Below are 56036 nucleotides of genomic sequence, written 5' to 3' on the forward strand. Positions count from 1 at the left end.
AAAGCGTCTATGGCTCGGCTGTCGAAACATAGTGGCCTACTTCAGACCATCCTTAAGGGCCATGGAGCCCTTTCACAGGCGTTGTCGATTGAAGAAAATTTGGACCCACAGAAGTCCACATTTAAAAAATTTCGTTGCCGCGCTGTACGTACAAACCCTACGTACAAAGCGGTAACAAAAAAGCCCCGCAGACCTTGATCTGTGGGGCTTTTCGAATGATGGCGGAGAGATAGGGACTTTCCGAATCATACCCTGCAGCCCTTTAAAACCAAGCAATACAGACAACAAAAGCGATTTTGCTACAAATTTTTGCTACAAATAAAATAAAAAATCCGCTACCTTTTCGGCATCAACACCCAAGGCTCAGGGGCGAAAATGGCAAGCGACAACCTAGTTCTACGGTCAGGAAATTGGCACGTCCGCCTAAGCATCCCGAAGGACGTTAGGCACATCCTGAACCGAACCGAGTTCACCGAGTCACTGAAGACCGGGAGCAAGCCAGAAGCTCAGGTGAAAAAATTAGCGTTCCTACAAATCTGGAAGCAGTCGATAGCAAACGCTAGGAGACTCGTTGCGGGGCCAACCCCTGACGAACTGTCAGAAAAGTCCTATGACATTTCGAAGCTGATAGAAACTCGGCAGCAGGCAGGCTTGATGAACATCGTCACCAGCAACCAAACCGATGAGCTAGACCTATCGTTCAGCCGTGAGAAATTCGACCAAATTGAGATCCACACTTGCGATCTCATCTCAAACGCTCAACCATGGAAATCCCCGCAGGAAGCGTTTGAATCCGATTTTGACGCAGAAGAAGAACTCCCCTACGTCGAATTTATGAAATTCAAGGCGAAGTGGTACGAGCTAGGCGAAGAAATATCGCTTGAAAGAAAGATAGAAAGGTTCAACGATTGGATTCGGCTTAATAAAGTAATGCAGCACTATATTATGACTGTTTCCCGCCCAATGAGCGTTGGCAGCATTGAAGAAATAAAGTCAATTATTGAAAACCCAAAACACTACAAAATCAAGTCACCTATTACAACGAACAGAATCACGTCATTTGAAGCGTATCAGGCCAAGACCAAGGGAATCATCCAGAAGACAGTAGATACACAGGCAAAACGCTTGAAATTGATAAATGCTTGGCTTGAGGCAGAGCAACGCGACCTCAACCATGAAAGCATTGCCAGCTATCTCGATACTCTCGACCTTTCTATTAAGACCAAAAAGCAATACCTATTCGCGGGGTCAAGCTTTTGGAAGTGGGCCATCAAGCACGACGAAAATTTTAAAAAGTTGCACCGCGACCAGCAATCCCCCTTTGAAAAGCACGATTTCCCAGTCAACCGCAGCAAAAGGAACGATGGATCAATGGAAAGGAAGGCATTCACACCGGAAGACGTTACAAAACTCTATGAAGCAGCAAAAGCCACAAAAAACCGTGAAATCCTCACAGACCTAATTCTTTTAGGTGCTCACACCGGAGCACGAATTGAAGAGCTTTGTCAGCTTCAAACCCAAGACATAGTTACCGAGGAAGGCATTCAATGCTTCTACTTCTATGATGGGAAAACTGCCGCCAGTGAGCGACATACCCCGATACACCCCGCAATCAAGGCAACTGTAGAAAAATTGATCCGTAATTCAAAAGACGGTTTTTTGATTAACTCACCTGCAGGAAACAAATACGGAAACCGCTCCGATGCACTCAGTAAACAATTTGGCAGATTAAAAACCACACTTGAATATAACAGCCAATTTGTTTTCCACAGTTTTCGGAAGACCGTTATCACTCAATTACAACGTGCCGACGTGCCCGGAATACTCATCGCATCAATCGTCGGACATGAGACCGGAACCATCACATTTGACGTGTATAGTGCAGGACCAAGCCCGAAGCAAAAACACGAAGCAATATCAAAACTAAAATACAAGCTAAAAATCTAAAATCGCAAGCGTTACACGTTAAAACCCAGAACAACAATCAAAGGCTCCTAAGCTCTTACCCACCAGAAGAGCTTTTGACCTACCAGAAAGAAGCCTTAACCTTCTAACAACCCTCGCATAATGCACGCCCCTGCACACGCCTCATGTATACGCACGCATACGCTTGCGTCTTTAGTTATCAATGTATAGATATCAAATATAATAGATAACAACAATAAAGATTACTAACACGCACATACACATACGCAAGCACAAACAGCCTACTAACTTGATAAAAATTTAATCTATGGTAAAATTACTACAAGGGCAATGAGCAAAGCGATATGAAGCACTTATCAATTATCAACCCTTTGGTTACAACTTCACACTTTTGCTTCGCAAAAGATGAGAAGTGGTAACGCCGGGCCAAAGGGTGCCCCTTTGGATACCCAAGAGCAAAGCAAAAGCATCTCGCTGAAATTTAGGAGTAAAAAATAACAACTACTGAGGGTTAAATGAGCAATGAAATCAAAAGCACAACAATGCTATATAAGAGACTTAATTTTTCAGTCTCTACACTTAAAAAATTAGGCAAATCCTTAAAGCATTCCTTGCGTGTTCACAGCAAAGAAGAAAAGAAAATCCAATGGGATGAAGACCTCTCCCATAACAATATATTTATAGTCAATGGCAAGCCTGTGCCAATGAATGAGGCGTCGGCCTTGTCATTCATTAAAGACACACTAACGCCTTTTCATCTGGTCAATAGAAGCAAAGAGCAGAGAAAAGAAGACATAGAAACCAAAGGCAAATATAAATACAAAATCAAGAAAATTATTAAAGATGAGGCAGGCCACCCCATAGCCGCCTACCTTGATGATCTGATAGACCGTGGCGATTACATCGACGGCGAACAGGTCAAAGAAGATTTTGAAGCCTTCGAGGTCAGCAGAAAAGCCCAGAAGCTCAAAAGCGTCCAAAACTACATAGACCTACACAACACCATCACCCAAGCAGAAAAGCCGCTGGATGGCCGTAAAACAGTTATCCAAGAGGCTTTCTTCAAATTCCCCATGCACAACCAAGTAGACCTACCGGCTGAATTTTATGTTTCAGCCATTCAGGACTTTTATGCCAAATATTTTCCCGACTATAACGTCCTATTGACGGTTTACCACGGCGATGAATTAGAGGGAGGTAAAAATAAGATTGGTGACCATCCTCATATTTTTATCGACTGTAAAAACAAAAGAACGGGCGAATATGACCTGACAGAACAACAAGCCGTGCTTGCCAATAAAGTCATTAAACATGTTGAGTTTTTCAAGAGTTACACGCCTGTAAACACCAAGCAACAGACATATCAGGAGAGCCAAATAATAGGCGAAGCGTTGCAGGAGCTATTTTACAAGCACATAAATAAAAAATTCAAAAATGAAAATATTCCGCTTGTAGCTAATAGATTGGAACAGACCAAAGAAAACCTTGAACTTAGAAAGAAAATCAGGCTTGAAAGTAAGAAAGCCAAAGAAGATAGGGCATTTAACCTTTATACATTGCGACAAGAGCAACTTGAAGATAAACAAAATAAACTTGAGGAAGTCTCAATAGAAATCGAGAACAAGCAACAAACAAAAGGCACGATTGACCAAGAAATACGCCAAGGGCAACAAATCAGCCTTAATTTACAAATAAAGATTGAAAAGTCCGAAACACATTGGGGCAAAAGGCTCGCCCAATTTGACAGCAAAATCAAAGAAAACACGATAACCCTTAGCACCCTCACGCAAAAACGAATAGATATTCAGCAAGACATTACACAGCTACAAAATAAAAAAGTAGAGCTAGGGAAGAACTTCAAAACAGAAAAAGACAAATTACAAAAAAACCTAAATGATTTAAAAGGAAAAGTGACAGCAGAATCGACAAAGCACAAAAGAATTAAGCAAGCCATAACGATACTTGATGAAAAACTAGAACCACTAATCCATAAATTTGACGTAAAGGTGGATAAGGTTCTTCATGCAAATAGAATGCATGAGAACACAGAAACCCTGTATCAAGAAATGAAAGAAAACATCTTACAAACCGCTAAATACATGGGAAAAGAAAAGCGACACGACTACCTATGGTCTGTTAAAGAGCAGCTTGAAGAAAAAGGACTAGACCCTGATATGGTTAATTTTGGCTTTAAAGAAAAGGTCCAGCTATTCATATCCGACGCATTCACCAGTACCCAAATAATAGAATTTGATAAACAGGAAGCCGCAGACGCAAAGGCAGCGAGAGAAAGAAGAAGTTTATACAAGAACAAATAAAAGCCCCATTACAGGGCTTTTTTACTTAGTACGTAAGAAGCAATCGGTCTGTAACCAAGTGATCTTCTAAACTCTTACCATCCATTTGAAAACGTTTAAGCATCGAACGGCCAACATTGATAAATACTTCTTGCTCAAACAAACCATCAGGAACATCCACATCACACAACTTCTTTCCTGAAAATTTTGTTCCGTCAATACTCAACGCAACATAGACACCACGACGCTTACACTCTTCTATTTTATTGAGCAAGCGGCTGAGCGAGAAAGACTGGGCACCATATAAAATTGTTTGACTATCAACATAAGGAGGGTCGCAATAAATCAAATCCCCTTGTTTTGCTTTATCCATCGACTCTTCAAAATCACATAAGAAAAATTCAACGCCTTTTGTTCTTTCGCTCCACAAATCAACCCTATGAGAAAACTTTTCAGGCGGCATAGGATTATGTGCCCCGCAAGGGGTAGACATAAAACCGTCTTTTTTCCGAAACCTCACAACACCGCCATAGCAGGTGCGAAGGATAAAAACCAGATCAGCACCATTAGGAGAAGCATTATAAGAATCCAGAACCTTCTTATAGGCTTCTTTTTTCCCTAGTATAGCGACTAGCTCATGTCGTTCCTGATACCATTTTTTAAGCGACTCTTTATCCTTATGCAACGCGGTCCATATCTCTACAAGTGGAGGAAACACGTCACTTGCTATCGCTTTGTTTGGACTTAAAGTACCAAGGACACCCCCACTTCCTAGAAACGGTTCAAAATATGTGCCGTAATGTTGAGGGAAATAACTAATAATATCTTCAGCTTGTTTTTGCTTATTTCCTACCCATTTTAGTAGTTGGCTTTTAAAAGCTTGGGTTTTTAAAGAAGGGGGTTTCACGGCCTCTTTCTCAAAAAGATCTCTCTGTATTTGCCCCAATGCGACGTCCTCCAACCTGATCAATATTCTGATTTTGAATATCGTACCAGATATTTTATATTCGGTAAATGGCCAAAATGCATAGATATCACTTAATTCTTCGCCAATATCGTCTTGAGTCTGGACTTACTCAAGCACAACTTGCTGAACGAATCAATGAAACACAATCGTTTGTGAGTAAATACGAAAGTGGCGAGCAGCGATTAGATTTATATGAGCTAGAAAAAATTTGCGACGCCATTGGGGTGCCGTTGATGGATTTTATAGGGAAGTATCTTGAAAGCTGATATCCGTTTTCTAAGCCAATCTAGAGAGTTTTGGGCTAATGTTCGCACCATTAGTCAGGGAGTCGGTTATACAGACAAAGGTACGAAAACCATTCTGATACCAAACCGACAACAGCTTCACAAAGCTTTCGACAAGCTTGACTTGTCGCTCGCACACATTGAAGACACCCACGGAAACCTCACCCAGTTTGGTAACGTGCTAATCGACTATTTTACTTACCGCTCTGAAATCCTGAACAATGTTGTTCGTCTCAATTTGATGAACAAAGACGAAGCGGAAGAGCTTTTCAATCAGCTTCATGATCAATTGCGACCTACTTGCCCGCTACCTCTTAACAAGCAGAAGGCCGAAAAGAAAAATTACGCCTTTCTTACCGGCATGGTTAATATGTTGGTGGACGCTAATATCGGCTCATATTCTTGCGACTACGACCCAAGAAGCTTAACCACAGTTACCCATAATCGTATGCCACTAAGAACCCTATCACGTAGGGTTGATGGTGCTTTTCCTGCTGTAATCAACCCCATCGCAATATGGGAAATCAAAGAATATTATTACACTACTACTTTCGGCAGCCGTGTTGCTGACGGCGTGTATGAGTCTCTATTAGACGGCATGGAACTCACGGAATTAGAACAAGCAGGACATCAAAAAATTCATCATATGCTAGTAGTTGATGACTATTTTACTTGGTGGGAGTGCGGTCGCTCGTACCTGTGCAGAATCATAGATATGCTGCATATGGGGTATATTGATGAAGTAATTTTTGGCCGCGAAGTTGTTCACAGGCTTCCGGTTCTTGTCAACGAATGGAAACAACAGCTTTCAGCACGCCCAAGCTCTATTTAACCAAAATTTAAAGACAAAAAAGCCTGCTTAATTGCGGGCTTTTCACCATCCGAGTTTGACAAACCTCGAAAGTGTGGCAACTTGAAAGGAGCAGAAAAAGAAAACCACCTTGGGGAAGGTGGCGAAGGATACTACTACAATATTTTAAAAACTTTAATCAACACAACCATTTAACCACCATAAAAATTATTGTCAAGTCATCTCCCAAGGTTTTCTTTTTCTAAATAACTATTAGAAGAGGATAACAATGGGATGCATAAAACTATTTGAGGACTACTTACCAAGAAGACCTTACCACGCCGACGACTTAACTAACGGCTTAAAAATCAACAAAAAAGAAAAAGCAAAACTTGCACGACTTATACAGCCGAACGGCCCAACGCATAGATATTGGATGGTTTTTGACTTAGACCGAGCCGATGCCGGTATGCACTGGGACAACGTTGGGGCACCAGCTCCGAACCTAATAGCTCGAAATCCAGCCAATGGGCACGCTCATTTGCTCTACCTGTTACAAACCCCTGTCCGAACCGCAATCGACGGCAAAACCGCACCTTTACGCTACGCAGCAGCCGTTGAGGCTGGCTTGCGTAGTCGCCTAGGAGCAGACAGAGGCTATTCCGGCCTGATCTGTAAGAACCCGATCAATTCCCACTGGATAGTGACCCAATGGCAGGCCGATCCATACACCTTGGACTATTTGGCTGACTACGTTGATTTAACGCCGGAAAAGGCCAGAGAGAAGCCCGTAGAGGATTACGGCTTGGGTCGCAACTGTATGCTTTTCGATGAGTTAAGGGCGTGGGCATACAAAGCCATCCGCCAAGGCTGGCCCGACTACAACCAATGGTTAAACGCTTGCCTTGACCGTGCCACTGGCTACAACGTCAATTTTTCTACACCGCTGGATATGTCTGAGGTTAAACACACAGCAAAGAGTGTAGCGAAGTGGACGCATAGAAACTTTAACCGTGACTCTTTTGGCGATTATGTCGCCAGAACTCACACAAGCAGAATACAGGCAATAAGGGGAAAGAAAGGCGGCAAAGCCAACGGAAAGACAAAAAGAGAACAAGGTATCCTATTACTAAAATCAGGAGCAACAGTACAAGAAGTTATGAGGCAGATGGCTGTTGGACGAGCAACCGCATACAGATGGTCAAAGCAGATATAACATTATAATCTGTCTCAAAAGCCTATATCAGATAATAGCACCCGGTGAGGGTGTTTCATCTTCCTTTCCTTTCCTTCCCCTTCCTCCCCGTATCCCCCACATATACATACACCGCCCCAGCGATATCGATATAACGCACGGAATTGGTTAAAATCGGTGTTCTTCCACTCCGTTGATACAACGACACTAAACCACACCACTACACGCCTAAAATAGCCAAATGCGTTACACCTCGCAGCATTATGGTTAGTGTAAAAAGCCTATATCAAAAACAGTCCAAAACAGCGTTAACCACTCAACCCAATACTTCCATAGGTTGGGAGATATGTCCCCCAACCGATATGTATGTATACATACATATCAAATTTCTCTCCTGATGAAAATTTCACACTTTTCAAAATTCATCAAAATGGGTGAATATCACTCACTGGGCTGATAAGCCTAAATATCCCGAAAGCGATTTGGGGCAGTAACCAAAAATCGACTTTTTACAAAAATTATTTTCTTGAAAAAATTGCCGTGAAAATTTAACGTTTTCATCGAATTTTTTAGATATTTAATTTTTTAACCATTGAATTATGGCTTATTTACAGCAAAAATCCTTGTCAATAGCAAAACGAAAATAAATATAAGGTCGGACGTTAATGAGCAAATAGGGTTCAACCCTAAGCAAATCACTTAGTTGATATTTGCCACAAAGCAGAACAAAAAACGACACTGCAAAAACTCAAAAATCGCTCTCAAATTAATTTCACAAAAAAATGTGGGGATTGGTGACGTTAAAATTTCAAAAAAATCGAAAGCAGCCAATTTCCTACAATATATATCCCGGAAGCAAAACCTGAAATAGTTGAAGGTTCGGAGATATGACCTTGAAGCATTGACATACATTAAACCTATGGTATTGGTATTATAACAACATAGGATTTCTAATTATGAACAGGATGGAATATGCAGGAAAAATAGGCGGTATGGTTGGTGGTTTTAAAAGACGTGAGCGTCAAAAGTTTTTAATTATGTTTGTAAAACTAATAGAAATGGATGAGCTTCATGATATCCGAATGACCTCAAACCTTGCCAAAAAGCTGATAGCAGCGTTTTCAGGCTGCAAATCAATATCCAACGATGCTCTCATTAAAGAGTTTGCTAGAAGCGGGAACAGTGTCAAACAACAAAACCTTGATATGATTGTCCATTCATTAGTAGCACGATGGCAAGACCTCTATGAAGAACAGTGGAAAGAAGCAAAAATAAAAATAGACCTTGAAGCCGACGAATACAAACAATCCGTTATCGAAAAGCTGGACATTAAACTATAAATATATGTAAAGCCCCACTTTACATACTTATACCCGTGAAGCTATTTTCGCTTTGCGGACATACTCATTCCTACACCGCAGGAAATTCATTACCCTATGCTTCACGGACATATATCCTACTCCCACAGAGTAGAATATGCCGACTACTTTTTCGCTTGTTCTAGACAGCCGTATGTTCAAGGATACATCCCCGAACCTTTAGTTATACCTCACTACGATACATACACTTTTATTGTTTGTCTTTTATGTTATTGTAAATATAAGAACATAAATAGAAACCATGACACATGAACTAAACAAAAGACAAAAAGGTTTAACTCTTTTCGAGACGCTTCTTTCACTTTCAATCGTAATGGCCCTTGTCGTTAGCTTCCTATATTGGTATCTGGAGCAGCAGCGAGAGCAGCAAGCCACTATCTTCGGAAAAGATATAGTTTCCATCATTACCGCCTTTGACAAACGTATCCACCTCGATGGCTGGGACATTGATAACTTCAAGAATGGCCGCGAGTGGAGCGGTTCCCCGGCCATCCTTGAAATGCTAAATAATGAATTTATCGCCAAAGATTCCACTTGCGGAAACCCGAAGAGCTGGGTGCCTGTATTATCTAAAGAAAAATCAACTCAACTACTTCCTTGTAAATTCTGGTCAAAGGTTCCGTATGACTTCATTGCGAAAGCAAAAATAACCCCAGATGAAGAAGGTTTTATAAAAAATTACAAGGTCATTTTTCAACCTAAAAATTTAAAATCATTTTCCGACAATTTCCGTTATTACAACAGGGCCAAAATTGCCGCCAATGCTAATGACTCTTTAAACGTAACAGGCGGTCATCAGTTTTATTTTGCTGCACTCTCCGACCCAGCTACAAAAATAACCAATACTGAATGCCTCGCGTTAAAGGCGGATTGCACGTTGGTCGCCACCTACGACCGTGAGGGCGGTAACGAGTATTTAAGAGTAGATGGCACAAATTCAATGCTAGGATCAGCCGTTGCTTTTAAAGAGTCCAAAGGGCATAACAGGCTTCGCTGTATCAAATGGGAAAAGAATACAAGCAGCAGTGCTTGGGAATCGAAAACGGTAGATTGTGGTATCGGGATACACACCGAAACAGGTAGCCCAGTTGCGGTAGATATTGCTGTCAACTCATCCACAAGCCAACGAGTAATGCTTGATAGGCTATGTCCTGTCTTCACACACTCAGCAGATACACTTATCGAATCAGGTCAAAAGGCACCTTGTGGAATACTTCCCCAAGACGACGCAGGAACAGAGGTTGCCTATCAGGTTATAGATACGTTATCCGCAGGAAAAGGACTAATCAAGACGCTCTACACGGACACTATATTTTCTGACGAAATAAACACCAATTACATGAACGTCAAAAAAGACTTGACTGTTTTAGGTAACACCAAAATGGATGGAACTCTAACGGTCAAAGGACTTGGACAGTTTGAGAGCAATATCAATTTAACCAAAGTCGAAACCGCTGGCGGCGGTTGCTCCCCCAATGGCTTGTTGGCTAGGGATTCCAAAGGGCTAATTCTTTCTTGTGAGTCTGGTATCTGGACAACTCAATCAACGACTGGAATGTATGCGTTTTTTAACGCCACTACCTGCCCACCGGGTTGGATAGCAGCAAACGGCTCAGGCGGAACACTCGACCTACGCGGCCAGTTCGTAAGAGCTTGGGACAATGGCAAGGGCGTTGATCCGGGGAGAGCTTTAGCATCGGCTCAGGATGACGACTTGAAAAGCCACAAACACAACGCTACAGCATCAAATGCTGGGCTTCACAATCATAAATCAACTTTTGTAAGGGATAGATCCCCGGTAGATGATATTGCCAAAGATAACTATTTACAGCCGGGACAGCCGGGAAACGCTGTGTTAGGCGATGAGAACTGGTATGGGGATCAGTCTGTATATTCCGACTTTGACGGATTACATACTCATACTATTACTGTTGAAAATTTTGGAGGTACAGAAACACGCCCTAAAAACATGGCGTTACTTGCCTGTATGAAAAAATGATTTTTTATTGACTTTTCAATTTGCGTGGTAAGATATAAACAACAAACATTTTATCACTTTATGAAAATAACAATAATAGCATTAACAGCACTCATAGCGTTAACAAGCACAGCACAAGCAGGTTACAGGATAGTAATACCAATGGAGCAATCCAAAGGCGGGGTACTTCCTAACTCATCAATAATTTTTAAACAAGTCGATGTAGTTTCACCAGAACCTATACCCACTGTGCCAGATGGGCCTTGGGATTGTTTGAATCAACGTGATGCGTACCCAGAAGAGTGTGAAAAGAGATTAACGGCATGGGAGGTTTTTGTTACAAGTAATGGGATAGCCAATAACTTGAACAATCTCTCGGCGGTCGGCAAAAACCTATCAAGCCTTCCAAATGAGCAATACCCACTAACTAGCTTGAGTGGAATTTATCTCGCCAACAACCAACTAACTAATTTAGATAGCCTAGAAAATATAACAAATATTAACGGAACATTACACCTAATAATGAACCCATTAACAAACCTAAATGGAATTAGAAACATTTCAGCCGGGAGCATTGTTGTAGACAAGAACTATAGCGGCCCTAAATTACCCGCATCTTCTAGATTTTGCACCTTGAACAACGCATCTAAATTCTATGCAGGCTATGCCCAAAAGGACCAGATATGCGAGCAATAAAATACATAAAAATAAATGGAGATACAACATGAAAAAAATCATCGTCGCAATACTAGCTTTAAGTATCACAAGCATTACACAAGCAGCCTACACAATTAAAATACCACTGGAACAATCGAATGGTGGAGCGTTGCCAAATAAAAGCATAAATTTTAAAAATGATACACCTGTTATTCCTGATGTTCCTGCACCGGATGAAGGATGTTTTCATGATGAATCAGTTATACGAACTTATATTTTTGAAGTAAATCAAGAAAAGAAGTATGCAATGTTTTATTGGCATATATCACCGCCCATACTTAGCGTGGAACTTCTATATGGCACTGAACTTTATATGATTGGAAATTATATCTATCGTCGTGGAGCACTACAATGGTCAGCGGGTGGTCTCGCAGCATATGAAATATGCAGATATAAAAAATGAAAAAATAATAATAACTCTAATAAAAAAACAGCATCAACTACGGCAAAACTTACGAGACTTGCAAGTAAACCAACATATTCTGCTGCAGTAAAAGGCCACTAATGGCCTTTTAATAATTTCCGAGTTTAAAGAATGCGAAACTTATTTAATCATCACCAAAAGCTTTTGCGACAATTTCTTATAAAAGTCTTCTCTGTTTCGCGGAGTCTTTAACTCAGCACAACACTCGGACAATGCTTTGATAGCTTCATCCTTCTTGATTAGACCCTTTGAAATATGAGGCTCTAATTTCTCATCGTATATGTATTGAAGTTCGTTATACCCATTACACTGCCCGCAAGCGACGAATAGTGAGTCTTTCTTTCCTTGCGGATGCTCATCTTTGTAATCGTAAGCGTCATTAATGTCTTTTATAGACTTCGGGGAAGCCTCATTCACTTTGCTCAAAAGCTCGCGTAACCACATATGGTATCCCTTCCTTCTTTCCAGAATCACGTCTAAGCAGCTTAGACGACGCAAAACAAATTGGCGATCCTTTGACGGCACAAAAGCCCCCCCCGCCAGCCGCACCGGAAGACGGTGCTCATAGTCAGTTAGCTGGTTCCGTATCCAGCCGCCAAAGCCACGAATGCGGAGTCTTCTCTGGTGTGCATACTTGGACTGGACCTTTCTTCGCAGACATGTCCGTAAAAAGCAAATAATAAAAAAGCCACCGAAGTGGCTTTTTTAAGAACGACAGCAATAAAAAAACTAGCCTTTCTTGGCTTGCTTCGCTTGGTTCTCTTTCATTTTCTCAACTGTTTCAGGTAGTTTTTTGACGAATTTCGCCCCCAAAAACAAAGCACCCTTCCCCAGCAATTTTGCTGTCGAGGCGGTTTTATCAAGTGTACTGCCACAGGAGAAGTCGCTTTTAACTTCCACCCAAGCATCACCCATCATTTTGTTCAGAGCTGAATCAAAAGATGATTTCTTGTCGCTGCTCATGGTCTCAATCCTTACCAGTGCCATCACAGGACGGACAAGGATCAAGTTTTTGAGCACCTCCACAAGATGGGCAGCTTTCAGGGTGACGACCACCGTATTCTAGCGGACACGGAGCCACACCTTTGCCTTCACACATGTAGCATTGATCTTCATCGTCATCATAGCGAGCCATAACAGCTTCCTTCTGTGGGTGGTCAAGTGATGGCCAAAAAGTATCAGTTGCCCCCTCGGATGTAAACTCACAGCACCGGTCCCCAATCAGGAGGATGCGGAGCCTCCACCCGCTTGGCGACCTCGATCCAGATCAAGCAGGAAAACAGATCAGACCCCGCTATCAAGAATATTTTGCACCACATCCACGGCAGGCATTACTAAAGACTTTTTGCTCACCGCAGTTTGAGCATTTTTTACCCTGCCCTCCCTTCCCGCCGTTTGCAGGCAATGTCATCGTATGATCGCATTTCGAGCATTTCCGCCCTGTTGAAGTTGCGAAAAATGTTTGCTCTCCGCAGCTAGGGCACATTTTCCCGGCCATATCAGACTCCGTGTATGTGTATATATATGTGTATGTGTATGTGTATGTGCGTCAAAGATATCCGTCTTGATGGCAAAAAACAATCAAATAGCCATTATTGCTCAACACGCGATTTTAGAGCCTCAGCCCCTTAGCGAACTCGATACCGAATCGAGCAGGAGAACAGCCCACAGGCTCACCAGAGGCATCAGCAGGTCAGTGATAGGGCTGGGTAGCCAAGAAGGCCAAAGAAGCTCTAAGCGAGCGGTAGGAAGCCCAAACGACAGGCATAAAAAAACGGCGACTTGTAGGCTTGGCTCATAAACAAAATTCGCTACAAATTTTGCTACAAAACACTGCTACAAATCGCCGTTTCTACGACCTCGTAAATCATTGATTTATAAGGTTTTTTTCAATATGGCGGAGAGATAGGGATTCGAACCCTAGGTACCGGTGAAGGTACAACGGATTTCGAATCCGTCCCATTCGGCCACTCTGGCATCTCTCCAACGGCGCGCATCATAACAGCCTGTTTCGCAGAAGCAAAGCGCCGAAGCGATTTTTTTCCGTGCTATCAGATGCTTGCGTTAATTACAGCGGTACGCCGAGACGGTTGGCGACTTCTTCGTAAGCTTCGATGACGTCACCGAGGCCCTGGCGGAAGCGGTCTTTGTCCATCTTCTTGCGGGTGTCTTTGTCCCACAGGCGGCAACCGTCCGGGCTGAATTCGTCGCCCAGTACGATGGAGCCGTCGTGGAAGACGCCGAATTCCAGTTTGAAGTCGACCAGCAGCAGGCCTGCGTCGTCGAACAACTTGCTCAGCACGTCGTTGACCTTGAGGGACAACGCTTTCATGCGCGTCAGTTGCTCGGCGGTGCCCCAGCCGAAGGCCACCACGTGGGATTCGTTGATGAACGGGTCGCCCTTGGCGTCGTCCTTCAGGAACAGTTCGAAGGTGTATGGGTTGAGCTTGAGGCCCTCCTCCACACCCAGGCGCTTGACCAGGCTGCCAGCGGCGTAGTTACGCACGACGCATTCGACCGGGATCATGTCCAGCTTCTTCACCAGGCATTCGTTGTCGCCCAGCAGCTTGTCGAATTGCGTCGGGATGCCGGCCGCTTCGAGTTTTTGCATGATGAAGGCGTTGAACTTGTTGTTCACCATGCCTTTGCGGTCGAGCTGTTCGATGCGCTTGCCGTCGAACGCCGAGGTGTCGTTACGAAACAGCAGGATCAAGCGGTTGGCGTCGTCGGTCTTGTAAACCGACTTGGCTTTGCCGCGGTAGAGTTCTTCACGTTTTTCCATGATGGGCTCCGCTTGCTAAATGGTGGGCTAGGCGATGTGTCGCCAGTCGAGCCCTGAATCTTGATCGGCCAGTTGCAGCCAGTCCGGGTCGCACCCGAGGGTGTCGACAAAACATTGCCGCGCAAGCGCTGGCAGGTTGTTCTTGCTGCTCAGGTGGGCCAGCACCAGATATTGCAGGTCTTGCCAGCCCAACTCATACACCAGGTATGCCGCCTGGTGGTTGTTCAAATGTCCCAGCTCGCCGCCCACCCGCTGCTTGAGAAAGTAGGGGTAGTGCCCACGAGCCAGCAGGTCACGGCAGTGGTTGGACTCGATCATCAAGGCATCGAGGTCGCGATACCCCTCCAGCACCTTCGCGCAATAAGAACCCAGGTCGGTCAGCAGGCCGAAGCGCCGCGAGCCGTCGTTGAATACGTATTGCGTCGGTTCCAGGGCATCGTGAGCCACTGCGATCACATCAATGCTCAAGGCACCGATCTGCAGCCGCTCACCGCCGGCCAGGAAACCTGCGGGTTCTACGGGTTTGCGCATCCCGCGCAGGGTGCCGCGACTCAAGTACACCGGAAGATTGTAGCGCCGAGACAGCAAACCCACGCCATGCACGTGGTCGGCATGTTCGTGGGTCACCAGAATCGCGCTCAACTGCGCCGGATTTACGCCCAGGCGCAGCAAGCGCCGCTCGGTTTCCCGCAGGGAGAAACCACAATCCACCAGGACGTACGTGTCGTCGTGGGCTACAAGCGTGCCGTTACCTTGGCTACCGCTGCCGAGAACGGCAAAACGCATCGGATCAGCCCAGGTTGTCCTGAATCACGCCCAACACTTTGCGCGCCACGTCGGTCGGCGCCACGGTGTTGATGTTTTTCTCGACGGTGACCTGCACGCTGTCGCCCACCTTGCTCAGGCGAACCTGATAACGATCAGCGCGGGTTTCGATCTCTTCCTTGGTCGGCTTGCTGCCAAACAGCTTGCCGAAGAAACCAGGCTCGTCGTCTTTCTTCTCGGCTTTTTCGGCCAGGTTGATGTAGTACAGGCCCAGGCTGCGGTTGATGTCTTCAACGCGCCATTCGCCATGCTCCAGCGCGCGGCCGACACTCGACCAGGCGCGGTCCAGGTCTTCACCCAGGTTCAACACGACGTTGCCGCTGCCGTCTTCGCTGAGGCTGACGCGGTTAGGCGTATCGAAACTGCCTGCGGCGAGCAGGGAAACAGAGCCGCCCTTCTCGGAGATGCGGCTCATGCTGGCGAGCATTTCGTCGACCAGTGCCGAGTCCACGCCGGTGTTGACCGAGCGAGGGGTGAAGTCAACGTTGGCAGTGCTGCCAGCAGCACGCTCGGCGCTGACCACATAGACTTCACTGGTGTTGCGCTGCACGCCCGGCTCGATACGCACACGGATGCGCGCTTCGTTGCCGCTGGTGACGCCACCGGCTTGCAGGCGGCTGGCCATGTTGGCCGACAGTTCGCTGGCAGGCTGCCAGGCCGTGGTGAATTCGCCGGTTTGCGGGCGTTGCTGGTCAATCCGGAAACCGTTGTCCTGGAAGAACTGCACCGCCACCGGCCACACTTCGGCAGGCGGACGCTGGGCCATGATCCAGCGAATGTCGCCGCTCTTTTGCAGGCTGTAATCACTGGCACTGGCCGCAGCAGAGAGCGGTTGTGGGCGCGGCACTTCGTATTGACCCTTGAAGGTGTCATCGGCCACGTTGCGCGGGATCGGCAACAACGGATCAAGGCGCTTGGCCACGTTGACGTCCGACGGCAGTTTCATCGGGGCGGTCTGTTGCGCTTCGAGGTAGTCGCTACCACGGTCGCGGAAATAACCTTCCGGCCCCCATATCCAGGCGCAGCCACTGGTGCTGGAGATAATCAAGGCAAGTGCGGAAAGTCCGGCCAATCGCTTCATGCGTAGTGCTTCCTCAATTAAACCAGGACGCCGGACTGGCGCAGGGCCTGTCGCAGCGGTTCGTGACAGGCTTCGCTGAGCCGGGTGAGCGGCAGACGGATACCGTCCGGCATCAGGCCCATCTCATGCAGCGCCCATTTCACGGGGATAGGGTTGGATTCGATAAAGAGCGTCTTGTTGAGCGGTGCCAGTTGCTCGTGGATAGCACGGGCCTTGACCGCGTCGCCAGCGATGGCCGCGGCGCACAGCTCGCTCATGGCACGCGGCGCGACGTTGGCGGTCACGGAGATATTGCCTTTGCCGCCCAGCAGGATCAGCTCGACTGCGGTGGCGTCGTCACCGGAATACACCAGGAAGTCACTGCTCACGCCCGCCAGGATGTCCTTGGCGCGCTGCAGGTCGCCGGTGGCTTCCTTGATGCCGATGATGTTCGGCACGGTGGACAGGCGAATCACCGTTTCGGCTTTCATGTCGCAGGCCGTGCGGCCGGGAACGTTGTAGAGGATCTGCGGGATATCAACGGCTTCGGCGATGGCACGAAAATGCTGGTACAGGCCTTCCTGGGTCGGCTTGTTGTAATACGGAGTCACCAGCAGGCAGGCATCGGCACCGGCGTTCTTGGCGTTGTTGGTCAGCTCGATCGCTTCACGGGTCGAGTTGGCGCCTGTCCCGGCGATCACGGCGATACGCCCGGCAACGCGCTTGACCACGAACTCGATCACTTCGATGTGTTCTTCCACATCCAGCGTGGCCGACTCGCCGGTGGTGCCGACCGCAACGATGGCATTGGTGCCCTCTTGCAGGTGGAAGTCCACCAGTTTGCCCAGGCTATCCCAGTCGAGATGACCCTGTGCATCCATGGGTGTGACCAGTGCCACCATACTGCCCGCAATCATGCAACCGCTCCTGCCGGAAAAAGAGAGCCGTAATGGTACTGGCGCCAAGATGCTTGCACAAGCAAAGTACCGCGTGAGGATGCGTTCTGGATCAACTTAGTTGTGCGCAATGCCATCATCTGGCCAACGTGCGGTTCGAAGACGCTCATTTAGCAATGAAAACGCCACCTCCTAGCCCTTGGCGGTGCTTTTCGCTACCCTTGATCCTTTGATCGATACTGCGTTTACCGTATCGACCGCTCATCGTTTTAGGAAGGCTGCATGTCCACCCCCACAGTTCGCGAACAATTCCTTGTTATCAGTGCCCTCGGCGCCAACCCCATGGAGCTGACCAACGTCCTGTGCCGCGCCAGCCATGAAAACCGCTGCGCCGTCGTGACCTCCCGCCTGACCCGCCATGGCGAGTGCAGCGCATTGATTCTGCAGATCTCCGGCAGCTGGGACGCCCTGGCGCGCCTCGAAGCAGGCTTGCCGGGCCTGGCCAAAAAGCACGCGTTCACGGTCAACGTGGTGCGCAGCGCCGCACTGGAAAACCGCCCGCAGGCCCTGCCGTATGTCGCTTATGTAAGCTCCGCTTACCGTTCGGACATCGTCAACGAGCTGTGCCAATTCTTTATCGACCATCACGTCGAGCTGGAAAACCTCACCTGCGACACGTATCTGGCCCCGCAAACCGGCGGCACCATGCTCAACGCCACCTTTACCGTGACGCTGCCCGCGGGCGTGCAGATCAGCTGGCTGCGTGACCAGTTCCTGGATTTCGCCGATGCCCTGAACCTCGACGCACTGATCGAGCCATGGCGCCCACAGAACCCAATGTAAGGAAAGCTTTCATGGCAGTCGTCATCGACACACCGGTCGCCGATTTCCAGGCCCAGGCCACCAGCGGGCAAACCTTCAGCCTTGCCGGGCTCAAGGGCAAGCAGGTGGTGATCTACTTCTATCCCAAAGACAGCACGCCGGGCTGCACCACCGAAGGCCAGGGGTTTCGTGACCAGCACGCAGCCTTCCAGGCCGCCAACACCGAGGTGTTTGGCCTGTCCCGAGACAGCGTGAAATCTCACGAGAACTTCAAGGCCAAGCAGGCATTCCCGTTCGAGCTGATCAGCGACAAGGACGAGGCGGTTTGCGAGCTGTTTGACGTGATCAAGCTGAAGAAGCTGTATGGCAAGGAATACCTGGGTGTGGATCGCAGCACCTTTCTGATCGACAAGGATGGCGTGCTGCGTCAAGAGTGGCGCGGTGTGAAAGTGCCAGGCCATGTGGACGCCGTGCTGGCCGCCGCGCAGGCCTTGCACAAGGCGTAAGCCGGCAATACCGGCTCCCACACTGGCGTGGGAGCCCGCCCTCGCTTTCAGAGCAAGGGCGCGACCACCGGCTCTTGGCGCGGCCATGCATCCAGCACCGCCTTGAACAGCGTCGCCAGTGGGATCGCAAAAAACACGCCCCAAAAGCCCCACAACCCGCCAAACAACAACACTGCGCAAATGATCGCGACCGGGTGCAGGTTCACCGCCTCGGAAAACAGCAGCGGCACCAGCACATTACCGTCCAGCACCTGGATGATGCCGTACACGGCCATCAGGTAGATGAACTGGTCACTCCACCCCCACTGAAACAGCGCGATCAACAAGACCGGCACCGTCACCACCACCGCGCCGACATACGGCACCACCACCGACACGCCCACTAACAAGGCCAGCAACGCCGCGTAGTTCAGGCCCAGCGCGACAAACCCTATATAAGTGGCGCCGCCGCAGATAAAGATCTCTATGACCTTGCCACGGATGTAGTTGGCGATCTGGCGGTTCATCTCCTCGGCAACACGGGTGATCAGCGCCCGCTCGCGTGGCAGGTAGCCACGCACCCAGCGGCCGATCATCTCCCGGTCCTTGAGGAAGAAAAACACCAGGATCGGCACCAGCACCAGGTAGATCATGATGTTGACCAACAGCGGCAGGCTGGACAGGGAAAACGTCAGCGCCCATTGCCCGAACTTTCCGATTTCACCGCGCGCCACTTCGATGGCCTGCAAGACCTGCTCATCTGACACCAGGTGCGGATAACGCTCGGGCAATAACAACAGCAGCGACTGCCACTTGGCGAGCATGCCCGGCAGCTCGTTGAACAACGTGATCAACTGGTGCCACAACAGCGGCACCACAATCACGATAAACACCAGCAACAGCCCCATGAACAGGGCAAACACCAGCCCCACTGCCGCGCTGCCCGGCAGGCGCAAACGCTCCAGGGTCACCACCAAGCCCTGCATCAGGTAAGCCAGCACCATGCCCGCCAGCACCGGGGCCAGCATGCCGCCCAGGGTGAGCACGGCGGTAAAGGCCAGAAACAGCAGGACAGCCAACACCACGGCTTCTTCATCGGAGAAGTAGCGCTGAATCCAGTCACGTAACACTTTGAACATCAATAAACCTCAGACACTAGGGCGGCCGTTCAGGCTTTGCGCAACCAGTAACGATAGACGCCGGCTTCATCTTCTTCACGCAGCAAGGTATGGCCGGCCAATTTGGCGAAGGTACGAAAGTCGCGCTGGGAGCCCGCATCCGTCGCGATCACCTTGAGCACCGCACCACTGGCCAGTCGATTGAGCTCCAGCTTTGCCTTGAGCAGTGGCAACGGGCAATTGAGGCCGCTGGCGTCGAGTTCGGCGTCAAAGGCTACAGCGTCGGTCATGGTGTTACTCCGGTGGGCTTCGCGGGGCGCTTAGAATATCTGGTCCCGAGCGCGGTGTCCGGCTACAGTAAGCTCTTTGTCGAAAGGCTTTGTGCATGACTTTTTTGCGCCCTACCCTGCTGACGTTGGCTTGCCTGCTTGCCTCCCCAGGCTTCGCCGACGACCTGCCGTCACTCGGCGACGCCAGTTCTGCCATTGTCTCGCCACAACAGGAATACCAGCTGGGCCGCGCATGGTTGGCCTACCTGCGGGGCCAGGTGTCGCAACTCAACGACCCGCAGCTCAAGGACTTTGTCGAAAACAGCGTCTATAAACTGGTGGAAACCAGCCAGGTCAACGACCGGCGCCTGGAATTCATCCTGATCGACAGCCCCCAACTGAACGCCTTTGCCGCCCCCGGCGGAGTGGTGGGTGTCAACGGTGGCCTGTTCTTGAACGCGCAGACCGAAGGCGAATATGCCTCGGTGCTGGCCCACGAATTAGCCCACTTGTCCCAACGCCATTTCGCACGGGGTGTGGAGGCGCAATCACGCATGCAGATCCCGATGATGGCCGCGCTGCTGGGTGGCATCATCGCCGCCGCCGCCGGTGCAGGCGATGCGGGGATTGCGGCGATTGCCGGCAGCCAGGCGGCGGCGATCCAGGAGCAACGGCGCTTCTCGCGGCAAAACGAGCAGGAAGCCGACCGTATTGGCATCCTCAACCTGGAAAAAGCCGGTTACGACCCCCGCTCGATGCCGACCATGTTTGAACGCCTGATGCGCCAGTACCGCTTCGACGCCAAGCCGCCCGAATTTTTGCTGACTCACCCGGTCACCGAGTCGCGGATCGCCGACACCCGCAACCGCGCCGAGCAGGCCAAGCTGGGCGGCAAGGAAGACAGTTTGCGCTACCAGTTGATCCGCGCCCGGGTACAGCTGATTTATGAAGACACCCCGGGCCTTGCCGCCAAGCGCTTTCAGGCGCAGTTGGATGAAAACCCCAAGAACGATGTCGCGCGCTATGGCCTGGCCATCGCCCAGATCAAAGGCACCCTGCTCACCCAGGCACGCGAAACGCTCAAGCCACTGCTGGCCAAGGCGCCCGACGAGATCATCTACAACCTGGCGCAGATCGAACTGGACATCAACAGCAACCGCCTGCCGGATGCCCAGGCCCGCACCGATCGGATGCTCACGCAGTATCCGGGCAACTATCCGCTGAACCAGGTACGGGTAGACCTGCTGATCAAGCAGAACCGCACTGCCGATGCCGAAAAGGCCCTGGAAGGCCTGCTCAAGTCGCGCCCGGACGATCCGGACGTGTGGTATCAAGTGGCCGAAACCCGTGGGTTGTCCGGCAATATCATCGGCCTGCACCAGGCCCGCGCCGAATACTTCGCGTTGGTGGGCGACTTCCGACAAGCCATTCAGCAACTGGATTTTGCCAAGCGCCGCGCCGGTAATAATTTCCCGCTGTCTTCGCGTATCGATGCCCGCCAGCGGGAACTGATCGAACAGGAACGCCTGGTCAAAGGCATGATGAGCTAAACCGCCCACGCACAAAAAAGCCCCGCTCTCGTGCATCGAGAGCGGGGCTTTTTATGGGGCTAGCAGATTACTCGGCCAGCTTGAACGTGATGAAGCTCGCGCGCCCCTGGCGCAGAACACGCATCGACACCGTGCGGTTCTTCGGCAGCGCCTTGGCAATGTCGGCGAACTCTTTGGTGGAGCTGATCGCCTGATTGTTCAGGTGAGTGATTACGTCGCCCGGCTGCAGGCCGATCAAGGCGGCAGGGCCGTCCTGAACGTCCTTAATCACCACACCGCTCTTGAGGTCGAAGCTCTTTTTCTGCTCGTCGGTCAACTCGACCACGGCAATGCCCAGGCGGTTGCTGCTGCGCTCGGCGCCCGGCTTGGCGTTACCCAGCGCGTCCAGCGCCGCGCCTTCTTCCGGGATGGCCCCAACCGTCAGCTCGATAGTCTGGCGCTTGCCTTCACGGATCACTTCCAGCTTGGCCTTGCTGCCAGCCTTGAGGGCACCGACCAGATGCGGCAGGTCGGCAGACATGATGATCGGCTGGCCGTTCATGCTCAGGATCACGTCGCCCACTTGCAGGCCGCCCTTGGCTGCCGGGCCGTCATCCTGGATTTGCGCAACCAGCGCACCGGCCGGCTTGTCGAGGCCAAAGGATTCAGCCAGGTCCTTGTTCACTTCCTGAATGACCACGCCCAACCAGCCACGGCTGACTTTGCCACCGTTTTTCAGCTGATTGGAAACGTCCAGGGCTACGTCGATCGGAATCGCGAAGGAGATGCCCATCGAACCGCCGGAGCGGGTGTAGATCTGCGAGTTGATACCCACGACTTCACCGTTCATGTTGAACAGCGGGCCGCCCGAGTTGCCCGGGTTGATCGGCACGTCGGTCTGGATGAACGGCACATAGTTTTCGTTCGGCAGGCTACGCGAGGTGGCGCTGACGATACCGTGGGTCACGGTGTGGTCGAAGCCAAACGGCGAGCCAATGGCCAGCACCCACTGACCGGCTTTCAGGTCCTGGGATTTGCCCAGTTTGAGCACCGGCAGGTCCTTGCCGTCGATTTTCAGCAAAGCCACGTCGGAGCGAGGGTCGGTGCCCACCAGCTTGGCTTTGAGCTCGCTGCGATCGGCCAGGCGCACGAGGATCTCGTCTGCATCGGCAATCACATGGTTGTTGGTCAGGATGTAGCCGTCGGGCGAGATGATGAAACCCGACCCCAAAGACTGCGCCTCACGCTGGCCACCGCCACGGGGGCTGCGCTGCTGTGGCATGCCCCGCTCGAAAAACTCGCGCAACATCGGCGGCAGGCCTTCAAGGTCGGGCATTTGTTGGTTGGAGACTTTGCGGTCCGGCAGTTTCTGCGTAGTACTGATGTTCACCACGGCAGGTGACGCCTGCTCCACCAGTTGGGTGAAGTCAGGCAGTTCGGCCGCTTGCGCGGAAACGGCCTGACCCAGCACCAGCACCGTGGCGATTATGGACAGGTAGGACTTCAAACGTGGTATCGACATACAGCTCCCGTTACGACGAGCAGGGTTGAGCGACAGGGTCCAATCACACCGCGAAGGACGCCCGGTATTTTTGTTGCGCGAACAAAACAAGGCCAGAGCCGAGAGGCCCTGACCTATAAAAAACATAGAGGTTTTTTGCAAGTGAAAATATGGATCCAGTCATTTCATATTCTCGCCAAGACGCGCGCGTCGTCTGTATCCCTGATCACAGTGAAATATCAAGATGAACACAAGATTAACGGCTCATGGATTGGCCGGTGCACTGGCGCTGCGCACGGACAGCGCAATTCGCTCAGCCGTGCCGATGGGAATCTCGCCCACCACCGTGACCATCATCTGACCCGCTGCCGTGGTGAGACGCCGTGACACGGCGACCGTCGGCCCCAGCTGCGTGCGGCTTTCTACCGCTGCCACGCCATCGAGTGGCTCCAGGAAAACAGAGAAACGCGCCAGGCCGTCCCCGTACATCAGGCTGCTGACAACGACGTGGGTGTGCGGATCTTTGTGCGCCCCACTGCTGGCCAACTGAAAGCCCGGGGGCAGCCAATCCAGGCTCCAGGCCCGCGCGACATCAGCATCGTTCGACCGCGTATTGGCGACACTGGCCGGATTGCAGTCGGCACCCGGCTGCAACTCGCGATCACTGGGAACCGTCATCTCGAGCTGCGTAAATTGAAAGCGCTCCAGCAACTGGCCCTGCGCATTGAGCAGCAACGACTTGAGCGGGAGCGCCGTGACGCGGTCCAGGTGCAGCTCGAAACCATAGCGGTACTGATCACGCGGCGTCAGCGCAACGATCACGGCATTGCGACCGGCCACGCGTGATTTGCCGATGACCGTAAAGTCATAGAAAGCGCTGAGGGCTTTAGGATCAAAGGTGTGGGCATGGGAATCGGCCGCTGCGCCAAGGCCTGCGACCGACGAGCCGCTGATGCACTGAGTGTGCCCATCGACCCGCAACACTTCACGAGCAGAACCATCGAGCTGCAAAAGCCGCTCGCGAACCTGACCGTTCTGGACACGATGCCAGATTTCATGGGTAGAAAAACTACCGTTACGCTCGTAGATAAACGTGCCTTGAAAGCTTTGTTGCTGCTCTGCCCGCCCCAGGCGATTGAGCCAATCTCTGGCTTCATCAGCCTGGGCGGGTACTACAAACCAGCCACTGAGCAACAACGCAAGGAGCGGTATGGCACGCATAAAGCCCCTTGGCGATCTAGCGGTTTTCCAGGCTTTCTGCGCGAGCGTATGGCAAGGCGCCGTCAGTGCCTTTCACGGCAGAGTCCTGAGCGTGCTGGCGCAGGTAACCTGGCAGACGCTGATCCTGCCAGCCGGATTGCCCTTGAAGCACACCATTGGCCATCGGGCCTGTGGCATCGGAGCTTTCCTTGTAGCCCGCCAGTACGGCTGGACCCTGGACCTGCGGACCGGCCATGACCGGTTGCTGGGTCTCCTGGGCCAGCTCGGCACCGGCGATTTCGTCATGGTTGTACAGCCGGACACCGGCCAGTACCGCCACTGTTACCGACGCGGCAACCGCCAGGCGTCCCAGGCTACGCCAAGGACCACGAGCGACCTTGGCCGGAGCTGCCTCATCGGCCAGCGCAGCAGAAACGGCCGCAGCGATATCCAGACGAGGGATCAGTAAATCCTTGTGCATCACCGCCCGAGCGACTTGGTAACGAGACCAGGTATCGCGGGTTTGGGGATCATCGAGTGCACCCAGCACCCGGCGAAGTTCCAGTTCATCCGCTTCGTTATCCATCACTGCGGACAGCGATTCCTGCAGGGCATCACGACTCATGGCGGTTCCTCTCTTGGCTCTCGCCGCTGTCTTTAGTTTTCCTGCAACAACGGTTGCAGGGCTTTATCGATGGCTTCACGAGCCCGGAAAATCCGGGAACGCACGGTACCCACTGGACAATCCATGACGCTCGCAATGTCTTCGTAACTCAGACCATCGAACTCGCGTAAAGTTAAGGCTGTACGCAAATCTTCTGGTAGCTGCTGAATAGTGCGATGCACCGTGCCTTCGATCTCGTCGCGTAGCAATGCACGCTCCGGCGATTCAAGATCCTTGAGGCCATGGTCACCATCGTAAAACTCAGCATCTTCCGAACTCACATCACTGTCTGGCGGACGACGACCGCGTGATACCAGATAGTTTTTCGCCGTGTTGATGGCGATGCGATACAGCCACGTATAAAACGCACTGTCACCGCGGAAATTTCCAAGTGCACGGTAGGCCTTGATAAAGGCTTCCTGTGCAACGTCCTGCGCTTCATGGGTGTCGTGCACAAACCGCACGATCAACCCGAGAATTTTGTGCTGGTATTTCAGCACGAGCAGATCAAACGCTCGCCGATCGCCGCGCTGAACGCGCTCGACCAGCTGCTGATCCTCTTCCTGGGTTAGCATGAACACTCCTCGTTGTACTTGAAGGAGGCTTGCGTAACTAAACGATCAGGCTTGCAAACATAGACTCGGACTTTTCGCAAAAGTTCTCCCCCTTCGAAGCAAGTTTCCGGTATGCGCTGATTGGGCACACACGAAAAACGCAGCACGGCCAATGCCGGCTGCGCGAATAATCTGTCGCCAGTTTCCTGACGTATCTGACAGTAGACGCCGACCCGCAAACCCAGCACTCTCCCGACTCAGGGCATCCAGCTATTGAGTTGCAAACTCTGCAAAAAGTTCCCGGGATATGGCCTCATGCCATGAATGCGGCGCAGTTCGACGACCGTAGTCTCACAATGCCACGAACGCCCGCTATTGTGCCGCTCCCCCCCTCTATATACTAGTGGGCCGTACGCCCCCTTTGATTCGCCGATCCAGGCGTCCTGTTCGCGCCGTTGCTGATCGCTTTTTGCGGAATCCTTCACATGAGCCAACAGTTTCAACACGATGTCCTGGTGATTGGCAGCGGCGCCGCTGGCTTGAGCCTTGCACTGACCTTGCCTGCCCACTTGCGCATCGCCGTCCTGAGCAAGGGCGACCTGGCCAACGGCTCGACATTCTGGGCCCAGGGTGGCGTCGCCGCCGTACTGGACGACACCGACACCGTCGAGTCCCACGTCGAAGACACGCTTAACGCCGGCGGCGGCCTGTGCAACGAAGACGCCGTGCGTTTCACCGTCGAACACAGCCGCGAAGCCATCCAGTGGCTGATCGACCAGGGCGTGCCCTTTACCCGCGACGAACACTCAAGCCCCGACGACGGCAGCTTCGAGTTCCACCTCACCCGCGAGGGCGGCCACAGCCACCGGCGCATCATCCATGCCGCCGACGCCACCGGCGCCGCCATCTTCAAGACCTTGCTGGAACAGGCCCGCCAACGCCCGAACATTGAACTGCTGGACCAGCGCGTTGCCGTCGACCTGATCACCGAAAAACGCCTGGGCCTGCCGGGCGATCGCTGCCTGGGCGCCTACGTGCTCAACCGCGCCAGTGGCGAAGTGGACACCTACGGCGCGCGCTTCACCCTCCTGGCCTCGGGCGGCGCGGCCAAAGTCTACCTCTATACCAGCAACCCCGACGGCGCCTGCGGAGACGGCATCGCCATGGCCTGGCGTTCAGGCTGCCGGGTGGCCAACCTGGAATTCAACCAGTTCCACCCCACCTGCCTGTACCACCCGCAGGCCAAGAGTTTTCTGATCACCGAAGCCCTGCGCGGCGAAGGCGCCCACCTGAAGCTGCCCAATGGCGAACGCTTCATGCAGCGCTTCGACCCTCGCGCCGAGCTGGCCCCCCGTGACATCGTGGCCCGCGCCATCGACCACGAAATGAAACGCCTGGGCATCGACTGCGTGTACCTGGACATCAGCCACAAGCCCGAAGCCTTCATCAAGGCCCATTTCCCGACGGTCTACGAACGCTGCCTGACCTTCAACATCGACATCACCAAAGGCCCGATCCCGGTCGTCCCGGCGGCGCACTACACCTGCGGCGGCGTGATGGTCGACCAGCACGGCCGCACCGACGTGCCCGGCCTGTACGCCATTGGCGAAACCAGCTTCACCGGCCTGCACGGCGCCAACCGCATGGCCAGCAACTCGCTGCTCGAATGCTTTGTGTACGCCCGCTCCGCCGCCGCCGACATCCTTGAAAAACTGGCCCACACCCCAGTGCCCGACGCCCTGCCCCGCTGGGACGCCAGCCAGGTCACCGACTCGGACGAAGACGTGATCATCGCCCACAACTGGGACGAGCTGCGCCGTTTCATGTGGGACTACGTAGGCATCGTGCGCACCAACAAGCGCCTGCAACGGGCCCAGCATCGGGTGCGCTTGCTGCTGGACGAGATTGACGAGTTCTACAGCAACTATAAAGTGAGCAGAGACCTTATTGAGTTGAGGAACCTTGCTCAGGTTGCTGAACTGATGATCCAGTCAGCCATGGAACGCAAGGAATCTCGGGGTCTGCACTACACGCTGGACTATCCAGAGATGCTGCCAGAGGCGAAGGATACGATCCTTACTCCGACCAGATGAGGCACGTTAGAGGCCTGAGCGTAGCACGCTGAGAACCCGTTTTGTAACAGCTTTGGGCCATCTTTGTCCCATCGCCGGGGGTCCTTAGCGTCTACGCCTGAGGGTCCTTAACGCGCTCAAAGACACCCATGCGAGGACCTACGGGGGAACCTGCGCGGGGTTTCTTGTAATGGTGACCTTTCAGATTTTTCTGTCAGATTCTCAAAGACTGATGCTCCGAGCTACCATGCGAGTTTTGCAGGGATTATCTGTATGGAGCAGCAAAGTAGCGTGTCGTCCGAGCCACAAGGCTTCATCAACTTCAATGAACTCAACAAAACCCTGAGAGACCTTGATGAAAGGGCTCTTGTGTTAACCCTTGCAGCTTTTGCAGAGGATACATTAGGCGACCTACTTACGGCCTTTATGATTCCTTCCGCCGCCTCTCGCAGCCTCGTGACAGGATTCAACGCGCCCCTTGGCACCTTCTCCTCTCGCATCAAAGCTGCATTCGCCTTCGGGCTGATCAGCAAGGGCCAATTTGACGACTTGCAGCATCTTCGTGAGGTTCGGAACAAGTTCTCGCATACTTGGAAGCCCATATCTTTTGCAGACCCATCTGTTGAGGGGCATTTAAAGGCCATTCGCTACGGCAGAATGATGAGGGATTACCCTAAGACACTACAGAAGAAGCTATTGGTTGCTTTCCAAAACCTCTTGATTGAACTTCAGGTAGCCGTCGGCAGCGTTAAGGAAGGGAAGCAAGCAAAATTTGTGGGAGTACATCTGACGGCAGGTTTTTACGGAGAGACTCCTGAGGAAGAATTAGAACAAGCCACCGAGGAGACAGCTCACGCTCAGGCTAAACACACCGCCGCCGAGGGTGAAGAAAAACTGTTCTATGACATGGTCCTCCGGGAGCTTGCAGGCCGCATCACAAGGTTTTTGAGTGACTCCCCTCCCGAGAGTGCTCCGAAGCTCAATGAGCTGCTCCACGGTTTGGCCCAGCAATTGAAGGGCAGGCCAAGTCCTACCGGAAATCTACTCTGACCTGTCTCACCCCGCGCACCCACCGAAAACAACGCAGACGACGCAGACGCTCCCAAGGGATTACAAAAGGATCCCGCCTTGACTGACGCCGAAGGTGACCAGAAGTAGCCCAAGGAATCTGTAAGTCGAACGGTGGTTTGCCAACGCACCGGATAACCGCTTTGAAGGTAGACCACCGAGCAGTCATTTGTAGGTCCTCCTGTTTGGGTGGTGGTTAGGCGTTAGGGCATAAGGGGTACATTACGTACATTACTCTTGGTAACCCTGAACCTTAGGCGGTCAAAATTATATTGGTGATCATCGGGAAAACCACAGCCTCGGCCTGGAGGTCATCAGCAGTCAGCTTCACACGGGCTTTGCCGTTTGCCACGATGTCTACGACTGCCATGATCTCTACTTCCCAGCACTGATGAGCACCATTGCGGGTGGCTTGGATTTTCCATACGTCATCGTTACGGCCTTCGCGCTCGCTCAGCGAAGTGAACATCTTAGGCAGCATGAACAGACCGTAGTCAGTGCCGCTGCAAGGTTGCACAGAGGTCCCGATCAGAGCCTCAATATCCTCGACACCGGCACGCTGAGCAGCAAGCTCAAGAATGGCCAGTAGGGACGCAGGCAGCAGGACCACGAAGTCTTCAAGGGTCGTGCCTGCGGTCTGGTTGATGTTCAGCGTCAAGATGTCGATAAGATCCTTAGCGATCTCTACAGGCTTTCCAGTTGGCTTGGTCGCAGAGACGCTCTCGGTACTTGGGGCGGTCGAAAGGATCTTAGCGATGCTCCCAAGCTGGAAGAGGCCATTTTGAAGGCATCCAGTGAAACGCATCATCTACAATTGGCGTATACAAATTTATATCCGTGACATCGACTGAATACGTTGCCTCGATTTTTTCAAAGATTCTATTTGCCTCAGTCTCCCCCTCAACGTCGCCTACCAAAACATGATATGCAGGGGTTCCATTGTTCGGAAGTATCCGAATCTCTGCCATAATCAACAATCTCCCCGGAAACTTAATGCAATTCGTTCTCAACTCATATCCGAGTCCAGGCTTCATCTCAGGATAACTCCACCTTCCTCCTACGATATAAGATAGGTTTTTCTTCAGACCGAGAATGTACGGTAAGCAAATTGGGCGAAAGTCATCAGGGGAGAGCGAGCACAAAACTTGGCCATAGGCTATTTTAGTCAGAAGACGCGCAAAACTATCTGGGACATTTTTAAAACTCATGACTGGAGGTTGGCCATACTTAGCTGTAAAGCGTTCAATCTTATCTGTGTCCGTAGGCGATGAAAGTTGCCACTGCGTGGAAAGATCTACCTCTTCGGGAAGCCCTTGCAGTATTCCGGCTTTAGGCATTCGATAGAAAACCATTACAGCAGGATAGTCCTCTGGAGGAATACGAAGCTTCTGACCTGGGTTATATCGATCCGGCATTAAGATGAACTTTTGACGCTTTTTCTTGCGTCGGGATGGGGCGTTATAAGCTACTCTCGCGTCCCCCCATAGCTCCCTCGAAACTTCTCGCTCAAAATTTGATGTTATTCTTGCGCAGTCATCACAGCTCGCATTTTTTAGTACGTGGGCACCACCAATGAAGTAAGGCAGGATGTGCTCATCCGTTAGACGTACTCCTGAGCGCTTGCAGTATATGCAGATACCTCTGGAAGGGATATGCGTGGGTCCGTGAGTCATTTAGGCTCCAAAGCTTATTTTAGGCCTTTGAAGGCCGCGAGTGTCACACTAAGCTATTTTAGATATCGACGCTGCTTGATTGCTACACCCTCTGCACCCTTCCGCAATCGTGCCACTGAGGCAGTCCTACCGAGCATCCGAAAGACCGGGCACATCCTTCGCACTGACCCCGTTACAAGCGTGGTTATCTCCCGTAAGCGTATGATCCGAGGCAATGACTCAAGTGCTGAGTATGAGTTAGGAGCAGCCAAGCGCCGAAGAGAGGATCTGAGCACCGACTATGCCATCGTTCAAGCGGTTATGGTGAAAGCGAATGCAGAGCCTGCTCCAGTTGTCAGTGTAGAACCCGTCAAGCGAGGCTGACCAAAGGCCATCTCCAAAAATCCAGTCGCTGCTTTACGCCGGTTCTTGCAATCCACGATCCGCAGCCTTGGGTATTCATGGTCGCCCCCCTAACTTCTTAGACTCAAATTAAGTTAATTGAACTATCTATAAGCCCCTTTAATTTTTATTATTAGATTATTTAAAGATGATAATTACAGAATCATTCAATGAGTAATATTTAGAACCTTTAAGTTAAAGGCCCCCGCAAACATTGAGCAATACACGGTGGCCCCAATCCCGTGCAAGGTCTCTCAGCGGTGCCCTTGAGGGGTATCGACTAACGAGTGACAGTATCAATGTTCGCTCCTTCCTACTGGAGCCAGACGCGAAGGTCTGCTTACCGGGGACAGTTGAGTGTTGGCGTGTCACCTTGAAGGTGGTCGCACTTGACACTCGGTGGTCTCAGGTCGGGTCCGTGCTGGAGCCCGGTAGGAATCTGTGTAGCCATAGTGAGGATACTGACCATGGGGCTATTGCATGACCTTCATCCGATTAGGTGCCCCAATGATGAACCCTTGGGAGTCTCTACGAGCCGTATCACCCAAGTTGTCCTTCTTGACCTGAGCGAGCCAATGTTGGGCAGCTCGGGGGTTCTCAAAGTAGTTCATATGGGTGCCCCCTTTGATCGTGGTCTTCCCAATATACCGAACACCTGAGGTGAACTTGTAATCACGGGTCACGCCAGTAGGAAGGTGCGGATCCTTCTTTGGGTACTTCTCCTTAAGAGCGGATGCACGGTTACCGAAGTTCTCATGATAGGTCAGCGGTCGTAGGTTACGCGGATGGTTGTTGTTTGGATTGCCGTCGATATGGTCAATAACCAAAGACTCATCAAACTCCCCGTGAGCCATTCGATAAACAATGCGAGACTTCTGGACTCGGATTTTATGTTTGGTGTCTCTGTCCATCCACGTTACTTCAACTTGCTGGCGTAGCGAGCTATTCGAGTAGGTGCCCACTGGGTCGCCCTCTGAGGTTCCCCTACGGGTCTTTCCGGGGATGAGCTTGAAGTCTCGCGCTACGATGCCCTCATGGTCGTCACTGAGCTTATAGCGGGCCTCAAGGATCTCAATGGGTGGCAAGAGGCATACGGATACATTGGTGCCTTGAAGCTTGATCTTGGTTGCCGTGGTCATGGTTGGTCTCCTGTGTTGGGTAGTTGGTGTGCCTGTGGCCATAGTGAGGGTTTTAAATCCTACGACCAGTTTCCTACCCTTCGAGGCCAGTAAACCCACGCTGATACGCTCATGCAGCAAAGCCAGGACCCAGCAAGTCGCTCGGATTTCTCATAGGAACGCGATCAAGTGCTGGGTTGGTGGATTGCTCAAAGTTACCCACGAGGACATCCGTTTCGGTGCGCAAGAATCAATTCAATAATAGCCTATTGACACTCTCGCCACGCTTGATGAAGTATCCCCATTCAACCAACAAGGAGTGTGTTATGAGCTGGTGGATTGATAGCAGTGTTTTAGCCAAGAGTGATGGAAATAAAACATGGTGGACGAAGACATACGGTCCGAGTGACAAAGTCCCCGTATCGGGCATCTATCGCTGCACGGGCTGTAAAAAGGAAGTTACGTCAAATGCAGATGATCCATTCCCACCTCAGAATCATCATCAGCATTCTGCGGCACAAGGCGCCGTTAGCTGGAAATTGAACGTGCGCACAAACACCACCGGGGAATGATTTCTCAAGGCGCATCGGTGGTGCTATATCGGTGTGCCTTTACTTGAGTGCTGTCTTCAGCGCTTCAGCCATCCGCCCTACCTCCACAGAACTCCCGGCCCCATACAGGTCGTTACTGATAGAACCTGAAGCGTGCCCCAAGATTGCCTCATTAATCTCCACTTGAGTCGCAACGGCCTTCAATGCGCCAGCCAGCGAGTGACGCAATGAATGGAAGGTTTGGGTCCTGTCTGCTTTCAACTCCAAGACTTCCCGAAGGGCTCCATTGAGAACCGCAGAGAACTGACCTGCTCCCAACTTGAATAGTTGAGAGTCGGCCTTTTCGACAAACTCAAGAAACGCCTTTAGATCAAACCCATAAGCGCCATCGGTCAGCGGCAGGACCCGGAGCGCATTCTTGGTCTTGGCTGTCTTACCATCGTTCCTATTAATGTCGATGACCCAGACACCTTTGCCGTCAGTGCCTGGGATCTCTTTAATGTCCGCCTTGGTCAACTGCCGGAGTTCCTCGATACGGGTCCCAGCGATGACCCCAAGGGACAATGCCCAGCGTTGCCATGAGTCCACCGGGAGCGTCTTAGCATAGGTCATGAGCGCCTTTACCTGATCCTGAGAGAACGCCTCACGAGAGCTATCAGTACCCTTCGTAGGGCTCAGGCCATCTGTCAGCGCCTTAGCGATGTAATCGTTATTCACCGCCCAGTCCATGACCGTAGACAGTCGATTCAGGATCTTCTTAACCGTAGAAGGCTTACGATCCTCAAGGAGCTTGTCCCTGAGGTTCTTCATGTGCTCCCGCGTGTGGGTCTTCAAGTCCAAGTCACCGAGGATTGCTCCGATAGCCTCACAGGATGACCTCACGTCCCGCATGGTGCTGGCCTGAATGTTGTCCTTGCGTTCTTCCATGTAGAGCCCTGAGAGGGTCTTGAAGGTCAGTGGCTTTGATGTCTCAGACGGTAAAACAGATAGGGACGGAGACAGAGCTACAGACGTGCCACAAGATGCACCCTTGAGGTCCCTTACGATCTCGACCAGCTTCCCCGGCCTGCCTTCCAAGCGCTCCTGAGCTGCCTCAAGGATCTCCAATGCCTTGCTCACGGCCCTTTGTTGATTGACGCTCAGCGGTAGCTTGGCGCTGGCCTCTCGAAGGGCAACATGCTGCTCATCGTGGATCATCTCGTAGGCCACCAATGAACCATCCCCATGGGCCATCGTTAAGCAACTCTCAGCGATGTCGATCAGACGCTCCCGGAGTTCGTCCCAAGTGGCCTCTGGGTTGTCAAAGTGGAAGGCCTTGAGGGTCTGGAGGATTTCTTGAGAGATGGTCATTGCGGTGGCCTTGTCGGTGGTTCTGAGCGATAGCGTGAAGCAGCCCTTATTGGTGCCTTGAGGGCGAAGGCGAAGGTAGTAGCGACCAGACCGGCGATAGTGGTACGGCTTGGCGAGGGCAGTTTGTAACAGGTTTGTCCCAGTTTGGGAGCGTTGGTTGATGATCATCGGCTGAAACCCCTGTATCCATTGGGTTTAGCCTCATCGCGTCGAGTTCTACAGCAACTACAAAGTCAGCCGCGACCTGATCGAACTGCGCAACCTGGCGCAGGTGGCCGAACTGATGATCCGCTCAGCCATGGAGCGCAAGGAAAGCCGGGGCCTGCATTACACCCTCGACTACCCGCACATGCTGGACGAAGCCCGCGACACTATTCTGGTGCCAGCCACCTACGGCGGCTGAACTTCAGGCGTACGCGCAGGCGCCGATGCAGGTCGGCGGCCTGTGCGTCACGGGGCACGCAGATCGCGCGAGTCCACCACTGCCCCGGCACCCGAAAACGCAGCACCACGATCAGCGGCAGCGCCAGGCTGTCGGGGCGCAACTGCACACTGTGCCAGCCGCGCGCGGCGCTCCATAGCTGCCAGCCCTGCGCGTCGCGGCGCAAACCACGAATCGACGAACGGTGCGTAAGCAAAATGTGGCGCGGCAACACCCAGGCCCCGTGGGCCAGGCACAGCAGAATGCCAAGGGAGGAGAACCGCACATCAAGGGACAAACACGCACCCAAGGCGAACACCTGGGCGATCAGATACGCCGCCAGCAACAGCCGTGAGGCCTGCCAGCGGCATTCAAAGATCTTACTTGGGCTGGACACGGTCCAGGATCATGCGAACCATACGCTGCAACTCGGGGTCGTCCGACTCGGAACGTTCCATGAACCAGCCGAACATGTCCTGGTCTTCACACTCGAGCAGCTTGCGATAACATTCACGGTCGACCTCGTTGAGGGTGGCATAAACCTCCCTGACGAACGGCACCAGCAAGACGTCCAGCTCAAGCATGCCGCGGCGGCTGTGCCAGTAAAGACGGTTGAGTTCTACATCTTCGACCATGGAGCGCTCCTCAAATAGGCGGCAAGTATACAGACCCGAGGGCACCCGAACAGTCGGCGTTGGTCGGCATCTGGCAACTATCCATTTACCGGGCGCCCCTCTATGATGCACCCCACTGACTTTTCTACCTGCGATGACCCATGGCTGACTCTGCTTTCTTCTGCTCCCTGTCCCACGAAGGCGTGCTTGCCGTGCGCGGCGCCGATGCGGCCAAGTTCCTGCAAGGCCAACTGACCTGCAACCTCAATTACCTGAGCGACACCCAGGCCAGCCTGGGCGCGCGCTGCACCCAAAAAGGGCGCATGCAGTCCAGCTTTCGCATCCTGTTGCAAGGAGATGGCGTGGTGTTGGCCATGGCCAGCGAACTGCTGGAACCGCAATTGGCCGACCTGAAAAAGTACGCCGTGTTCTCCAAGTCCAAACTCACCGACGAAAGCGCTGCCTGGGTGCGTTTTGGCCTGGTGGACGCTGACCAGGCCCTGGCCAGCCTGGGCCTTGAGTTGCCCGCCGAAACCGACAGTGTGGTGCGCGCAGGCGACCTCATCGCGATTCGCGTGTCGCCCGGCCGCACCGAGCTGTGGGCCCCCGCCGCCCAAGCGCAAACGCTGCACAGCCAACTGGTCGCCCAGCTGAAAGAAAGCGACCTGAACCCATGGCTACTGGGCCAGATCCGTGCCGGCATCGGCCAGGTCATGCCTCAGACGCGCGAGCTGTTTATCCCGCAGATGCTCAACCTGCAGGCCGTAGGCGGCGTGAGCTTCAAGAAAGGCTGCTACACCGGCCAGGAAATCGTCGCGCGCATGCAGTACCTGGGCAAACTCAAGCGCCACTTGTACCGCCTGAACCTGGCCGCTGGCGAGCTTCCAGCGCCCGGCACACCGCTGTTCTCTGCCAGCCACGCCAGCGCCATCGGCGAAGTGGTGCTGGCCGCACACGCGGGCAACGAAGTGGAACTGCTGGCCGTGCTCCAGGCCGAAGCCGCGCAAAGTGGCGATGTGCACCTGGGCACACTGGAAGGCCCGGGCCTCAAGCTGCTCGACCTGCCCTACACGCTGGACCGTGACCGCGAGATCCAGCGCTGATCGTCGTACTTTTTTGCAACACCGTAGAGATCACGAATGAACAAGCTGGCGGAAAAAGTCCAACAGGCTTTGGTTGCGGCCATCGATAACGATGACCTGGTTCTGCCGACGTTACCCGAGGTGGCCCTCAAGATTCGACAGGCCGCCGAAGACCCGGATATCAGCATCAGCCACCTGAGCAAAGTGATCGGCCGCGACACCGCGCTGTCGGCGCGGCTGATCAAGGTGGTCAATAGCCCGCTGCTGCGCGCCACCCAGGAAGTCACCGACCTGCACACCGCCATCACGCGGCTGGGCACCAACTACAGCAGCAACCTGGCGATCGGCCTGGTGATGGAACAGATCTTCCACGCCCGCTCCGAAGTGGTCGAACAGAAAATGCGTGACGTGTGGCGTTGCAGCCTGGAAGTGGCGGGCGTTAGTTACGCGCTGTGCCGCAACCACAGCCAGCTCAAGCCCGACCAGGCCGCGCTCGGCGGGCTGGTGCATCAGATTGGCGTACTGCCCATCCTCACGTACGCCGAGGATCACTACGAGCTGCTGTCCGACCCGGTCAGCCTCAACCATGTGATCGAAAGCATTCACCCGCTGTTGGGCGACAAGCTGCTGCACGGCTGGGACTTCCCGGAAATGCTCGCCAACCTGCCCGGGCACTACCAGAACCTTGAGCGCGACTCCGAACGGCTGGACTACATCGACATCGTGCAAGTGGCCGCGCTGTATTGCCACCGGGGCACCGGCCACGCGCTGGCAAACGTGGCGCTGGCCAGCCTGCCGGCGTTCAAGAAACTTCGGGTCAGCCCGGAAAACCGCACGTTCATGGCCGACCTGGATGAAGCGCGGTCGATGTTTTATTGACTAGCCCGCACTGAAACTCACCCGCACTTTCAACCCCGCCCGCTCGCCATCATGCAGGCTGATCTGGGCCAGGTGCGCCCGGCAGATCTCGCCGACAATCGCCAGCCCCAGCCCCGAGCCCATGCCTTGCTGGTTGCTGCGGTAAAAGCGCTCGAACACACGGTCGCGCTCGTTGAGCGGGATACCCGGGCCGTCGTCCTCCACCTCCAGCACGGCCGGTGACGTGACGCGCAAAATCACGTTGCCGCCCGGCGGCGTATGCGCCAGGGCGTTGTCCACCAGGTTACTCAACAGCTCGTTCAACAAGGTCGGCTCGCCGCGCATCCACACCGGCTCGTCCGCCTCCAGCGCCAGCGCCACGCCCCGGGCATGCGCCAAGGGCGCCATGGCCATGCCCAGTTCGCGTGCCAGCTGGCTGAGGTCGAGCAGCTGCGCGCCGCCTTCGGCAATGGCCCGGGCGCCGTTTTCGATGCGTGCCAGCGACAGCAATTGATTGGCCAGGTGGGTCAGGCGGTCGGTGCCCTGGGCTGCGGTGTCCAGGGTGCTGCGCCAGGTGGCCGGGTCTTCGGCGCGCAAGCCCAGCTCCAAGCGGGCCTTGAGCGCCGCCAGCGGCGTGCGCAATTCATGAGCGGCGTCGGCGATAAATTGCGCCTGGCGCTCGAATTGCCCGCGCAGGCGCTCGGTGAAGTGGTTCAGCGAGCGCACTAGCGGGCCCAGTTCGTGCTGCACTTCCACCAGCGGCAGCGGGCGCAGGTCGTCCGGCTGGCGTTCTTCCACCGCCGTGCGCAAGCGCTCCAGCGGACGCAACGCCGCGCTCACGGCAAACCACACCAGCAGCAACGCGCCAACCGCCAGCATGCCCAGGCGCAGCAACGTGTCGGCCATCAGACTGCGGGCCATGCTCACGCGTGCTTCGTCGGTTTCGGCCACGCGGATTTCGGCCATGCCGTTCATGTTCGGTTCGGACACCGCCTTGAGCAGGCTCACCACCCGTACGTTCTGGCCCTGATACCGCGCGTTGTAGAACCGTGCCAGCGCCGGGTAGTCGTCGGTGCGCGGCGTGCCCGGCGGCGGGCCGGGCAGGTTTTCGTAACCCGAGATCAATTGCTGGTGAATGTCATTGACCTGGTAGTAGATCCGCCCGGCGCTGTCGTAGGCAAAGGTGTCCAGCGCCACGTAGGGCACGTCCGCGCTGAGCGTGCCGTCACGTTGCGACAGGCCCGCGGCAATGGTGCGGGCCGACGCCAGCAACGTGCGGTCATAGGCGGTGTCGGCCACTTCGCGACCGTTCCAGTAAGCGCTCAAGCCACTGGCGATCATCAACACCACCAACAGCAGCGCCAGGTTCCACAGCAGGCGCCAACGCAGGCTGCTGGGCTTATGCATCGCGGGCTTCCAGCAGGTAGCCCAGGCCCCGGAAGGTCACGATGGCCACCGGCTGGCCGTCAAGTTTCTTACGCAGGCGGTGCACGTAGATTTCGATGGCATCGGGGCTGGCCTCTTCATCCAGGCCAAACACCTGGGACGCCAGTTGTTCTTTGCTCATGACCCGGCCCGGGCGGGCGATCAGCGCCTCCAGCACCGCTTGCTCGCGGGAGGTCAGGGCCAGCCACTCGCCGGCCAGCGTGAAGCGCCGGGTGTCCAGGTCGTAGACCAGCACGCCGCAGGCCTGCTGGCGCTCGCCGCCCAGTACGCTGCGGCGCAACAGGGCTTTTACCCGGGCTTCCAGCTCGGTCAGCTCGAAGGGTTTGGCCAGGTAGTCGTCAGCCCCAAGGTTCAGGCCGTGCACGCGGTCTTTGACATCGCTGCGCGCCGTCAGCATGAGCACCGGCAGGTTTTTCCCACGGGCGCGCAACCGGGCCAGCACTTCAAAACCGTCCATGCGCGGCAAGCCCACATCCAGGATCGCCACCGCGTATTCTTCGCAGCCCAAGGCCAGGTCGGCCGCCACACCGTCGTGCAGCACATCCACGGTCAAGCCCGTGCTCTTGAGCGCCTGGGCCACGCTTTCGGCCAACTGCAAATGATCTTCGACCAAAAGGACACGCATGTTTTTGTACCTCGTAGGGGGTGGTCGTCGCCACACTTTGGGCGCGAGTTTACCGCTGCTGCCTGCGCTGTGAAGCCCGCAAACGTTGAAAGTCGCGCTGAAAGGTTAGTGAAAGCTTCACCCTTTAGCATCCAGCGACAGTGGCTTATGCCCTCCCCGTTGCACCCGAAAAACGCCTCGATGCGTTTTCGTCCAATAAGAACAATAACGGAGTCCCCCGACGATGCTGTCCACACAGCCCCAGGCGCAGACCGTCCTTGACGGCGCCAAGTCCCGCGTCCCCCCCTTTGCGTTGCACCCTCTCGTCGCCCGATGCGGGTGAAGTGCGCCTGCGCTGCACGACGCTAATCGCTGCCCCCCATAACAACAATGATGGAGATCGACATGACCCTTTCACTGCGTCAATTCGCCCTGGCCGCTGGCTGCATGCTGTTCGCCGGCCAACTGCTGGCCGCCGGTGCCGAGCCCAAGCGCCCGGAATGCATCGCCCCGGCCTCCCCCGGCGGCGGTTTCGACCTGACCTGCAAACTGGCGCAAAGCGCGCTGGTCAACGAGAAAGTGCTGACCAAGCCGATGCGCGTGACCTACATGCCCGGCGGCGTCGGTGCAGTGGCCTACAACGCAGTGGTCGCCCAGCGCCCGGCCGACGCAGGCACCCTGGTGGCCTGGTCCAGCGGTTCGCTGCTGAACCTGGCCCAGGGCAAGTTTGGTCGCTTCGATGAAAGCGCCGTGCGCTGGCTGGCGGCGGTCGGCACCAGTTACGGGGCTATCGCGGTAAAAAGCGATTCTCCCTACAAGACCCTCGACGATCTCGTCAAAGCCCTGAAGAAAGACCCGGGCAGCGTGGTCATCGGTTCCGGCGGCACCGTGGGCAGCCAGGACTGGATGCAAACCGCATTGATCGCCAAGGCTGCCGGGATCAACCCGCGTGACCTGCGCTACGTGGCCCTGGAAGGCGGCGGTGAAATCGCCACCGCCCTGCTGGGTGGGCATATCCAGGTGGGCAGCACCGACATTTCCGACTCCATGCCGCACATCTTGAGCGGTGACATGCGCCTGCTGGCCGTGTTCGCCGAGCAGCGCCTGGACGAGCCCGAAATGAAAAACATCCCGACCGCCCGCGAGCAAGGCTACGACATCGTCTGGCCGGTGGTTCGCGGGTTCTACCTGGGGCCAAAAGTCAGCGACGAAGACTACGCCTGGTGGAAAGAAGCGTTCGACAAGCTGCTGGCTTCCGAGGAGTTCGCCAAGCTGCGTGACCAGCGCGAGCTGTTCCCGTTCGCCATGACCGGCCCGGAACTGGACACCTACGTGAAGAAACAGGTGGCTGACTACAAAGTGCTGGCCAAAGAGTTCGGCCTGATCCAGTAATCGCCCCCGTTCGCCCGGCCACACCTCGCCCAGGCGGGGTGTGGCCAAGGAGTTTTACATGCTCGCACAACGCATTTTTGCCTTGGTGATGTTGCTGGTCTGCGCAGGCCTGGCGCTGATGGCCTGGCCGTACCAGGCGTCGTTTTCCTACGAACCCGTGGGGCCCCGGGCCTACCCGCTGCTGATGCTCGGTTTGATGAGCGCAGGCCTGATCTACATGCTGGTTCGCCCGCAGCCCACCAAACACACCGACGAAGAACCGCCGCTGGACCGCGAAACCCTGGTCAAGATCGGCATTTGCGTGGTTCTGCTGCTGGTGTTTGCCGGCACCTTCGAGCCGTTGGGCTTCATTCTCAGCAGCATGCTGGTAGGCATTCCCATGGCACGCCTGTACGGCGGTCGCTGGTTGCCGGGCGCGGTGATCATCACCCTGATGAGCATCGGCCTTTACCTGCTGTTCGATAAGGCAATGGACGTTCCGCTGCCGCTCGGCCTGCTCGACGTTCTGGAGAACTGATATGGATACGTTCAGCTACTTGGGCCAGGGCTTCGGCGTTGCACTGACCCCTTACAACCTGGTGACCGCGCTGTCGGGCACCTTGATCGGCACCATTGTCGGCCTGCTGCCGGGCCTGGGCCCGATCAACGGCGTGGCCCTGCTGATCCCCATCGCGTTTGCCCTGGGCCTGCCGCCGGAGTCGGCGCTGATCCTGTTGGCCGCGGTGTACCTGGGCTGCGAATACGGCGGCCGCATCAGCTCGATTCTGCTCAACATCCCGGGCGAAGCCTCCACCGTGATGACCACCCTGGACGGCTACCCCATGGCCCGCAAAGGCCTGGCCGGGGTGGCGTTGTCACTGTCGGCGTGGAGTTCGTTCATCGGCGCGTTTATCGCCACCTGCGGCATGGTGCTGTTCGCGCCGCTGCTGGCCAAATGGGCGATTGCCTTTGGTCCCGCCGAATACTTCGTGCTGATGGTGTTCGCGATTGTGTGCCTGGGCGGCATGGCCGGTGACAAGCCGCTGAAGACCTTTGTGGCGGCGCTGATCGGCCTGTTCCTGTCGGCCGTGGGCATCGACGCCAACAGCGGCGTGTACCGGTTCACCGGCGACAACATTCACCTCACCGACGGCATTCAATTTGTGGTGCTGGTGCTGGGCCTGTTCTCCATCAGCGAGATCCTGTTGTTGCTGGAAAAAACCCACCGTGGCCAGGAAGCCGTGAAAGCCACCGGGCGCATGCTGTTCAACCTCAAGGAAGCGGGCGCGGTGTTCGTGGTGAATATCCGTTGCGGCCTGCTGGGTTTCATCATGGGCGTACTGCCCGGGGCCGGTGCAACGCTGGCGTCGGCCGTGGCCTACATGGCAGAAAAACGCATGGCCGGAGCCAGCGGCAAATTCGGCCAGGGCGACATGCGCGGCCTGGCCGCACCGGAAACCGCCATTGGTGCGTCGGCCTGCGGTGCCCTGGTGCCGATGCTGACCCTGGGCGTACCCGGCTCGGGCACCACGGCGGTGATGATCGGCGCGCTGTCGCTGTACAACATCACCCCGGGCCCGCTGCTGTTCCAACAGCAGCCAGACATCGTCTGGGGCCTGATCGCCTCGTTGTTCATCGCCAACATCATGCTGGTGATCCTCAACATCCCGATGATCCGCATCTTCACCCGCATCCTGGCGGTGCCAAACTGGGCGCTGGTGCCGGTGATCGCCATCATCACCGCGATCGGTGTGTACGCGGTGCATGCCACCACGTTCGACCTGTTCCTGATGATCGGTATCGGCATCTTCGGCTACATCCTGCGCAAGCTGGACTTCCCGCTGTCGCCGGTGTTGCTGGGCTTTATCCTCGGCGGCCTGATGGAACAGAACCTGCGCCGGGCGCTGTCGATTTCCAACGGTGCGCTGGAGATCCTGTGGTCCAGCCCGATCGCCATGGGGGTGTGGGTGTTGACCGCGCTGATGCTGACCTTCCCGCTGGTGCGTATCTACCGCAAGCGTTCACAGCAGCGTCGTGCCGTGGCCGATGTCTGACGCCACCTTTAAACAATGGTGGGGAACACCGCTGGTCGGCCTGGCCGGCGGTTACCTGGCCAGCCTTGTCGGCTGGCCTTTGCCGTATATGGTCGGCTCGCTGCTGGCGATCATCCTGGTGCGTTGCCTCACGCCTTGGCAGTTGGCCGAAATTCCCGGCGGGCGCAAGGTCGGGCAATGGGTGGTGGGGATCGGCATTGGCCTGCACTTCACCCCAGTGGTGATCGAGCAGGTCACGAGCCACTTTGGCCTGATCTTTTTTGGCGCGCTGATCACCACCCTCTCAAGCGGGGTGGGGGTGTGGTTGATGCGCCGCAGCGGTGAAGACCGCGCCACTGCGTTTTTCTCCAGCATGCCGGGCGGCTCCGGCGAGATGGTCAACCTCGGCGCGCGCAACGGCGCGGTGCTCAGCCGTGTGGCGGCGGGGCAAAGCCTGCGGGTGCTGGCGGTGGTGCTGTGTGTACCGGCCATTTTCAAGTACGTGCTGGAGGGCGGCATGCCGCAGTTTCATCCGGCGCCGGTGAGCTGGGCCTGGCTGGCGCTGTTGTTTCCCCTGGGCGCGCTGGTGGCCTTGGGCTGGCAGCGCCTGCGCCAACCGAACCCCTGGCTGTTCGGGCCGTTGCTGGTGAGTGCCACCGCCAGCGTGCTCGGCGACCTGCACATCGGCCTGCCCGACGGCGGCAGCCAGGTCGGCCAATGGCTGATCGGCAGCGGCCTGGGTTGCCACTTCAACCGCCAGTTCTTCCGGCGGGCACCGTCGTTCCTGGGCCGCACCCTGATCGGCACGGCCCTGACCATGGCCCTGGCGACCCTCGCCGCGGTGGGCCTGAGTGCCCTGACCCACCTGGACCTGCGCTCACTGACGCTGGGCATGATGCCCGGCGGCATTGCCGAGATGAGCCTGACGGCCGAAACCCTGCAACTCTCGGTGCCGCTGGTGACCGCGATGCAGGTCATGCGCTTGCTGTTTGTGCTGTTTTTGGCCGAGCCGTTGTTTCGGCACTGGAACCGCCAGCCCGGCACGCCGTAGACCCGCTCGGGTCCGCGGCGGCTTCACATCGACGGCAGGCGCCACTCAATCGGCGCCTGGCCGTTCTGCTCGAGAAACTTGTTGGCGTGGCTGAAATGCCCACACCCCAGAAACCCGCGGTACGCCGACAACGGCGAAGGGTGCACCGACTTCAGCACCAGGTGCTTGGTGGCATCGATCAGCTTTTGCTTGCCCTGCGCATGGGCGCCCCACAGTAAAAACACCAGGTGTGGCTGATGCTCGCTGACCACCTCGATGATGCGGTCGGTAAAGAACTGCCAGCCCTTGCCCGCATGCGCGTTGGCGTTGGCGCGCTCCACCGTCATGGTGGTGTTGAGCAGCAACACGCCCTGGTCGGCCCAGCGTTGCAGGCAGCCGTGGTTGGGGATGTCGATGTTCAGGTCGCGCTTGAGCTCTTTGTAAATGTTGACCAGCGACGGCGGCGTGGGCACGCCCGGCTGCACCGAAAAGCACAACCCGTGGGCCTGGCCCGGGCCGTGATAGGGGTCCTGGCCCAGGATCACCACCTTGACCTTGTCCAGCGGGGTGGAGTTGAGCGCGTTGAAAATCAGCGGGCCCGGCGGGTAGATCTCTTTGCCCGCGGCATGCTCCTGGCGCAGGAACTCGCGCAGCTCGGCCATGTACGGCTGGTCGAACTCATCCCGCAGGGCGTGTTTCCAGCTGGGTTCGAGTTTGATACGGTCGCCATCGGTCATGATTGAATCGTCTTGTAAAAAAGAATGGGCGAACCCTAGGAAAGCACACCCCGCTTGTCAATTGATCTGACGCACAACCGGCAGTTTCCCGCGAAGCGATCATACTCAACCTTCACTCCACCGATTGAGGCCATGATGAACCTGCACTTCGAAGAGCTGACCGGCACCGATGGCGCACGCATCGGCGTGGCCAGCCTGGATGCCGAAAAATCCCTCAATGCCCTGTCCCTGCCCATGATCCTGGCCCTGGGCGAACGCCTGGACGCCTGGGCCCGCGACCCGCAGATTGTTTGCGTGCTGCTGCGCGGCAACGGCCCCAAGGCGTTTTGCGCGGGCGGCGAAGTCCGCAGCCTCGCCCAGGCCTGTCGCGAGCACCCCGGTGAAGCGCCCGCGCTGGCCGCGCAATTTTTTGCCGCCGAATACCGCCTGGACTACCGCCTGCACACCTACCCAAAGCCGCTGATCTGCTGGGGCCACGGGTATGTGCTGGGTGGCGGCATGGGCTTGTTGCAAAGCGCGGCCATTCGTATCGTCACGCCCAGCAGCCGGTTGGCCATGCCAGAAATCAGCATCGGCCTGTACCCGGACGTCGGGGCCAGTTGGTTTCTGTCACGCCTGCCCGGCAAGCTCGGCCTGTTCCTGGGCCTCACCGGCGCCCACCTCAACGGGCGCGACGCCCTGGACCTGGGCCTGGCCGACCGCCTGCTGCGCGACGATCAACAAGACGAACTGCTCGATGGCCTGCTGCAACTCAACTGGCAGGAACAGACCGACCTGCAACTCAACAGCCTGCTCAAGGCCCTGGCCCACGAAGCAGCGAGCCACCAGCCAGAAGCCCAATGGCTGCCGCGCCGGGCGCAGATTGATGCCTGGCTGGACGTGGGCGATGTGCGGTGCGCCTGGCGGGCCTTGAGCCTGTTGCGCGATCACAGCGACCCGCTGTTCGCCCGCGCAGGCAAGACCTTGAGCGAGGGCTGCCCCCTGACCGCGCACCTGGTGTGGGAACAAATTGTGCGGGCGCGGCACCTGTCGCTGGCCCAAGTGTTCCAGATGGAATACACCCTGAGCCTCAACTGCTGCCGCCACCCGGAATTCGCCGAAGGGGTGCGCGCGCAATTGATCGACAAGGACCGCCAGCCACGCTGGCACTGGCCGGATGTGCACGCCATCCCGGATGCGGTGGTGCAGGCGCATTTTCACAAGGTGTGGGAAGGCCGGCACCCGCTGGCGGACTTGTCCGGCGTTTAACGGTGGCCGCCGTGGCCGCTCCCGCCGTTGTGCCCGCCGCCATTGCCCCAGCGGCTGTCCCACCCCTGGTTCGGGTAAGGCCGATAACCCGGGCGCGAGTAGTAGCGCGGCCCCGGCTGGTAATAGCGGGGCGCCGGGTAATAACGCGGGGATGGGGCGTAATAGCTGCGCCCGTACACATAGCCGGGGCCGCCGTAGTAATACGCCGGTGCCGGGGCGGTGTAGACCTCGGAACGATAGTAAGTACCGCCGCCCCCGTAATACGGCACGCAGGCAGACAACGACAAACCAAGCACAGCGCTGAGCAGCAATCGACGATACATGGCGGCCTCCTGGACCGCGAAGGGGCACACCCAGCGACGCTGGGGGCAGCAGTCAGTTTTCTTTTGCTGACTGACGAAATATCTGACAACAAAATCCGAATCTGGTGCGATTCAGTAATACATCGATACATTTAGCCGCCCACCGCCGCTCTCGCCTCATTGCGGTGCAACCGCGCACCAACACAACGCGCCGCCTGGGCGCAAAACCCTGCCCACGCCCCGCGACCCCGCTGCCCAGCCCCCTGCGCGGCACTTGGCACGACTCTCGCTTTACCTCTGGCGTGCAGGCCTCATTACCGATTCGCGGCACCACAATTTGCAAATGGCTGACTAGGGTTCCGACTCGCTCACGCGGGTGTCTGGTCCGAGAGTTGGCGACCTCCAGTTGAGGTTACACGGCGGGACAAAAGCCCGGGAGACAAGCCACCGTTCACGGTGCCGCGTTGTTCCTGCTCGCCCTTGATCAACTGGAGAACCACCCATGCCGTCCATCCGTTTACCCGCCCTGCTCGCCGCCGCCTTTGCCGCCGTGGTGAGCGTTTCGGCCCAGGCCGCTCCCAAAGACCACTTCAGCGTGTGCTGGACCATTTACGCGGGCTGGATGCCGTGGGAGTACGCCGGCAGCCAGGGCATCCTCGACAAGTGGGCCAAGAAGTACGGCATCACCATCGACATGGTGCAGCTCAACGACTACGTCGAGTCCATCAACCAGTACACTGCTGGCCAGTTCGACGGTTGCACCATGACCAACATGGACGCCCTGACCATCCCCGCCGCCGGTGGCGTGGACAGCACCGCGCTGGTGGTCAGCGACTTTTCCAACGGCAACGACGGCGTGGTCATCAAGGGCGAAGGCAAGACCGTCGCCGACCTTAAAGGCATGAACGTCAACCTGGTGGAACTCTCGGTGTCCCACTACCTGCTGGCCCGGGCGCTGGAATCGGCGGAGCTCACCGAGAAAGACGTGAAGGTGGTCAACACCTCCGACGCCGACATCGCCGCGGCCTTCAACACCGCCGACGTCAAGGCCGTGACCACCTGGAACCCGATGCTCTCCGAGATCAAGGCCAAGCCCGGCGTGACCCAAGTGTTCGACTCAAGCCAAGTGCCCGGCGAGATCATGGACATGATGGTCGTCAACACCCAGACCCTCAAAGACAACCCGGCCCTGGGCAAGGCGCTGACCGGTGCGTGGTTTGAAGTGGTGGCGCTGATGAACGCAAAAAACGCCGCCAGTATCGACGCGCTCACGCACATGGCCAAGGCCTCGGGCACCGACCTCAAGGGCTTTGAGTCGCAACTGGCTACCACCCAACTGTTCGCCACCCCGCAGGAAACCCTGGCCTTCGCCACCAGCAAGCAGTTGCCCGCCACCCAGCGCAAGGTGGCCGAATTTTCCTTCGAGCACGGCCTGCTCGGCGAAGGGGCCAAGGACAGCAGCGCCGTGGGCATGAGCTTCGCGGGCGGCGTGAACAGCGGCGACCCGGCCAACCTCAAGCTGCACTTTGAACCCACCTACGTACAACTGGCCGCCGACGGCAAGCTGTAAGAGGACCGGCCATGCGCCTGATCAACCGTCACCCGCACCGCTCCAGCCGCTTGCTGTTGGTGATGTTGCCGTTCGCCCTGTTGCTGTTCGCCTACTTCGTGGGGTCGGCCCAGCGGCTGGCCGACAACCCCAACGACAAACTGCTGCCCAGTGCCGCACAAATGAGTGACGCGGTAAAACGCTACGCCTTCACCGCCGACACCCGCACCGGCGAGTACCTGCTGTGGCAAGACAGCGCCGCCAGCCTGCGTCGCCTGGCCATCGGCCTGGGCATCAGCGCCCTGGCTGGCCTGTGCCTGGGCATCGCCGCCGGCACCTTGCCGCTGTTCGGTGCGCCGTTGTCGCCATTGCTGACGGTGCTGTCGATGGTGCCGCCGCTGGCGATCCTGCCGATCCTGTTCATCGTGATGGGGCTTGGGGAATTGTCGAAGGTGATGCTGATCGTCATCGGCGTCACCCCGGCCCTGGCGCGAGACCTGGAACAGCGGGCGCGGGACATTCCCGTGGAAGTGCTGGTAAAGGCGCAGACCCTGGGTGCCTCCACCTGGACCTTGATACTGCGCGTGGTGTTGCCGTACTTGCTGCCGCGCCTGCTGATCGCCCTGCGCTTGATGCTGGGTTCGGCGTGGCTGTTTCTGATCGCCGCCGAGGCCATCGCCTCCACCGACGGCCTGGGTTACCGGATATTCCTGGTGCGCCGCTACCTGGCCATGGACGTGATCCTGCCCTACGTGGTGTGGATCACCCTCCTCGCCTGGCTGATGGACTGGGGCCTCAAGGCCCTCACCCGGCGTGCGTTCCCCTGGTACGAAGGAGCGCGGGCATGAGTTTTATCAGCGTCAACAATGTGTGGCAGCGCTACGGCGACCAGGTGGTGCTGGAGCGCTTGAACCTGCAGGTGGCCGAGGGTGAGTTCTGCACGCTGGTGGGCACGTCGGGCTGCGGCAAGTCGACCTTCCTGCGCCTGCTGCTGGGCCAGGAAACCGCCAGCCGGGGCCAGATCCTGCTGGACGGCAAACCCCTGGCCGCCGAACCCGATGCCAGCCGGGGCGTGGTGTTCCAGCGCTACTCGGTGTTCGCCCATCTGACGGTACTGGACAACGTCGCCCTGGGCCTGGAACTGCCTCGCTCGCCGCTGCTCGGCCGGTTGTTTGGCAGCGCCAAGAGCGCCGCCCGCGAACAGGCCGCCGCGCTGTTGCACAAGGTGGGGTTGGGGCACGCACTGGGCAAGTACCCGGCGCAATTGTCGGGCGGCATGCAACAGCGGCTGGCCATCGCCCAGGCGTTGATCATGAAGCCCCGCGTGTTGCTGCTGGACGAACCCTTCGGCGCCCTCGACCCGGGTATCCGCAAAGACATGCACCAGCTGTTGCTGGAGCTGTGGCGCGAAACCCGGTTGACCGTGTTCATGGTCACCCACGACTTGAGCGAAGGCTTCAGCCTCGGCACCCGCCTGCTGGTGTTCGACAAGGTGCGCCTGGACCCGCACGCGCCCGGCGCCTATGGCGCGCGCATCACCTATGACATCCCTTTGAACAGCGAGCGCTACAAAGCCCTCGCCGACACGCTTGGAGTGATTTCCAAATGACCGATTCCACCTTGCAGTTCCCCCCGTTCGCCGAAGAAACCCTGCCCGGCGGCGGCCACCGCTCCTTTGTGCTCAAGCGCGGCCAACTGCTGCGCCTCACCGATATTCGCGGCGGCGCCAATGTGAGCCTGACCCTGCTCAACGCCCATGAAAAAACCGAACGGCTGAACCTGCCCGACAGCCTCAAATGCCAACACACCGCCCGCCTCACCAGCGGCCACTGCCTGTACTCGGACATGGGCCGCGTCCTCGCCGCGATCACCGCCGACACCTGCGGCTGGAGCGACAGCATCGGCGGCGTGCTGTGCGCCGCCGAAGTCGCCGAAAAATACGGCGAGGGCCGCTTTCAGGAACGGCGCAACGGCTTCTACCGCAATGGCACCGACAACCTGCTGGTGGAGTTGGGCAAGTGGGGCCTGGGGCTGTCGGACCTGCTGATGACCCTCAATCTGTTCAGCAAAGTCAGCGTGGACGAGGCCGGCACCTTGCACTTTGTGCCGAACAATTCCCGCGCCGGGGACTTCATTGAGCTGTACGCGCCCATGGACACCCTGGTGGTGCTCACCGCCTTGCAACACCCCATGGACCCCAACCCCGACTACGCCCCGCAACCGATAAAGCTTGCCTGGATGAACGCCGACCCCAGCGTCGCCGAACACTGCCGCACCTCACGCCCGGAAAACGAGCGTGGCTTTATCAACACCGACCGTCTGTTCGCCTGAGGACCTTTCATGTCTATCGCACTCAAACACCCCGAGGCGGCGGTTTACCGCGCCACCCTGCCGGCAGGCGAGCCCTGGCTGATGGAAGTCAAGGCCGGGCAGACCCTGCGCATCCTCGACCTAGAAGGCAACCAGGCCGTGGACACGCTGTTCTACAGCCTGAAAAACCCGCGTGAACGCTACGACGTGCAGCGCACCTTGCGGCGGCAAAACCGCGTGTACCTGAGCACCGGCAGTGTGCTGTATTCCAACCTGGGCAACCCGATGCTGACCCTGGTCGACGACACCTGCGGGCGCCACGACACCCTGGGCGGCGCCTGCGCGCAAGAGAGCAACACCGTGCGCTACGCCCTGGAAAAACGCTACATGCACAGCTGCCGCGACAACTACCTGCGCGCCTGTGCCCACGACGGGCGCCTGGGCAAAGGCGACATCGGGCCCAACATCAATTTCTTCATGAACGTGCCGGTGACCCAAGACGGCGGGCTGACGTTCGAGGACGGTATTTCCGCCCCCGGCAAGTACGTCGACCTGCGGGCTGAGATGGACGTGATCGTGCTGATCTCCAACTGCCCGCAACTGAACAACCCGTGCAACGCCTACAACCCCACGCCTGCCGAGCTGCTGGTATGGAACTGAAGATCAAGCGCCTGCGCCGCTGGCTGTTCGCCCTGTGCCAGGCCCGGGCCGGGCAGTGCCTGCGCACCCGCTGAAAACCGCCTGACACCCGCGCTGCGGACGACCGCAGCGCCTGCCTTTTTTGCGGGACGACCCGCCTCCCAGGACAAGGCTGACAGCATCAGCCTGCGGGGTTTTGCCATGTTCGAAAAACTCTTGATCGCCAACCGTGGCGCCATCGCCTGCCGCATCCTGCGCACCTTGCGCACGCTGCACGTCAAAGGCATCGCCGTGTACGCCGAAGCCGACGCTGCCAGCCTGCACATCCGCCAGGCCGACGAAGCCTACAGCCTGGGCGACGGCGCGGCAGCGAACACCTACCTTGCGGTGGACAAAATCCTCGCCACCGCCAAGACCTGTGGCGCCCGTGCCATCCACCCGGGCTATGGGTTTCTCTCGGAAAACGCCGCCTTCGCCGAGGCCTGCGAAGCGGCCGGTATCGCGTTTGTCGGCCCCACCCCGGAACAACTGCGGGTGTTCGGCCTCAAGCACACCGCCCGGGCGCTGGCCAAACAGCACGCCATCGCATTGCTCGAAGGCACGGAACTGCTCGACAGCCTCGACGAGGCCCTGCTGGCCGGGGCCCGCGTGGGCTACCCGGTGATGCTCAAAAGCACGGCGGGCGGGGGCGGCATCGGCATGCGCGTGTGCCTGAACGCCGAGGAACTGCGCGACGCTTTCGAGGTGGTCAAACGCCTGGGGCAGAACAATTTCAGCGACGCGGGCGTGTTCATCGAGAAGTACATCCAGCACGCCCGCCATCTGGAAGTGCAGGTCTTCGGCGACGGTTGCGGCGACGTGATCGCCCTGGGCGTGCGCGACTGTTCGGTGCAGCGGCGCAACCAGAAAGTGCTTGAAGAAACCCCCGCGCCCAACTTGCCGCAAGGCATGGCCGACGCGCTGTGCCAGGCGGCAATCACCCTGGCCAAGGCGGTGAATTATCGCAGCGCTGGAACGGTGGAATTTATCTTCGACAGCGCCGACAACCGCTTCTACTTTCTGGAAGTGAACACCCGCTTGCAGGTGGAACACGGCGTCACCGAACAGGTGTGGGGCGTGGACCTGGTGCAGTGGATGGTGCAACTGGCGGCCGGGGAAATGCCGCCGCTTCGCGAACTGGTACTTAACCCCCAAGGGCATGCGATTCAAGCCCGGCTGTATGCCGAAGACCCAGGGCGCGATTTTCAACCCAGCCCAGGGCTGTTGACCCAGGTGGCGTTTCCCGCCGCCGACGGCTTGCGTGTGGACACCTGGGTGGAAGCGGGCTGCGAAATCCCGCCTTACTTCGACCCGATGATCGCCAAGCTCATCACCTGGGCCCCCACCCGCGAACAGGCGCGCCTGCACTTGCATCAGGCGCTGGGCGACAGCCAGTTGTACGGCGTGGAAACCAATCGCGATTACCTGCGCCAGATCCTGCTGGCCGCGCCCTTCGCCAACGGCCAACCGTGGACCCGTTGCCTGGAAGGCCTGACGTACCACGCCAGCACCGTGGAGGTGTTGAGTGCCGGTACGCAAACCAGCGTACAGGACTACCCCGGCCGCCTCGGTTACTGGGCCGTCGGCGTGCCGCCCTCGGGGCCGATGGACAGCCGCGCGCTGCGCCTGGGCAACCGCTTGCTGGGCAATGCCGAAGGCGCCGCCGCGCTGGAAGTCACCATGAGCGGGCCGCGTCTGCGCTTTAATTGCGCGGCGGTGGTGGCGGTGACCGGCGCCGAGATTGCGCTGCTGTTAAATGATGAGCCAGTGGCGATGAACACCGCGCTGCTGATCCCGGCCGGGGCCACGTTGAGCCTCGGCCACATCGCCGGGGCCGGGGCGCGCAGCTATGTGTGCCTGCGCGGCGGCCTGCAAGTGCCGGACTACCTGGGCAGCAAAAGTACCTTCACCCTGGGGCAGTTTGGCGGCCACGGCGGGCGGGCCTTGCGGGCGGGGGATGTGCTGCATCTGTTGCCGCTGGTGGATAGCCGCGCGGGGCAACAGTTCAGCGCCCCGCCCTTGCCCGACACCCGCACTCTGCGGGTGATTTATGGCCCGCACGGCGCGCCGCAGTACTTCAAGCCCGAGTACATCGAGCGTTTTTTTGCGACCCACTGGGAAGTGCATTTCAACTCCAGCCGCACCGGCGTGCGCCTGATCGGGCCCAAGCCTTTATGGGCACGCACCGACGGCGGTGAGGCGGGGTTGCACCCCTCGAACATCCACGACAACCCCTACGCCATCGGCGCGGTGGATTTTACCGGCGACATGCCGGTGATCCTGGGGCCGGACGGGCCGAGCCTGGGCGGTTTTGTGTGCCCGGTGACGGTGATAGAAGCAGACCTGTGGCAACTGGGGCAGCTCAAGGCGGGCGATAAAGTCCGCTTTACCCCCGTGACCCTCGACACCGCACGGGCGTTGGCGCTGACGTGGGATCAGCAGCAGCCCGACGCGGGCCACCCGGAAGGCCCGCTGGACCTGGCGTCGCCTGTGGTGCTGGAGGTGGGCCAGGATGACACCCGTCTGGTGGCCCGCCTTTCGGGCGACACCCACCTGCTGCTGGAAATCGGCGCGCCGGAACTCGACCTGGTGCTGCGCTTTCGCGCCCACGCCCTGATGCAGGCCCTTGAAGCCCTGGCGCTGCCGGGCGTGATCGACCTGACGCCCGGCATCCGCTCCCTGCAAGTTCACTACCAGCCGGAACGCCTGCCGCTGGCCGACCTGCTCGTGCTGATCACCCGTGAATGGCACGCCGTGTGCGCCACGCAAAACCTGCAAGTGCCGTCGCGCATCGTGCACCTGCCACTGTCGTGGGACGACCCGGCCTGTCAGTTGGCCATCGAAAAATACATGACCACCGTGCGCAAGGACGCCCCCTGGTGCCCGAGCAACCTGGAGTTCATCCGCCGCATCAACGACCTGGCAAACCTCGACGAAGTGCGCCACACCGTGTTCGACGCCCGCTACCTGGTCATGGGCCTGGGCGACGTCTACCTGGGCGCCCCGGTGGCCACGCCGCTGGACCCGCGCCATCGCCTGGTGACCACCAAATACAACCCGGCGCGCACCTGGACCGCCGAAAACTCGGTGGGCATCGGCGGCGCCTATTTGTGCGTGTACGGCATGGAAGGCCCCGGCGGTTATCAGTTCGTGGGGCGCACCTTGCAGATGTGGAACCGCTATCGCGACGTGGCGGCGTTCGACGGCAAACCGTGGTTGCTGCGCTTTTTCGACCAGATCCGGTTCTACCCGGTGAGCGCCGAGGAACTGGTGCGGATTCGCCGGGACTTCCCGCTGGGCCGCTTTGAACTGAGCATTGAGCACAGCCAGTTGAACCTGACCGAATACCAGGCGTTTCTGGCGCGCGAAGCCCAGAGCATCGGCGATTTTCGCGGGCAGCAGCAACGGGCGTTCAACGCCGAACGCGAGCGCTGGATCGCCAGCGGGCAAGCGCATTTCGACAGTGAAGACGTGGCAGCGCCGCTGGAGCAAGACACGCCCTTGTTGGCCAACCAGTACAGCATCGACAGCCACCTGGCGGGCAACCTCTGGCAGGTGCAGGTGACGTGCGGGCAGCAGGTCCAGGCCGGTGAAGTGCTGGTGGTACTGGAGTCGATGAAAATGGAGATCCCGGTGGTGGCCCCCTTTGCCGGGGTGGTGCGCGAAGTGCCGGTGCAACCCGGCAGCGGCGTCGGCGCGGGCCAACGGGTGGTGGTGCTGGAGCGCAGTTGACCTTGCAATAACGCTTTGGCGCTGTATCGTGCAAGGCACTTCCACGCCTTGCCCGATACAACCATGACCACGCCAACCCTTTGCCCTGCCTGCGGCGCCCGCAACGACTGCGCCCTGGCCGACCCGCTCACGGCCAGCCAGCCGTGCTGGTGCTACAGCGTCACCCTCGATCCCAACGTGCTCGAGGCATTGCCCGCCGAGCTGCGCAACCAGGCCTGCCTGTGCCCGCGCTGCGCCGGGGTGGACGCGCAATTGCGGCGGGGCCAGTCATGCGCATCGACCGGTTCCTGAGCAACCTGCCACGCTTCAATCGCCAGCAAGGGCGCCTGCTATTGGTGGCGCAACGGATACGCGTGGATGGCCAGGTGGTCCGCGATCCTCATCACCCGGTGCGCGAATTCAGCCGGGTGCTGCTGGACGACGAAGTGCTGCAAGCGGGCAAGCCTGCGCGGTTTTTCATGCTGCACAAACCGCAGGGGTGCGTCAGTGCCACGTCTGACCCGCAGCACCCCACGGTGCTTGATCTGCTGGACGAGCCGGACAAGCATGAGCTGCACATCGCCGGTCGTCTGGATTTCAATACCACCGGTCTGATGCTCCTCACCAACGACGGCCAATGGTCGCGCCGCCTCACCCAACCGGCCACAAAATTGCCCAAGGTGTATTACGTCGAAACAGAACACGACATTGGCCCGCACTACGCCGCCGCGTTCACGGCCGGCCTGTACTTCGCCTTTGAAGACCTCACCACCCAGCCCGCCGGGCTGGAACTACTGGGCCCGCGCACGGCGCGGTTGAGCATCGTCGAGGGGCGTTACCACCAGGTCAAACGCATGTTCGGGCACTTCGACAACAAGGTGACGCGCCTGCACCGCGAGCGCATGGGGCCGCTGGTGCTGGACGAGGCCCTGGCACCCGGGCAATACCGGGCACTGACCGACGATGAAATCCGACAGGTCTGACAACCGTTCATCCTGTGATGGCAAAAAACCAGCCCGCCGCCTTGCGATGGGATCCAACCGCTGCTTGAATCAAACCGCCAGCCGCCTTGTGACTGGCGAGTCACCCAGACCTTTAAGAAACCATCTGCCAGCCTTGCGCGCCTAACGTGCGGGGATATTCGGCAAACAGCCCGCCATAACAACACCCGTCGGCCAGCCGTACCCAGACCGACATGGGCCCCTTCAGGCAACTGCCTACCTGTCATAAAGCTCGTGCAGAGTGATCTGCGCGCACTACCCGCTTGCCAGGAGTCTTACGACATGAGGCCAGAAACAGCTGTGCTGGATATACAGGGTCAGTATCGGGTTTACACGGAGTTCTACCGTGCGCAGGCGGCGGCCAAGACCATCATCCTGGTCAACGGCTCAATGGCCACCACCGCCTCGTTCACCCAGACCGTGAAAGGCCTGCACCCGACGTTCAACGTGGTTTTGTACGACCAGCCCTACGCCGGTCGCTCCAAAATCCATAACCGCCATGAGCAGATGCTCACAAAAGAAGTCGAAGGCCAGATCCTGCTGGAACTGATCGACCACTTCAACGCCGACCACGTGCTGTCCTTCTCATGGGGCGGCGCGGCCGCCCTCGTCGCCCTCGCCCACCGCCCGCGCCGGGTGGAAAAAGCGGTAATCAGCTCGTTTTCCCCAGTCATCAACACGCCGATGCGTGACTACCTGGAGCGGGGCTTCAACTACCTGGGCAACCTGGACCGCGACCGCGTCGGCAACCTGGTCAACAGCACCCTGGGCAAACACCTGCCATCGCTGTTCAAGCGCTTCAACTACAAACACGTGAGCAGCCTGGCTGAACACGAGTACGGGCAGATGCACTTTCACATCCGCCACATGCTCGACGGCGATCGCCAGTGCTACCTCAAGGCGGCCAGACAAATCGACATCCCGGTGTTGTTTTTGAACGGCGAATGGGACGAATACACCAGCGCCCAAGACGCCCGGCTGTTTGAACAACACGTGCCCAAGAGCAGCTTTGGCACCATCCAGGCCACCGGGCATTTTCTGGACATGGAGCACAAAGCCGCGTGCCGGGACAGTCGGCAGGCGTTAATGAAGTTCTTGAAACCGGGCAACAGATCGTGTCCCTGGAAGTGGTGTAACTGAACCAACCGAAGGCGCCCTGTAGGCGA

General features: G+C 56.5%; 54 protein-coding genes, 1 tRNA gene, 1 pseudogene and 1 riboswitch. Of the genes and pseudogenes, 32 read left to right on the forward strand and 24 right to left on the reverse strand.

Features of this window, described 5'->3' with window-relative positions; translation table 11 throughout:
* Positions 1-375: 375 nt before the first annotated feature.
* Both ACW9H9_RS20025 and ACW9H9_RS20030 read left to right on the forward strand, forming a co-directional pair.
* Positions 376-1947, forward strand: coding sequence for a tyrosine-type recombinase/integrase (locus ACW9H9_RS20025; protein ID WP_457344883.1), 1572 nt, complete (start codon positions 376-378; stop codon positions 1945-1947).
* Between the two features lie 494 nt (positions 1948-2441).
* The gene (locus tag ACW9H9_RS20030) at positions 2442-4244 is read left to right on the forward strand and encodes a hypothetical protein (protein ID WP_457344884.1); all 1803 of its coding nucleotides are present in this window, start codon (positions 2442-2444) and stop codon (positions 4242-4244) included.
* Positions 4245-4269: 25 nt separating this feature from the next.
* On the opposite strand, the gene ACW9H9_RS20035 is transcribed toward ACW9H9_RS20030, so the two are convergent.
* Positions 4270-5130 (reverse strand): DNA adenine methylase, encoded by an 861-nt coding sequence (locus ACW9H9_RS20035; protein ID WP_449102194.1) that lies wholly within the window; start codon positions 5128-5130, stop codon positions 4270-4272.
* A 116-nt stretch (positions 5131-5246) separates the two neighbouring features.
* Here ACW9H9_RS20035 and ACW9H9_RS20040 point away from each other — a divergent pair, with 116 nt between their 5' ends.
* The 7 genes from ACW9H9_RS20040 (at position 5247) to ACW9H9_RS20070 (ending at position 11936) form a co-directional block, all read left to right on the forward strand.
* Positions 5247-5456, forward strand: a complete 210-nt coding sequence (locus ACW9H9_RS20040) for a helix-turn-helix domain-containing protein (protein WP_249921311.1) — start codon at positions 5247-5249, stop codon at positions 5454-5456.
* Complete coding sequence (locus ACW9H9_RS20045; protein ID WP_449102193.1) at positions 5446-6306, forward strand: DUF7687 domain-containing protein; 861 nt, start codon at positions 5446-5448, stop codon at positions 6304-6306. Before ACW9H9_RS20040 ends, ACW9H9_RS20045 begins: the two co-directional genes overlap by 11 nt.
* Before the next feature lie 247 nt (positions 6307-6553).
* Positions 6554-7480, forward strand: coding sequence for a replication initiation protein (locus ACW9H9_RS20050; RefSeq protein WP_457344885.1), 927 nt, complete (start codon positions 6554-6556; stop codon positions 7478-7480).
* Between the two features lie 935 nt (positions 7481-8415).
* Positions 8416-8799, forward strand: coding sequence for a hypothetical protein (locus tag ACW9H9_RS20055; RefSeq protein WP_449101901.1), 384 nt, complete (start codon positions 8416-8418; stop codon positions 8797-8799).
* Positions 8800-9079: 280 nt separating this feature from the next.
* Positions 9080-10837, forward strand: coding sequence for a shufflon system plasmid conjugative transfer pilus tip adhesin PilV (gene pilV, locus ACW9H9_RS20060; protein ID WP_457344886.1), 1758 nt, complete (start codon positions 9080-9082; stop codon positions 10835-10837).
* A 141-nt stretch (positions 10838-10978) separates the two neighbouring features.
* Positions 10979-11512: a hypothetical protein gene (locus ACW9H9_RS20065; RefSeq protein WP_457344887.1), complete on the forward strand. Its 534-nt coding sequence runs from the start codon at positions 10979-10981 to the stop codon at positions 11510-11512.
* A gap of 28 nt (positions 11513-11540) precedes the next feature.
* Positions 11541-11936, forward strand: a complete 396-nt coding sequence (locus ACW9H9_RS20070; protein WP_457344888.1) for a hypothetical protein — start codon at positions 11541-11543, stop codon at positions 11934-11936.
* A 141-nt stretch (positions 11937-12077) separates the two neighbouring features.
* On the opposite strand, the gene ACW9H9_RS20075 is transcribed toward ACW9H9_RS20070, so the two are convergent.
* The 7 genes from ACW9H9_RS20075 to dapA all read right to left on the reverse strand — a co-directional run bounded on the left by ACW9H9_RS20075 (position 12078) and on the right by dapA (position 17541).
* The gene (locus tag ACW9H9_RS20075; protein ID WP_457344889.1) at positions 12078-12401 is read right to left on the reverse strand and encodes a hypothetical protein; all 324 of its coding nucleotides are present in this window, start codon (positions 12399-12401) and stop codon (positions 12078-12080) included.
* Positions 12402-12686: 285 nt separating this feature from the next.
* Entirely contained in the window at positions 12687-12920 is a 234-nt protein-coding gene (locus ACW9H9_RS20080) for a hypothetical protein (RefSeq protein WP_457344890.1), read from the reverse strand.
* Positions 12921-13852: 932 nt separating this feature from the next.
* Positions 13853-13942, reverse strand: a tRNA-Ser gene (locus ACW9H9_RS20085).
* Between the two features lie 83 nt (positions 13943-14025).
* A complete protein-coding gene (purC, locus tag ACW9H9_RS20090) occupies positions 14026-14739 on the reverse strand; it encodes a phosphoribosylaminoimidazolesuccinocarboxamide synthase (protein ID WP_457344891.1) in 714 nt (237 codons plus the stop codon).
* Positions 14740-14766: 27 nt separating this feature from the next.
* A complete protein-coding gene (locus tag ACW9H9_RS20095) occupies positions 14767-15525 on the reverse strand; it encodes an MBL fold metallo-hydrolase (RefSeq protein WP_457344892.1) in 759 nt (252 codons plus the stop codon).
* Between the two features lie 4 nt (positions 15526-15529).
* Entirely contained in the window at positions 15530-16645 is a 1116-nt protein-coding gene (gene bamC, locus ACW9H9_RS20100; RefSeq protein ID WP_457344893.1) for an outer membrane protein assembly factor BamC, read from the reverse strand.
* 17 nt (positions 16646-16662) lie between these two features.
* Positions 16663-17541 (reverse strand): 4-hydroxy-tetrahydrodipicolinate synthase, encoded by an 879-nt coding sequence (gene dapA / locus ACW9H9_RS20105; RefSeq protein WP_457344894.1) that lies wholly within the window; start codon positions 17539-17541, stop codon positions 16663-16665.
* A 261-nt stretch (positions 17542-17802) separates the two neighbouring features.
* Between dapA and ACW9H9_RS20110 the strand changes: the two genes are divergently transcribed.
* Both ACW9H9_RS20110 and ACW9H9_RS20115 read left to right on the forward strand, forming a co-directional pair.
* On the forward strand, positions 17803-18363 hold the full coding sequence (locus ACW9H9_RS20110) for a glycine cleavage system protein R (protein WP_457344895.1): 561 nt from the start codon (positions 17803-17805) through the stop codon (positions 18361-18363).
* An 11-nt stretch (positions 18364-18374) separates the two neighbouring features.
* Positions 18375-18848: a peroxiredoxin gene (locus ACW9H9_RS20115; RefSeq protein ID WP_457344896.1), complete on the forward strand. Its 474-nt coding sequence runs from the start codon at positions 18375-18377 to the stop codon at positions 18846-18848.
* 47 nt (positions 18849-18895) lie between these two features.
* Here the strand turns inward: ACW9H9_RS20115 and ACW9H9_RS20120 are convergent, their stop codons facing one another.
* Both ACW9H9_RS20120 and ACW9H9_RS20125 read right to left on the reverse strand, forming a co-directional pair.
* Positions 18896-19966, reverse strand: coding sequence for an AI-2E family transporter (locus ACW9H9_RS20120; protein WP_457344897.1), 1071 nt, complete (start codon positions 19964-19966; stop codon positions 18896-18898).
* Positions 19967-19995: 29 nt separating this feature from the next.
* A complete protein-coding gene (locus ACW9H9_RS20125; protein WP_154745394.1) occupies positions 19996-20235 on the reverse strand; it encodes a sulfurtransferase TusA family protein in 240 nt (79 codons plus the stop codon).
* Between the two features lie 95 nt (positions 20236-20330).
* On the opposite strand from ACW9H9_RS20125, the gene ACW9H9_RS20130 reads away from it, so the two are divergent.
* Positions 20331-21764, forward strand: a complete 1434-nt coding sequence (locus ACW9H9_RS20130; RefSeq protein ID WP_457344898.1) for a M48 family metalloprotease — start codon at positions 20331-20333, stop codon at positions 21762-21764.
* A 67-nt stretch (positions 21765-21831) separates the two neighbouring features.
* Here ACW9H9_RS20130 and ACW9H9_RS20135 read toward each other — a convergent pair whose 3' ends face one another.
* The 4 genes from ACW9H9_RS20135 to rpoE all read right to left on the reverse strand — a co-directional run bounded on the left by ACW9H9_RS20135 (position 21832) and on the right by rpoE (position 25683).
* Positions 21832-23265, reverse strand: coding sequence for a DegQ family serine endoprotease (locus tag ACW9H9_RS20135; RefSeq protein WP_457344899.1), 1434 nt, complete (start codon positions 23263-23265; stop codon positions 21832-21834).
* Between the two features lie 243 nt (positions 23266-23508).
* Entirely contained in the window at positions 23509-24465 is a 957-nt protein-coding gene (locus ACW9H9_RS20140; RefSeq protein ID WP_457344900.1) for a MucB/RseB C-terminal domain-containing protein, read from the reverse strand.
* Positions 24466-24481: 16 nt separating this feature from the next.
* Complete coding sequence (locus ACW9H9_RS20145) at positions 24482-25069, reverse strand: RseA family anti-sigma factor (protein ID WP_457344901.1); 588 nt, start codon at positions 25067-25069, stop codon at positions 24482-24484.
* Between the two features lie 32 nt (positions 25070-25101).
* Positions 25102-25683 (reverse strand): RNA polymerase sigma factor RpoE, encoded by a 582-nt coding sequence (rpoE, locus tag ACW9H9_RS20150; protein ID WP_457344902.1) that lies wholly within the window; start codon positions 25681-25683, stop codon positions 25102-25104.
* 464 nt (positions 25684-26147) lie between these two features.
* Between rpoE and nadB the strand changes: the two genes are divergently transcribed.
* A complete protein-coding gene (gene nadB, locus ACW9H9_RS20155; RefSeq protein WP_457344903.1) occupies positions 26148-27755 on the forward strand; it encodes an L-aspartate oxidase in 1608 nt (535 codons plus the stop codon).
* A gap of 252 nt (positions 27756-28007) precedes the next feature.
* Positions 28008-28784, forward strand: coding sequence for an MltR family transcriptional regulator (locus ACW9H9_RS20160; protein ID WP_457344904.1), 777 nt, complete (start codon positions 28008-28010; stop codon positions 28782-28784).
* Between the two features lie 271 nt (positions 28785-29055).
* Here ACW9H9_RS20160 and ACW9H9_RS20165 read toward each other — a convergent pair whose 3' ends face one another.
* The 3 genes from ACW9H9_RS20165 to ACW9H9_RS20175 form a co-directional block, all read right to left on the reverse strand.
* The gene (locus ACW9H9_RS20165) at positions 29056-29460 is read right to left on the reverse strand and encodes a hypothetical protein (RefSeq protein ID WP_457344905.1); all 405 of its coding nucleotides are present in this window, start codon (positions 29458-29460) and stop codon (positions 29056-29058) included.
* 91 nt (positions 29461-29551) lie between these two features.
* Positions 29552-30475 carry an HNH endonuclease gene (locus ACW9H9_RS20170; RefSeq protein WP_457344906.1) on the reverse strand — a complete coding sequence of 308 codons (924 nt, stop codon included), beginning with the start codon at positions 30473-30475 and terminating at the stop codon, positions 29552-29554.
* 854 nt (positions 30476-31329) lie between these two features.
* Positions 31330-31995 (reverse strand): HNH endonuclease signature motif containing protein, encoded by a 666-nt coding sequence (locus tag ACW9H9_RS20175; protein ID WP_457344907.1) that lies wholly within the window; start codon positions 31993-31995, stop codon positions 31330-31332.
* A gap of 305 nt (positions 31996-32300) precedes the next feature.
* Between ACW9H9_RS20175 and ACW9H9_RS20180 the strand changes: the two genes are divergently transcribed.
* Positions 32301-32546, forward strand: coding sequence for a protein L (locus ACW9H9_RS20180; protein WP_457344908.1), 246 nt, complete (start codon positions 32301-32303; stop codon positions 32544-32546).
* 39 nt (positions 32547-32585) lie between these two features.
* On the opposite strand, the gene ACW9H9_RS20185 is transcribed toward ACW9H9_RS20180, so the two are convergent.
* Positions 32586-34043 (reverse strand): tyrosine-type recombinase/integrase, encoded by a 1458-nt coding sequence (locus ACW9H9_RS20185; protein WP_457344909.1) that lies wholly within the window; start codon positions 34041-34043, stop codon positions 32586-32588.
* 43 nt (positions 34044-34086) lie between these two features.
* On the opposite strand from ACW9H9_RS20185, the pseudogene ACW9H9_RS20190 reads away from it, so the two are divergent.
* Positions 34087-34278, forward strand: a pseudogene (locus ACW9H9_RS20190) (L-aspartate oxidase); the annotation flags it as partial.
* Here ACW9H9_RS20190 and ACW9H9_RS20195 read toward each other — a convergent pair.
* Positions 34247-34693 (reverse strand): hypothetical protein, encoded by a 447-nt coding sequence (locus ACW9H9_RS20195; RefSeq protein ID WP_457344910.1) that lies wholly within the window; start codon positions 34691-34693, stop codon positions 34247-34249. The pseudogene ACW9H9_RS20190 and the gene ACW9H9_RS20195 sit on opposite strands and share 32 nt — an antisense overlap.
* On the reverse strand, positions 34677-34931 hold the full coding sequence (locus ACW9H9_RS20200; protein ID WP_457344911.1) for an FAD assembly factor SdhE: 255 nt from the start codon (positions 34929-34931) through the stop codon (positions 34677-34679). The genes ACW9H9_RS20195 and ACW9H9_RS20200 overlap by 17 nt, the downstream gene beginning before the upstream one ends.
* 140 nt (positions 34932-35071) lie before the next feature.
* On the opposite strand from ACW9H9_RS20200, the gene ygfZ reads away from it, so the two are divergent.
* Together ygfZ and ACW9H9_RS20210 are read left to right on the forward strand one after the other, a co-directional pair.
* Complete coding sequence (gene ygfZ, locus ACW9H9_RS20205) at positions 35072-36013, forward strand: CAF17-like 4Fe-4S cluster assembly/insertion protein YgfZ (RefSeq protein WP_457344912.1); 942 nt, start codon at positions 35072-35074, stop codon at positions 36011-36013.
* Between the two features lie 36 nt (positions 36014-36049).
* Positions 36050-36871, forward strand: a complete 822-nt coding sequence (locus ACW9H9_RS20210; RefSeq protein WP_457344913.1) for an HDOD domain-containing protein — start codon at positions 36050-36052, stop codon at positions 36869-36871.
* Here ACW9H9_RS20210 and ACW9H9_RS20215 read toward each other — a convergent pair whose 3' ends face one another.
* Together ACW9H9_RS20215 and ACW9H9_RS20220 are read right to left on the reverse strand one after the other, a co-directional pair.
* The gene (locus tag ACW9H9_RS20215) at positions 36872-38257 is read right to left on the reverse strand and encodes a sensor histidine kinase (protein ID WP_457344914.1); all 1386 of its coding nucleotides are present in this window, start codon (positions 38255-38257) and stop codon (positions 36872-36874) included.
* Positions 38250-38921, reverse strand: coding sequence for a response regulator (locus tag ACW9H9_RS20220; RefSeq protein WP_457344915.1), 672 nt, complete (start codon positions 38919-38921; stop codon positions 38250-38252). Before ACW9H9_RS20220 ends, ACW9H9_RS20215 begins: the two co-directional genes overlap by 8 nt.
* Positions 38922-39299: 378 nt before the next feature.
* On the opposite strand from ACW9H9_RS20220, the gene ACW9H9_RS20225 reads away from it, so the two are divergent.
* From ACW9H9_RS20225 to ACW9H9_RS20240, 4 genes are read left to right on the forward strand one after another with little or no spacing between them, the layout of a single operon-like run.
* Positions 39300-40292: a Bug family tripartite tricarboxylate transporter substrate binding protein gene (locus tag ACW9H9_RS20225; RefSeq protein WP_457344931.1), complete on the forward strand. Its 993-nt coding sequence runs from the start codon at positions 39300-39302 to the stop codon at positions 40290-40292.
* Between the two features lie 58 nt (positions 40293-40350).
* Complete coding sequence (locus ACW9H9_RS20230) at positions 40351-40809, forward strand: tripartite tricarboxylate transporter TctB family protein (RefSeq protein WP_457344916.1); 459 nt, start codon at positions 40351-40353, stop codon at positions 40807-40809.
* Between the two features lies 1 nt (position 40810).
* Positions 40811-42325: a tripartite tricarboxylate transporter permease gene (locus tag ACW9H9_RS20235; RefSeq protein WP_457344917.1), complete on the forward strand. Its 1515-nt coding sequence runs from the start codon at positions 40811-40813 to the stop codon at positions 42323-42325.
* On the forward strand, positions 42318-43355 hold the full coding sequence (locus tag ACW9H9_RS20240) for an AbrB family transcriptional regulator (RefSeq protein ID WP_457344918.1): 1038 nt from the start codon (positions 42318-42320) through the stop codon (positions 43353-43355). The genes ACW9H9_RS20235 and ACW9H9_RS20240 overlap by 8 nt, the downstream gene beginning before the upstream one ends.
* A 23-nt stretch (positions 43356-43378) precedes the next feature.
* On the opposite strand, the gene ung is transcribed toward ACW9H9_RS20240, so the two are convergent.
* Positions 43379-44071, reverse strand: a complete 693-nt coding sequence (ung, locus tag ACW9H9_RS20245) for a uracil-DNA glycosylase (RefSeq protein WP_457344919.1) — start codon at positions 44069-44071, stop codon at positions 43379-43381.
* Positions 44072-44206: 135 nt separating this feature from the next.
* On the opposite strand from ung, the gene ACW9H9_RS20250 reads away from it, so the two are divergent.
* Complete coding sequence (locus tag ACW9H9_RS20250; protein ID WP_457344920.1) at positions 44207-45319, forward strand: enoyl-CoA hydratase/isomerase family protein; 1113 nt, start codon at positions 44207-44209, stop codon at positions 45317-45319.
* On the opposite strand, the gene ACW9H9_RS20255 is transcribed toward ACW9H9_RS20250, so the two are convergent.
* Complete coding sequence (locus ACW9H9_RS20255; RefSeq protein ID WP_457344921.1) at positions 45316-45642, reverse strand: hypothetical protein; 327 nt, start codon at positions 45640-45642, stop codon at positions 45316-45318. The two genes, ACW9H9_RS20250 and ACW9H9_RS20255, sit on opposite strands and share 4 nt — an antisense overlap.
* Before the next feature lie 319 nt (positions 45643-45961).
* Positions 45962-46062: riboswitch (guanidine-I (ykkC/yxkD leader) on the forward strand.
* Between the two features lie 61 nt (positions 46063-46123).
* Here ACW9H9_RS20255 and ACW9H9_RS20260 point away from each other — a divergent pair.
* The 9 genes from ACW9H9_RS20260 to ACW9H9_RS20300 all read left to right on the forward strand — a co-directional run bounded on the left by ACW9H9_RS20260 (position 46124) and on the right by ACW9H9_RS20300 (position 56010).
* A complete protein-coding gene (locus ACW9H9_RS20260) occupies positions 46124-47191 on the forward strand; it encodes a putative urea ABC transporter substrate-binding protein (RefSeq protein ID WP_457344922.1) in 1068 nt (355 codons plus the stop codon).
* Positions 47192-47202: 11 nt separating this feature from the next.
* Positions 47203-48018, forward strand: a complete 816-nt coding sequence (locus tag ACW9H9_RS20265) for an ABC transporter permease (protein WP_457344923.1) — start codon at positions 47203-47205, stop codon at positions 48016-48018.
* Positions 48015-48779, forward strand: coding sequence for an ABC transporter ATP-binding protein (locus ACW9H9_RS20270; RefSeq protein ID WP_457344924.1), 765 nt, complete (start codon positions 48015-48017; stop codon positions 48777-48779). Before ACW9H9_RS20265 ends, ACW9H9_RS20270 begins: the two co-directional genes overlap by 4 nt.
* On the forward strand, positions 48776-49501 hold the full coding sequence (locus ACW9H9_RS20275; RefSeq protein ID WP_457344925.1) for an urea amidolyase associated protein UAAP1: 726 nt from the start codon (positions 48776-48778) through the stop codon (positions 49499-49501). Before ACW9H9_RS20270 ends, ACW9H9_RS20275 begins: the two co-directional genes overlap by 4 nt.
* 9 nt (positions 49502-49510) lie before the next feature.
* A complete protein-coding gene (locus tag ACW9H9_RS20280; RefSeq protein ID WP_457344926.1) occupies positions 49511-50140 on the forward strand; it encodes an urea amidolyase associated protein UAAP2 in 630 nt (209 codons plus the stop codon).
* Between the two features lie 180 nt (positions 50141-50320).
* Positions 50321-53890, forward strand: coding sequence for an urea carboxylase (uca, locus tag ACW9H9_RS20285; protein WP_457344927.1), 3570 nt, complete (start codon positions 50321-50323; stop codon positions 53888-53890).
* A gap of 63 nt (positions 53891-53953) precedes the next feature.
* Positions 53954-54181, forward strand: coding sequence for a cysteine-rich CWC family protein (locus ACW9H9_RS20290; protein ID WP_457344928.1), 228 nt, complete (start codon positions 53954-53956; stop codon positions 54179-54181).
* Entirely contained in the window at positions 54160-54852 is a 693-nt protein-coding gene (locus tag ACW9H9_RS20295; RefSeq protein WP_457344929.1) for a pseudouridine synthase, read from the forward strand. Before ACW9H9_RS20290 ends, ACW9H9_RS20295 begins: the two co-directional genes overlap by 22 nt.
* A gap of 300 nt (positions 54853-55152) precedes the next feature.
* Entirely contained in the window at positions 55153-56010 is an 858-nt protein-coding gene (locus tag ACW9H9_RS20300) for an alpha/beta fold hydrolase (protein ID WP_457344930.1), read from the forward strand.
* Positions 56011-56036 lie beyond the last annotated feature (26 nt).

This window comes from Pseudomonas sp. SDO5215_S409, from assembly GCF_054071325.1.

Bases quoted from the DNA above. Each gene is read 5' to 3' on its own strand.
- ACW9H9_RS20025 (WP_457344883.1), top strand. From the start codon at position 376: ATGGCAAGCGACAACCTAGTTCTACGGTCAGGAAATTGGCACGTCCGC.
- ACW9H9_RS20030 (WP_457344884.1), top strand. From the start codon at position 2,442: ATGAGCAATGAAATCAAAAGCACAACAATGCTATATAAGAGACTTAAT.
- ACW9H9_RS20040 (WP_249921311.1), top strand. From the start codon at position 5,247: ATGCATAGATATCACTTAATTCTTCGCCAATATCGTCTTGAGTCTGGA.
- ACW9H9_RS20050 (WP_457344885.1), top strand. From the start codon at position 6,554: ATGGGATGCATAAAACTATTTGAGGACTACTTACCAAGAAGACCTTAC.
- ACW9H9_RS20055 (WP_449101901.1), top strand. From the start codon at position 8,416: ATGAACAGGATGGAATATGCAGGAAAAATAGGCGGTATGGTTGGTGGT.
- pilV (WP_457344886.1), top strand. From the start codon at position 9,080: ATGACACATGAACTAAACAAAAGACAAAAAGGTTTAACTCTTTTCGAG.
- ACW9H9_RS20065 (WP_457344887.1), top strand. From the start codon at position 10,979: ATGGAGCAATCCAAAGGCGGGGTACTTCCTAACTCATCAATAATTTTT.
- ACW9H9_RS20070 (WP_457344888.1), top strand. From the start codon at position 11,541: ATGAAAAAAATCATCGTCGCAATACTAGCTTTAAGTATCACAAGCATT.
- ACW9H9_RS20075 (WP_457344889.1), bottom strand. From the start codon at position 12,401: ATGTGGTTACGCGAGCTTTTGAGCAAAGTGAATGAGGCTTCCCCGAAG.
- ACW9H9_RS20080 (WP_457344890.1), bottom strand. From the start codon at position 12,920: ATGAGCAGCGACAAGAAATCATCTTTTGATTCAGCTCTGAACAAAATG.
- purC (WP_457344891.1), bottom strand. From the start codon at position 14,739: ATGGAAAAACGTGAAGAACTCTACCGCGGCAAAGCCAAGTCGGTTTAC.
- ACW9H9_RS20095 (WP_457344892.1), bottom strand. From the start codon at position 15,525: ATGCGTTTTGCCGTTCTCGGCAGCGGTAGCCAAGGTAACGGCACGCTT.
- bamC (WP_457344893.1), bottom strand. From the start codon at position 16,645: ATGAAGCGATTGGCCGGACTTTCCGCACTTGCCTTGATTATCTCCAGC.
- dapA (WP_457344894.1), bottom strand. From the start codon at position 17,541: ATGATTGCGGGCAGTATGGTGGCACTGGTCACACCCATGGATGCACAG.
- ACW9H9_RS20110 (WP_457344895.1), top strand. From the start codon at position 17,803: ATGTCCACCCCCACAGTTCGCGAACAATTCCTTGTTATCAGTGCCCTC.
- ACW9H9_RS20115 (WP_457344896.1), top strand. From the start codon at position 18,375: ATGGCAGTCGTCATCGACACACCGGTCGCCGATTTCCAGGCCCAGGCC.
- ACW9H9_RS20120 (WP_457344897.1), bottom strand. From the start codon at position 19,966: ATGTTCAAAGTGTTACGTGACTGGATTCAGCGCTACTTCTCCGATGAA.
- ACW9H9_RS20125 (WP_154745394.1), bottom strand. From the start codon at position 20,235: ATGACCGACGCTGTAGCCTTTGACGCCGAACTCGACGCCAGCGGCCTC.
- ACW9H9_RS20130 (WP_457344898.1), top strand. From the start codon at position 20,331: ATGACTTTTTTGCGCCCTACCCTGCTGACGTTGGCTTGCCTGCTTGCC.
- ACW9H9_RS20135 (WP_457344899.1), bottom strand. From the start codon at position 23,265: ATGTCGATACCACGTTTGAAGTCCTACCTGTCCATAATCGCCACGGTG.
- ACW9H9_RS20140 (WP_457344900.1), bottom strand. From the start codon at position 24,465: ATGCGTGCCATACCGCTCCTTGCGTTGTTGCTCAGTGGCTGGTTTGTA.
- ACW9H9_RS20145 (WP_457344901.1), bottom strand. From the start codon at position 25,069: ATGAGTCGTGATGCCCTGCAGGAATCGCTGTCCGCAGTGATGGATAAC.
- rpoE (WP_457344902.1), bottom strand. From the start codon at position 25,683: ATGCTAACCCAGGAAGAGGATCAGCAGCTGGTCGAGCGCGTTCAGCGC.
- nadB (WP_457344903.1), top strand. From the start codon at position 26,148: ATGAGCCAACAGTTTCAACACGATGTCCTGGTGATTGGCAGCGGCGCC.
- ACW9H9_RS20160 (WP_457344904.1), top strand. From the start codon at position 28,008: ATGGAGCAGCAAAGTAGCGTGTCGTCCGAGCCACAAGGCTTCATCAAC.
- ACW9H9_RS20170 (WP_457344906.1), bottom strand. From the start codon at position 30,475: ATGACTCACGGACCCACGCATATCCCTTCCAGAGGTATCTGCATATAC.
- ACW9H9_RS20175 (WP_457344907.1), bottom strand. From the start codon at position 31,995: ATGACCACGGCAACCAAGATCAAGCTTCAAGGCACCAATGTATCCGTA.
- ACW9H9_RS20180 (WP_457344908.1), top strand. From the start codon at position 32,301: ATGAGCTGGTGGATTGATAGCAGTGTTTTAGCCAAGAGTGATGGAAAT.
- ACW9H9_RS20185 (WP_457344909.1), bottom strand. From the start codon at position 34,043: ATGATCATCAACCAACGCTCCCAAACTGGGACAAACCTGTTACAAACT.
- ACW9H9_RS20200 (WP_457344911.1), bottom strand. From the start codon at position 34,931: ATGGTCGAAGATGTAGAACTCAACCGTCTTTACTGGCACAGCCGCCGC.
- ygfZ (WP_457344912.1), top strand. From the start codon at position 35,072: ATGGCTGACTCTGCTTTCTTCTGCTCCCTGTCCCACGAAGGCGTGCTT.
- ACW9H9_RS20210 (WP_457344913.1), top strand. From the start codon at position 36,050: ATGAACAAGCTGGCGGAAAAAGTCCAACAGGCTTTGGTTGCGGCCATC.
- ACW9H9_RS20215 (WP_457344914.1), bottom strand. From the start codon at position 38,257: ATGCATAAGCCCAGCAGCCTGCGTTGGCGCCTGCTGTGGAACCTGGCG.
- ACW9H9_RS20220 (WP_457344915.1), bottom strand. From the start codon at position 38,921: ATGCGTGTCCTTTTGGTCGAAGATCATTTGCAGTTGGCCGAAAGCGTG.
- ACW9H9_RS20230 (WP_457344916.1), top strand. From the start codon at position 40,351: ATGCTCGCACAACGCATTTTTGCCTTGGTGATGTTGCTGGTCTGCGCA.
- ACW9H9_RS20235 (WP_457344917.1), top strand. From the start codon at position 40,811: ATGGATACGTTCAGCTACTTGGGCCAGGGCTTCGGCGTTGCACTGACC.
- ACW9H9_RS20240 (WP_457344918.1), top strand. From the start codon at position 42,318: ATGTCTGACGCCACCTTTAAACAATGGTGGGGAACACCGCTGGTCGGC.
- ung (WP_457344919.1), bottom strand. From the start codon at position 44,071: ATGACCGATGGCGACCGTATCAAACTCGAACCCAGCTGGAAACACGCC.
- ACW9H9_RS20250 (WP_457344920.1), top strand. From the start codon at position 44,207: ATGAACCTGCACTTCGAAGAGCTGACCGGCACCGATGGCGCACGCATC.
- ACW9H9_RS20255 (WP_457344921.1), bottom strand. From the start codon at position 45,642: ATGTATCGTCGATTGCTGCTCAGCGCTGTGCTTGGTTTGTCGTTGTCT.
- ACW9H9_RS20260 (WP_457344922.1), top strand. From the start codon at position 46,124: ATGCCGTCCATCCGTTTACCCGCCCTGCTCGCCGCCGCCTTTGCCGCC.
- ACW9H9_RS20265 (WP_457344923.1), top strand. From the start codon at position 47,203: ATGCGCCTGATCAACCGTCACCCGCACCGCTCCAGCCGCTTGCTGTTG.
- ACW9H9_RS20270 (WP_457344924.1), top strand. From the start codon at position 48,015: ATGAGTTTTATCAGCGTCAACAATGTGTGGCAGCGCTACGGCGACCAG.
- ACW9H9_RS20275 (WP_457344925.1), top strand. From the start codon at position 48,776: ATGACCGATTCCACCTTGCAGTTCCCCCCGTTCGCCGAAGAAACCCTG.
- ACW9H9_RS20280 (WP_457344926.1), top strand. From the start codon at position 49,511: ATGTCTATCGCACTCAAACACCCCGAGGCGGCGGTTTACCGCGCCACC.
- uca (WP_457344927.1), top strand. From the start codon at position 50,321: ATGTTCGAAAAACTCTTGATCGCCAACCGTGGCGCCATCGCCTGCCGC.
- ACW9H9_RS20290 (WP_457344928.1), top strand. From the start codon at position 53,954: ATGACCACGCCAACCCTTTGCCCTGCCTGCGGCGCCCGCAACGACTGC.
- ACW9H9_RS20295 (WP_457344929.1), top strand. From the start codon at position 54,160: ATGCGCATCGACCGGTTCCTGAGCAACCTGCCACGCTTCAATCGCCAG.
- ACW9H9_RS20300 (WP_457344930.1), top strand. From the start codon at position 55,153: ATGAGGCCAGAAACAGCTGTGCTGGATATACAGGGTCAGTATCGGGTT.